Source organism: Comamonas sp. 4034 (genome assembly GCF_050434545.1).
Lineage (GTDB): Bacteria > Pseudomonadota > Gammaproteobacteria > Burkholderiales > Burkholderiaceae_C > Comamonas > Comamonas odontotermitis.
Genome location: NZ_JBNDIT010000001.1, coordinates 1 through 57,671 on the forward strand (window position 1 = coordinate 1; position 57,671 = coordinate 57,671).

The 57,671-nt window shown below is 63.7% G+C and carries 50 protein-coding genes (1 of these 50 running past the window's edge); 12 read left to right on the forward strand and 38 right to left on the reverse strand.

Features of this window, described 5'->3' with window-relative positions; genetic code table 11:
- Positions 1–195: 195 nt before the first annotated feature.
- Positions 196–1,674 (reverse strand): D-alanyl-D-alanine carboxypeptidase/D-alanyl-D-alanine endopeptidase, encoded by a 1,479-nt coding sequence (gene dacB / locus ABIE32_RS00005; RefSeq protein WP_429013589.1) that lies wholly within the window; start codon positions 1,672–1,674, stop codon positions 196–198.
- A 317-nt stretch (positions 1,675–1,991) separates the two neighbouring features.
- Here dacB and tsaB point away from each other — a divergent pair, with 317 nt between their 5' ends.
- From tsaB to corA, 4 genes are all read left to right on the forward strand, one after another.
- Positions 1,992–2,720 carry a tRNA (adenosine(37)-N6)-threonylcarbamoyltransferase complex dimerization subunit type 1 TsaB gene (tsaB, locus tag ABIE32_RS00010; protein ID WP_429012551.1) on the forward strand — a complete coding sequence of 243 codons (729 nt, stop codon included), beginning with the start codon at positions 1,992–1,994 and terminating at the stop codon, positions 2,718–2,720.
- Positions 2,717–3,217, forward strand: coding sequence for a ribosomal protein S18-alanine N-acetyltransferase (gene rimI / locus ABIE32_RS00015; RefSeq protein ID WP_429012554.1), 501 nt, complete (start codon positions 2,717–2,719; stop codon positions 3,215–3,217). The genes tsaB and rimI overlap by 4 nt, the downstream gene beginning before the upstream one ends.
- A gap of 5 nt (positions 3,218–3,222) precedes the next feature.
- Positions 3,223–4,104 (forward strand): uracil-DNA glycosylase family protein, encoded by an 882-nt coding sequence (locus tag ABIE32_RS00020; protein ID WP_429012556.1) that lies wholly within the window; start codon positions 3,223–3,225, stop codon positions 4,102–4,104.
- Between the two features lie 258 nt (positions 4,105–4,362).
- Positions 4,363–5,349, forward strand: a complete 987-nt coding sequence (corA, locus tag ABIE32_RS00025) for a magnesium/cobalt transporter CorA (protein ID WP_184704263.1) — start codon at positions 4,363–4,365, stop codon at positions 5,347–5,349.
- A 105-nt stretch (positions 5,350–5,454) separates the two neighbouring features.
- Here the strand turns inward: corA and ABIE32_RS00030 are convergent, their stop codons facing one another.
- The 25 genes from ABIE32_RS00030 to ABIE32_RS00150 form a co-directional block, all read right to left on the reverse strand.
- The gene (locus ABIE32_RS00030; protein WP_429012560.1) at positions 5,455–6,720 is read right to left on the reverse strand and encodes an MFS transporter; all 1,266 of its coding nucleotides are present in this window, start codon (positions 6,718–6,720) and stop codon (positions 5,455–5,457) included.
- An 86-nt stretch (positions 6,721–6,806) separates the two neighbouring features.
- Positions 6,807–7,862, reverse strand: coding sequence for a porin (locus ABIE32_RS00035; RefSeq protein WP_224150530.1), 1,056 nt, complete (start codon positions 7,860–7,862; stop codon positions 6,807–6,809).
- A 24-nt stretch (positions 7,863–7,886) separates the two neighbouring features.
- Positions 7,887–8,846 carry a PDR/VanB family oxidoreductase gene (locus tag ABIE32_RS00040; RefSeq protein ID WP_429012562.1) on the reverse strand — a complete coding sequence of 320 codons (960 nt, stop codon included), beginning with the start codon at positions 8,844–8,846 and terminating at the stop codon, positions 7,887–7,889.
- The gene (locus ABIE32_RS00045) at positions 8,843–9,868 is read right to left on the reverse strand and encodes a Rieske 2Fe-2S domain-containing protein (protein ID WP_429012564.1); all 1,026 of its coding nucleotides are present in this window, start codon (positions 9,866–9,868) and stop codon (positions 8,843–8,845) included. The genes ABIE32_RS00040 and ABIE32_RS00045 overlap by 4 nt, the downstream gene beginning before the upstream one ends.
- A 19-nt stretch (positions 9,869–9,887) precedes the next feature.
- Entirely contained in the window at positions 9,888–10,109 is a 222-nt protein-coding gene (locus ABIE32_RS00050) for a recombinase-like helix-turn-helix domain-containing protein (protein WP_184704273.1), read from the reverse strand.
- Between the two features lie 24 nt (positions 10,110–10,133).
- A complete protein-coding gene (locus ABIE32_RS00055) occupies positions 10,134–11,108 on the reverse strand; it encodes a Bug family tripartite tricarboxylate transporter substrate binding protein (protein ID WP_429012568.1) in 975 nt (324 codons plus the stop codon).
- A 52-nt stretch (positions 11,109–11,160) separates the two neighbouring features.
- Complete coding sequence (locus ABIE32_RS00060; RefSeq protein ID WP_429012571.1) at positions 11,161–12,141, reverse strand: Bug family tripartite tricarboxylate transporter substrate binding protein; 981 nt, start codon at positions 12,139–12,141, stop codon at positions 11,161–11,163.
- Positions 12,142–12,179: 38 nt separating this feature from the next.
- Positions 12,180–13,142 carry a VOC family protein gene (locus ABIE32_RS00065; protein WP_429012574.1) on the reverse strand — a complete coding sequence of 321 codons (963 nt, stop codon included), beginning with the start codon at positions 13,140–13,142 and terminating at the stop codon, positions 12,180–12,182.
- Positions 13,143–13,313: 171 nt separating this feature from the next.
- Entirely contained in the window at positions 13,314–14,789 is a 1,476-nt protein-coding gene (locus ABIE32_RS00070; RefSeq protein ID WP_429012575.1) for an aldehyde dehydrogenase, read from the reverse strand.
- Positions 14,790–14,807: 18 nt separating this feature from the next.
- Positions 14,808–15,605, reverse strand: a complete 798-nt coding sequence (locus ABIE32_RS00075; protein WP_429012577.1) for an aspartate dehydrogenase — start codon at positions 15,603–15,605, stop codon at positions 14,808–14,810.
- A gap of 39 nt (positions 15,606–15,644) precedes the next feature.
- Positions 15,645–17,339 carry a thiamine pyrophosphate-binding protein gene (locus ABIE32_RS00080; RefSeq protein ID WP_429012579.1) on the reverse strand — a complete coding sequence of 565 codons (1,695 nt, stop codon included), beginning with the start codon at positions 17,337–17,339 and terminating at the stop codon, positions 15,645–15,647.
- A gap of 157 nt (positions 17,340–17,496) precedes the next feature.
- The gene (locus ABIE32_RS00085; RefSeq protein WP_429012582.1) at positions 17,497–18,306 is read right to left on the reverse strand and encodes an SDR family oxidoreductase; all 810 of its coding nucleotides are present in this window, start codon (positions 18,304–18,306) and stop codon (positions 17,497–17,499) included.
- Positions 18,307–18,319: 13 nt separating this feature from the next.
- A complete protein-coding gene (locus tag ABIE32_RS00090) occupies positions 18,320–19,156 on the reverse strand; it encodes an IclR family transcriptional regulator (protein WP_395023798.1) in 837 nt (278 codons plus the stop codon).
- A gap of 15 nt (positions 19,157–19,171) precedes the next feature.
- Positions 19,172–20,050 (reverse strand): alpha/beta fold hydrolase, encoded by an 879-nt coding sequence (locus ABIE32_RS00095; RefSeq protein WP_429012586.1) that lies wholly within the window; start codon positions 20,048–20,050, stop codon positions 19,172–19,174.
- A gap of 18 nt (positions 20,051–20,068) precedes the next feature.
- Entirely contained in the window at positions 20,069–20,599 is a 531-nt protein-coding gene (locus ABIE32_RS00100) for a cupin domain-containing protein (RefSeq protein WP_395023796.1), read from the reverse strand.
- A 16-nt stretch (positions 20,600–20,615) separates the two neighbouring features.
- The gene (locus ABIE32_RS00105; RefSeq protein ID WP_429012588.1) at positions 20,616–21,392 is read right to left on the reverse strand and encodes an SDR family oxidoreductase; all 777 of its coding nucleotides are present in this window, start codon (positions 21,390–21,392) and stop codon (positions 20,616–20,618) included.
- Positions 21,393–21,637: 245 nt separating this feature from the next.
- The gene (locus ABIE32_RS00110; RefSeq protein ID WP_429012590.1) at positions 21,638–22,840 is read right to left on the reverse strand and encodes an MFS transporter; all 1,203 of its coding nucleotides are present in this window, start codon (positions 22,838–22,840) and stop codon (positions 21,638–21,640) included.
- A gap of 86 nt (positions 22,841–22,926) precedes the next feature.
- A complete protein-coding gene (locus ABIE32_RS00115) occupies positions 22,927–23,685 on the reverse strand; it encodes a 5'-methylthioadenosine/adenosylhomocysteine nucleosidase (protein WP_429012592.1) in 759 nt (252 codons plus the stop codon).
- An 89-nt stretch (positions 23,686–23,774) separates the two neighbouring features.
- Complete coding sequence (locus ABIE32_RS00120; protein ID WP_429012594.1) at positions 23,775–25,463, reverse strand: AMP-binding protein; 1,689 nt, start codon at positions 25,461–25,463, stop codon at positions 23,775–23,777.
- Between the two features lie 179 nt (positions 25,464–25,642).
- Complete coding sequence (locus tag ABIE32_RS00125; protein WP_429012597.1) at positions 25,643–26,482, reverse strand: hypothetical protein; 840 nt, start codon at positions 26,480–26,482, stop codon at positions 25,643–25,645.
- 188 nt (positions 26,483–26,670) lie between these two features.
- Positions 26,671–27,915 (reverse strand): M48 family metallopeptidase, encoded by a 1,245-nt coding sequence (locus ABIE32_RS00130; protein ID WP_224150547.1) that lies wholly within the window; start codon positions 27,913–27,915, stop codon positions 26,671–26,673.
- A gap of 89 nt (positions 27,916–28,004) precedes the next feature.
- Positions 28,005–29,414 carry a glutathione-disulfide reductase gene (gorA, locus tag ABIE32_RS00135; protein ID WP_429012600.1) on the reverse strand — a complete coding sequence of 470 codons (1,410 nt, stop codon included), beginning with the start codon at positions 29,412–29,414 and terminating at the stop codon, positions 28,005–28,007.
- Positions 29,415–29,692: 278 nt separating this feature from the next.
- Positions 29,693–30,757, reverse strand: a complete 1,065-nt coding sequence (gene fba / locus ABIE32_RS00140; protein WP_184704305.1) for a class II fructose-bisphosphate aldolase — start codon at positions 30,755–30,757, stop codon at positions 29,693–29,695.
- 242 nt (positions 30,758–30,999) lie between these two features.
- On the reverse strand, positions 31,000–32,367 hold the full coding sequence (locus ABIE32_RS00145; RefSeq protein WP_429012602.1) for a histidine kinase dimerization/phospho-acceptor domain-containing protein: 1,368 nt from the start codon (positions 32,365–32,367) through the stop codon (positions 31,000–31,002).
- Complete coding sequence (locus tag ABIE32_RS00150) at positions 32,364–33,065, reverse strand: response regulator transcription factor (RefSeq protein WP_429012605.1); 702 nt, start codon at positions 33,063–33,065, stop codon at positions 32,364–32,366. The genes ABIE32_RS00145 and ABIE32_RS00150 overlap by 4 nt, the downstream gene beginning before the upstream one ends.
- Positions 33,066–33,140: 75 nt before the next feature.
- Here ABIE32_RS00150 and ABIE32_RS00155 point away from each other — a divergent pair, with 75 nt between their 5' ends.
- Complete coding sequence (locus ABIE32_RS00155; protein ID WP_429012608.1) at positions 33,141–33,851, forward strand: phosphatase PAP2 family protein; 711 nt, start codon at positions 33,141–33,143, stop codon at positions 33,849–33,851.
- Positions 33,852–34,033: 182 nt separating this feature from the next.
- Here ABIE32_RS00155 and pyk read toward each other — a convergent pair whose 3' ends face one another.
- Positions 34,034–35,479 carry a pyruvate kinase gene (gene pyk, locus ABIE32_RS00160; RefSeq protein ID WP_224150552.1) on the reverse strand — a complete coding sequence of 482 codons (1,446 nt, stop codon included), beginning with the start codon at positions 35,477–35,479 and terminating at the stop codon, positions 34,034–34,036.
- Positions 35,480–35,739: 260 nt separating this feature from the next.
- Positions 35,740–37,176 (reverse strand): aminopeptidase P N-terminal domain-containing protein, encoded by a 1,437-nt coding sequence (locus tag ABIE32_RS00165; protein ID WP_429012612.1) that lies wholly within the window; start codon positions 37,174–37,176, stop codon positions 35,740–35,742.
- Between the two features lie 190 nt (positions 37,177–37,366).
- Between ABIE32_RS00165 and ABIE32_RS00170 the strand changes: the two genes are divergently transcribed.
- Positions 37,367–37,867 carry an NUDIX hydrolase gene (locus ABIE32_RS00170; protein ID WP_429012615.1) on the forward strand — a complete coding sequence of 167 codons (501 nt, stop codon included), beginning with the start codon at positions 37,367–37,369 and terminating at the stop codon, positions 37,865–37,867.
- 133 nt (positions 37,868–38,000) lie between these two features.
- Positions 38,001–40,454 (forward strand): penicillin acylase family protein, encoded by a 2,454-nt coding sequence (locus ABIE32_RS00175; RefSeq protein ID WP_429013591.1) that lies wholly within the window; start codon positions 38,001–38,003, stop codon positions 40,452–40,454.
- A 152-nt stretch (positions 40,455–40,606) separates the two neighbouring features.
- Here ABIE32_RS00175 and ABIE32_RS00180 read toward each other — a convergent pair whose 3' ends face one another.
- Both ABIE32_RS00180 and ycaC read right to left on the reverse strand, forming a co-directional pair.
- Positions 40,607–40,855, reverse strand: a complete 249-nt coding sequence (locus tag ABIE32_RS00180; protein WP_429012618.1) for a hypothetical protein — start codon at positions 40,853–40,855, stop codon at positions 40,607–40,609.
- 55 nt (positions 40,856–40,910) lie between these two features.
- Positions 40,911–41,540 carry an isochorismate family cysteine hydrolase YcaC gene (ycaC, locus tag ABIE32_RS00185; RefSeq protein ID WP_395023780.1) on the reverse strand — a complete coding sequence of 210 codons (630 nt, stop codon included), beginning with the start codon at positions 41,538–41,540 and terminating at the stop codon, positions 40,911–40,913.
- 217 nt (positions 41,541–41,757) lie between these two features.
- Between ycaC and mnmA the strand changes: the two genes are divergently transcribed.
- Complete coding sequence (gene mnmA, locus ABIE32_RS00190; RefSeq protein WP_429012621.1) at positions 41,758–42,915, forward strand: tRNA 2-thiouridine(34) synthase MnmA; 1,158 nt, start codon at positions 41,758–41,760, stop codon at positions 42,913–42,915.
- A gap of 16 nt (positions 42,916–42,931) precedes the next feature.
- Here mnmA and ABIE32_RS00195 read toward each other — a convergent pair whose 3' ends face one another.
- The 6 genes from ABIE32_RS00195 to ABIE32_RS00220 all read right to left on the reverse strand — a co-directional run bounded on the left by ABIE32_RS00195 (position 42,932) and on the right by ABIE32_RS00220 (position 49,395).
- Entirely contained in the window at positions 42,932–44,281 is a 1,350-nt protein-coding gene (locus ABIE32_RS00195; protein ID WP_429012624.1) for a tetratricopeptide repeat protein, read from the reverse strand.
- Between the two features lie 128 nt (positions 44,282–44,409).
- Complete coding sequence (locus ABIE32_RS00200; protein WP_429012627.1) at positions 44,410–45,924, reverse strand: rhomboid family intramembrane serine protease; 1,515 nt, start codon at positions 45,922–45,924, stop codon at positions 44,410–44,412.
- A 185-nt stretch (positions 45,925–46,109) separates the two neighbouring features.
- The gene (locus ABIE32_RS00205; protein ID WP_429012630.1) at positions 46,110–46,595 is read right to left on the reverse strand and encodes a YbaK/prolyl-tRNA synthetase associated domain-containing protein; all 486 of its coding nucleotides are present in this window, start codon (positions 46,593–46,595) and stop codon (positions 46,110–46,112) included.
- A gap of 3 nt (positions 46,596–46,598) precedes the next feature.
- Positions 46,599–47,333 (reverse strand): ABC transporter substrate-binding protein, encoded by a 735-nt coding sequence (locus ABIE32_RS00210; RefSeq protein ID WP_429012632.1) that lies wholly within the window; start codon positions 47,331–47,333, stop codon positions 46,599–46,601.
- An 88-nt stretch (positions 47,334–47,421) separates the two neighbouring features.
- Positions 47,422–48,006 (reverse strand): single-stranded DNA-binding protein, encoded by a 585-nt coding sequence (gene ssb / locus ABIE32_RS00215; protein WP_429012634.1) that lies wholly within the window; start codon positions 48,004–48,006, stop codon positions 47,422–47,424.
- Positions 48,007–48,171: 165 nt separating this feature from the next.
- Positions 48,172–49,395, reverse strand: coding sequence for an MFS transporter (locus tag ABIE32_RS00220; protein ID WP_429013594.1), 1,224 nt, complete (start codon positions 49,393–49,395; stop codon positions 48,172–48,174).
- A 365-nt stretch (positions 49,396–49,760) separates the two neighbouring features.
- Here ABIE32_RS00220 and uvrA point away from each other — a divergent pair, with 365 nt between their 5' ends.
- Positions 49,761–52,901 (forward strand): excinuclease ABC subunit UvrA, encoded by a 3,141-nt coding sequence (gene uvrA, locus ABIE32_RS00225; protein ID WP_429012637.1) that lies wholly within the window; start codon positions 49,761–49,763, stop codon positions 52,899–52,901.
- Positions 52,902–52,966: 65 nt separating this feature from the next.
- The gene (locus ABIE32_RS00230) at positions 52,967–53,428 is read left to right on the forward strand and encodes an N-acetyltransferase family protein (RefSeq protein ID WP_429013597.1); all 462 of its coding nucleotides are present in this window, start codon (positions 52,967–52,969) and stop codon (positions 53,426–53,428) included.
- 18 nt (positions 53,429–53,446) lie between these two features.
- Here ABIE32_RS00230 and ABIE32_RS00235 read toward each other — a convergent pair whose 3' ends face one another.
- Entirely contained in the window at positions 53,447–54,571 is a 1,125-nt protein-coding gene (locus tag ABIE32_RS00235) for a PQQ-dependent sugar dehydrogenase (protein ID WP_429013599.1), read from the reverse strand.
- 72 nt (positions 54,572–54,643) lie between these two features.
- Between ABIE32_RS00235 and ABIE32_RS00240 the strand changes: the two genes are divergently transcribed.
- Together ABIE32_RS00240 and ABIE32_RS00245 are read left to right on the forward strand one after the other, a co-directional pair.
- Complete coding sequence (locus tag ABIE32_RS00240; RefSeq protein ID WP_429012640.1) at positions 54,644–55,831, forward strand: NAD(P)/FAD-dependent oxidoreductase; 1,188 nt, start codon at positions 54,644–54,646, stop codon at positions 55,829–55,831.
- Positions 55,832–56,006: 175 nt separating this feature from the next.
- Positions 56,007–56,960, forward strand: coding sequence for an EamA family transporter (locus ABIE32_RS00245; protein WP_429012643.1), 954 nt, complete (start codon positions 56,007–56,009; stop codon positions 56,958–56,960).
- Between the two features lie 86 nt (positions 56,961–57,046).
- On the opposite strand, the gene ABIE32_RS00250 is transcribed toward ABIE32_RS00245, so the two are convergent.
- A protein-coding gene (locus ABIE32_RS00250) for a Bug family tripartite tricarboxylate transporter substrate binding protein (RefSeq protein WP_429012646.1) crosses the window boundary here: on the reverse strand, positions 57,047–57,671 show its 3' portion. Its footprint extends 362 nt past the window's final position; 625 of the gene's 987 nt are visible here — the last part of the coding sequence; its start codon lies beyond the right edge, outside the window — the gene reads right to left on this strand; it ends in the stop codon at positions 57,047–57,049.

Below are 57,671 nucleotides of genomic sequence, written 5' to 3' on the forward strand. Positions count from 1 at the left end.
TCCAGTTTGTGGTGCGGTACTTGCGCCGACCCCAGTTCGTCTCACTCATCATCCGAGCCTACTACCGCTGCGGCCCGGATTTGTGCAACAAAGCCATCTGCTCACAACGCCAGGCCATTCGGTACAGCTTCGATACAACCGAACAGCTTGGAAGTACTTCAGTTAATAACGCTGGCACCTATCCAACCCATACCCTCACTGCGCCGCCACCCAATCAATCAGCGCATCCCAGGCTGGGCGCGCTGCAGGGGCGTTGTCGCTGTTGGCGAGGGCTACCACCACCCAGCGGCGGCCGTTGGCGCCGTTGACGTAGCCTGCAATGGCTGAGGCGTCGCGCAAGGTGCCGGTCTTGAGGTGGGCGCCGCCTACGGCGCTCGATTTGCTCTTTTTCATGGTGCCATCCACACCCACGATGGGCATGGAGGCCATCAGCTCGGGCATGACGTTGCTGGTCCAGGCGACGGACAGCATTTTGGCCAGCCCCCCTGCGGTAACGCGCGCATCGCGCGAGAGGCCTGCGCCGTTGTCCACCGTGGGTTGGCTCATGCCGCCCATGCGCTCGCTCCACCACTGGGCCACAGCTTGGCGGCCGCCTTCAAAAGTGCCGACTCCGGCGCGCTGCTTGCCCAGGGTGAGGAAGACCTGTTGCGCCATGACGTTGTTGCTGTATTTGTTGATGTCGCGCACCACCTCGGTGAGGCTGGGCGAATCAAAGCGCATCAGCGGCGCGGCGCCCTGCGGCGCAGTGCCAAAGCGCACCTGGCCGGTGATCTTGCCACCGGCCTCGCGCCACATGCCTTCGAACACACGGGGTGCAAAGCTTTCGGGGGCTGCGGGCGCAACGGACCAGCTGTTTTCCTCGCAGGCTGCGGGGTAGCCGCCTGCGAACTGGATCTGGCCTGCAACGGCAAAATTGGCCTTGAGCGCGGCGCGCCAGTTGCCGCAGCCGCCCTTGGTGTTCACCAGCGGCACGGTGGCCGGCAGGTTCATGTTGGCAATGGCGGGCTCGTAGGCGATGCGCGCCACGCCTGCAGCGGCGTCCGGCATGAAGCTCATGGTCATCGATTTGTAGTTGACCAGCAGGGCATCGGGCACTGCGTTGTAGGGGCGGAAGGGTTCGTTGTCAAAGTAGGCCGGGTCGATGGGTGGCAGCTGAAACGCGCTGCGGTCCAGCACCACGTCGCCCACGACGACCTTGACGCCGCGATCCTGCAGGCGGCGTTGCATCAGCCACAGGCGCTCCATCACCAGCTTGGGGTCGCCCGATCCCTGGATGTAGAGGTTGCCATTCAACGCTCCCTTGGCAATGCTGCCATCGGTGCTGACGGAGGTATCCCAGGTGTAGGCGGGGCCCAGCAGCTCCAGCGCGGCAAAGGTGGTGACCAGTTTCATCACCGATGCGGGGTTGCGCTGTACGTCGCTGCGCACATCCAGCAAGGGGCGCTGGGTGCCACTGGCGTCCATCACCACCACCGATACGGAATCGGGTGCCAGTTTGCCGCGTTGTAGCGCGGCCTCGACCTCAGCAGGCAGACGACCCGTGGCAATGGTGCTGGCAGGCTGCACGGGAGCTGCAGGCACAGACTGTGCAACCGGTGCGCGAACGGCAGGAGAGGGATTGGGCGCCACCTGCACTGCCCCTGCCGCAGGCGTTGTGCGCTCGGCGCCTTGCATGGCAGGGGTCTGCGCGCAGGCCACCTGGCCGAGCGCAATCATGGCAATGGCAATGGATTGCAGCCATGGGCGGCTGCCATTGCTGGTGCTGTCTGCGAAAGAAGGGGTTGAGCGGAGGGGTGTCTCGGTACGAACCTGGTGTTGCATTGTTCCGGCTATCAGTTGGCTATGCTGCAGTTCTGTTGCATCGCAGCAGTCTATCCGCTATGCCCAAGCCCAGCGTGCAGCCTTGGCTTTGCCGCGATAATGCCCCGTTGCCTGCCTTTGTGCCTGCAGGCCTGCCTTGTGGCGCCCCGGTTGATGGCGCCTCCCTCCCCATGAATCTGCTTGCCCTCGATACCAGTACCGACACCCTTTCCATCGCCGTGGCGCGTGGCAGCCAGCGTTGGCTGCACAGCGGTGCAGGTGGCGCGCAGTCGTCAAGCCAGTTGCTGCCCGCCGTGCGTGCGCTGATGGCAAAGGCAGGCCTTGTCTTTACTGAGCTGGAGGCCATCGTGTTTGGCCGGGGCCCGGGCTCGTTCACCGGGCTGCGCACGGCCTGCGCCATCAGCCAGGGCCTGGCGTTTGCCGCCAGCAGCCAGGGTCGGCAGGTGCCGGTGCTACCGGTGGATACCTTGATGGTGGTCGCCGAAGAGGCCCGCCTGCAGCATGGCTGCTCGCAGGTGCTGGCATGCCTTGACGCCCGAATGGACGAGGTCTACAGCGCCGCCTATGCCTACGCAGACGCGCAATGGCTGCTGCAGACCGAGTTGACTGTTGGCCCACCGCAGGATGTGCTGGCGATTTGCGGCTTTACGGTGGCGGGCAATGCCCAGGCGCCGTATGGTGACCGGCTGCTGCCCGCGCTACCACATGTGCATGCCATGCCCACTGCCAGCGCCCTGCTGAACCTGGCGCCTGCCCTGCTTGCCCAGGGGCATGCAGTGGCGGCGCAGGATGCGCTGCCGCTCTATATCCGCGACAAGGTCGCCAAAACCACGGCAGAGCGCGAGGCCATCAAGGCCAACCAGCAGGCCGTGTCCGAACAGGCAGCGCCCCAGGCATGACGCCAGGTACGAAACTGGCAATGGACAGGCCGCCCGCACCACAGTTGCACTGGTCTGCGCTGCAGATCGACCACCTCGATGCCCTGCTGGCTGTCGAGAACCAGTGCTACAGCCACCCATGGACCCGGGGCAACTTCATCGATTCGATGGCCATGGGCTATGGCATCCAGCTGCTGTGGATCGATTCCCAGCTGGTGGGCTACTTTGTTGCGATGCAGGGTGTAGACGAGGTGCATCTGCTCAACATCACCGTCAACCCGCGCCACCAGCACCAGGGCTGGGCCAAGGTGTTGCTGGAGCAGCTCAAAAGCTGGGCCGCCAGCGTACGCGCCGGCACCATCTGGCTGGAGGTGCGCAAAGGCAACGTCCGCGCGCAGCAGATATACCTGCGTTTCGGTTTTGAGGCCGTGGGGCTGCGCAAGGGTTACTATCCGGTGTCTCACCTGGAGCGCGAAGACGCCGTGGTGATGCGCTACCTGTTGCCTGTTTCCGCCTGATCCGTATGAGCCTGAACCTGGATACCCGCCAACGCGCCATGCTGCAAGAGATGGGCCACCCGCTGTGGTGGCCCGAGTCTGCCGCGCCTGCGGCGGCCCCAGTCGCCGAGGTGGCTCACCCACCGGCAGCGCCTGCGCAGGTTTCAGAGAAAAAACAGCTTCTGGCACCCAACCAGAGCGCGCCAGTAGCTCCTGAAAGCAAAGCAGATCAGCCTCTTGCAATCCCTTCGGGTGCAGAAGCCCCTTTTCCAGCCCTTGCAGAGCCCGCCCCCGCGCCGCGCCCTGCCCGCACTGCGGCAGCCTCCTCTGTTGCGCCTGCGGCACCTATTGCACCGGCGGCGCAGGCCATGCCAGAAGATTTTCCGCGTGTGCGCTTTGCGCTGCGCGCACCGGTGCTGCTGGATCTGCGAGAGGCCAAGTTGCAGACAGAACCCGCCCCCGCCAGCAGCCAACCCGCCTGGCTGGTGGTGGCCGAGCTGCCCGAGGGTACGCCGCCACAGGGCAAGGCGGGCCAGCTGGTCATCAACATGCTGCGCGCCATGCGCCTGACTGACGCCCCCGTGTACTGGGTGCCGCTGGCACGCCTGGCCCCAGGGCAGGATGCCAGCCAAGGCGACGAAGGACAGGAGCCGCCCAGCCACAGCATCGACGCGCTGGTGCAGGACACGGGGGCCGCGATGGCGCTCGTACTGGGTCTGCCCGCCGCCCGTCACCTGCTGGGCGGGGAGCAGCCATTCTCCCGCCTGCGCCAGCAGGTGCACCAGGTGGGTGCGGGCCGGTTGCCTGCGGTGGTCACCTACGACCCCTCGCATCTGCTGCGCGTACCCAAGGCCAAGGGCGAGACCTGGGCCGACCTGTGCCTGGCGCTGGCCCACGCAGGCCGCTGAAACCTGCCACCGCTCCATGCCTTCGCCATGCCGTGGGGCCATGGCAACGCAGGCGCCCGGGCAGGCTGCTGTAATTGCGCACCGTCGTACGCGGACCATGCTGCAGTGCCATAATGGCGCCCATTCCATCAATCGGAGCAATCTCCTTGGATCCCTACCCTAGTTGGTAGCTTCCACCCTGGCCGCGCGTTGTTGCACAAGGGTTGGAAGCGCCCCATTCCCCCTTTTGCAGACCAAAAACAACAAGGAAGTGAGCCTATGCTCAACATCTTTACGCTCGCCAATGGCCGCCTGGTGCAGGAAGAGATCGAGTCGCTGCAAGACCTTGCGCGCTTTCAGCCGATCTGGGTCGATCTGGAATCGCCTACGCTGGAAGAAAAGCGCTGGGTCAAACAGCACTACGGCCTGTCCATCCCCGAAGATGCGATGGACCAGGACATTGAGGAGTCTGCACGCTTCTACGAAGAAGACAATGGCGACCTGCACATTCGCAGCGACTTTCTGATTGATGACGACGAAGACCCGCGCAGCGTGCGTGTGGCCTTCATCATGAACCTGAACAACGCCGCCTTCAAAAGCTATGGCGTGCTGTTCTCCATCCACGACGAGGATGTGCCTGTGTTTCGCCTGCTGCGCCTGCGCGCGCGCCGCGCGCCGGGGCTCATCGAGGACAGCAAGGACGTTCTGCTCAAGCTGTTTGACGCCGATGCTGAATACTCGGCCGACACGCTCGAAGGCATTTACGACGACCTGGAAAAAGTCAGCACCCAGGTACTGGCCGGCAATGTGACCGACACCCACGCAAGTGAAGTGCTGTCGGCCATCGCCCGCCAGGAAGACTTGAACGGCCGCATCCGCCGCAATGTGATGGACACGCGCCGCGCGGTCAGCTTCATGATGCGCAGCAAGATGCTCAACTCCGACCAGTTCGAGGATGCGCGCCAGATCCTGCGCGACATCGAATCGCTGGACAACCACACCGCCTTCCTGTTCGACAAGATCAACTTCCTGATGGATGCCACCGTCGGTTTCATCAACATCAACCAGAACAAGATCATCAAGATCTTCTCGGTGGCCAGCGTCGCCCTGCTGCCCCCTACGCTGATCGCCAGTGTCTACGGCATGAATTTCAAGTACATGCCTGAAGTGGACTGGGAATACGGCTATGCCTACGGCATCTTGCTGATGGTGTGCAGCGCACTCATACCCATGCTGTACTTCCGCAAGCGCGGCTGGCTGAAATAGCGGTTGCTATAAAAAAAGATGCTTGAAGCGCTCACTGTACAAGCACTTCAAGCATGAATCACCTTGGAATCGACGAAGAATGAGCGCCATGCGCTCATTTTTTTATCACTGCGGCGTAGCGTGGCGCTCCCGCACCCACAGAATGATGCCGCACAGCATCACCACCGCCTGCGTACCGATGAGCGCAGCAAAACCTGCAAAGAAGCCTGCGCCCATGCCGCCACTGGCCGACAGTGCACCGATCACGGCGCCCATGATGGCCGGCATGAAGCCCGCCACCAGGCTGCCCGCGCCATTGACCACGCCATACGCACTGGCAATGTGCTCAGGCCGCGCACAGTACTGCACGGTGCTCGGAATGGCCGGGCTCATGAGCCCCCAGCAGAAATTGGCGGCAATCAGGCAATAGGCAGCCGCATAGCGGTCCTCCATATGGATGGCCAGCCACACGGCGGCAGCCACGCCGATGCTTCCGAACACGAAGATCAGCGGTACCTGGCGCCGCGCAATGCGGTCGATGATCATGCCGCCCACAAAAACCGCAGCCACGCTGGCGTATTGCGGCAGCGAAGCCAGCCAGCCCATCTCGCGCATCGAAAAGCCGCGCGACTCCTTCAGGTACGCAGGCAGCCAGTTGCTGCTGCCCCATAGGTAGGACAGAAAGGCTGCCGTCAGAATGGTGATGAGCCACAGATAGCGCGTATGCATGGCGCCACGCACGATGGTGCCGACCTGGCCCACGGCCTGGCCCAGCGACTGCGGCTTGGGCATGCCGGTTTCCACCTTGGGCATGCGCACGAAGGCCCAGACCAGCGGAATGCCGAGCAGCACATTGATGAGGCCCAGCACATGAAAGGACGTTTCCCAATCGTGCCCCGCCACGAGGTAGCCCACCAGCGGATATCCCACGGCCAGCCCCACCCCGGTTCCCATGTTGACCAGCGAATTGGGCTTGCCATTCTCGCGGCTCTCGAAATGCGCCTTGATGTAGCTGCCTGCCAGCGAGAACAGCGGCCCCTCCGACACGCCCAGCAGAATGCGCGATGCCAGCAGCAGCCCGTAGCTGCTCATTGCAGGCGACAGAAAGGTCACCACACCCCACAGCAGCAACCCGCCAATCAGGCTGCGACGCACGCCGAACAGCGCCGCGCAGAAAGGCGTGAGCACCAGCGATGACACCCCGTACCCCACCATGAATGCGGTAGCAAGCAGCCCCTGGCGCGTACGGTCATCCGTCGTCAGACCGATGTGCGAGAGGAAATCGCGGTCCGTGATCAGAACCGAGATATTGATCCGGTCCACATAAGAGATGGCAACGATCACGAACAGCGTGATCACGCCCCACCAGCGCATTGAACGGGAGTCATTCATGGTGCGACTTTCCTAAGAGATAAAAGAGCACGCCCGCGCCAGCCCCTGCGCTCAGGCAAGGGCGGCGCATAGGGCACGGCCCGCGATCAGAAGAAGTGGCGGATGCCCAGCTCCATGCCGGTGGATTTGCCGCCCATGGTGGAGCCCGTGGCGCTCAGGCCCTGCACGCCGATGGCGCGGCTCGATCCGTCCTTGTTCTTGAGATAGGCCAGCGTGCCGTAGACCTGCGTACGCTTGGAGAAGTTGTAGCCGTACCCCACGGCAATCTTGTTCCAGTCCGCATTGCTGCCTGACGTGTTGTAGTGGCCCACAGAGGCGCGCAACTCGCCATTGCCCAGCGGTGCCGTGGCGCCCAGTTGCAGCGCCGTCACCTTCAGCGAGCCACGCTTTTCGCTGGCCCACAACAGCATCGGCTTGACCATGCCCAGGTCGTAGCTCAGGCCAATATTGCTAGCGGTGATATTGTTGTCAGAGCTATCGCCGTAGTAACGGCCAATCGCCAGCGCGCCGTTGAAGGCCCCTTGCCGGTAGCCTGCGCGCAGGCCACGGTAGTCGCCCTGGTTCTTGTTGGGCTCGCTCTTGGTGTGTTCGCCAAATGCCACCTGGGCCTGACCGTAGAACCCGCCCAGGTTGGGTGGCAGAAAGTAGCTGACCGCATTGCTGATCTGGATCGGCGCGCCACCCGTGGCGGTGCCGGAGCCCGGAATGCCCAGAATGGTGAATGCCCCCGTGCCGCCCACGCCATTGGTAAGGAATGGATCGAAGATCAGCGTGCTCAGAAAGGTGGCGGAATCGTCGCGACCCAGGCGCAGCTCGCCAAAGTTGCCCAGCAAGCTGACGGTGGAGCGGCGGTTGAAACCCAGGCCGCTGGTGCCCGCAGCCTTGCCTGCGCCAGTGTCGGAATCGAGGCCCGCCTCCAGCCAGAAGCCCGCCTTCAGGTCGCCTCCCAGGTCTTCGGTGCCCCGAAAGCCCAGGCGGCTGATGTTGGCGCCGCCCGTGGCAAGGCCTACCTTGCTGGATGAGCCCGAGCCCGAAAGCCGGGTGACATTGGTGTCGATGACCCCGAAGATCTCGACCTTGGATTGGGCTGCAGCTGCCCCTGCCAGGCTGGCCAGGCCAGCGGCAATCACGATTTTTTTCATGGTGTCGTCTCTCTTTGTGTGTCGTTAAAGATCCAGAACCAGCGTCTCGCTCTTGCACCCGGAGACGCAGACCATCATCACCTTGTTGCTCGCCTTCTCCTTGGGGCTGAGCACCGAGTCGCGGTGATCGGGAACGCCTTCGAGCACGCGTGTCTCGCAGGAGCCGCAGACACCTTCGCAGCAGCTGTGGTCGACATCGACGCCAGCCTCCAGCAAGGTGTCCAGCAGTGATTTCTCGGGCGTGATTTCGATGAAGCGCCCACTGCGCTTGAGCTCCACCGTGTAGTTGGCGAGGGCATCGGTCGATGCCTTGACCTCCACCGGCGTGAAACGTTCGATGTGGGCGTTGGCGTGACCCAGCTCGCCGCAGAACTTCTCGAAGGCATCGAGCATCGGCGTCGGACCGCAGGCGTAGTGGTGCAAGCCCGCATCGGGCACACGCTGCGCCAGCAGGCCACGCAGATCGGGCGGGCCACCCGCCTCGGCATCGAAATGCAGATGCAGCGGCATGCCCAAGGCCTGTAGCTCGGCGAGGAAAGCCGCGCTCTTGCGCTCACGCGCAAAGTACAGCATCTCGAACGAGCGGCCCTGGCTGTGGAGCCTGCGCGCCATGCACAGCATCGGCGTGATACCGATGCCACCAGCCACCAGCACCGAATGCGCTGCACCTTCGTCGAGAGCGAAATGGTTGCGCGGCTCGGAGATGGTGATGGGCAAACCCACGCGCAGCGCCTCATGCACACAGCGCGATCCGCCACGGCTGGCACGGTCGCGCAGCACGCCCACCACATAGCGGTGGCGCTCGCTGCTGTCGTTGGAGAGCGAATAGCTGCGCACCAGCCCGTTGGGCAGGTGCAGGTCGATGTGCGAGCCCGCCGTGAAAGCCGGAAACTCGCCACCATCCACCGGGCGCAACTCCACGCTGATGGTGTCCAGGGCCTCGAAGCGCAACGTGTGCACGAAGGCCTGCAAGGTGCTGCTCATGGTGCGGCGCTTCCCTCAAGCTGCTCCTGGGCGAGGCTGCGCAGGCGGCGACGCAGGCGCACCAGGCCGATATCGTGCTGGTACAGGTTTTCACGCTCGTTGGCGTCAAACTCCATCTGCTCCATCATCACGCGGTCCTGCTCCAGCACCGCCCAGTGGCGTGCTTCCAGGCGGTTGCGGTACAGAAAGCGCCAGGTGTCGCGCATCCAGCCCTGCACCCGGCGGCACCGCCAGAAGAACACTGCACACAGCTCGGGGCTGATGGGCGTGACGCAGCCGATGATGGCAAAGTTGCCGCCGGGCCCGCCGGTCTTGGGATACGGGATCTCCAGGCGCATCCAGTGCATGTCGGTCTCGCCCCACTCGGTCCAGTCGAAATTCACGCCGCGCTGGCCTGCCTTCTCGAAGATAAAGCCGATATCGGTATCGCGCACCTGGAACGTGGCCTTGCTATCGCCTTCGGACATGGAGTGCGACTGCTTGTGCAGGAAGGTGCCATGCATCGGATCCATGACGTTGTCGATGGCATAGCGGTAATCCGCACGCCATTCGGCATAGCACAGAAAGTTCGAATACTCGGGCGAGGTCAGCTCCTCCGGCATGGAGAACGCGGGTGGCGTGTCCACATGCTTGTCGCTGTTGAAGAGGAAGATGGCGCCGTGCGCTTCGTGCACATGAAAATCCAGCGCGGCGCGCGAACCCTCCAGCTTGCAGCCGGGGCTGCCGGGCACCTTGGTCACCGTGCCGTCGCAGCGCACTTCCACACCGTGGTAGGGACAGGCCAGCCGGTCGCCCAGGATCACCCCTTGCGACAGCGGCGCGCCCCGGTGCGGGCAATGGTCTTCCAGCGCATGCACCTGGCCTGCGGCATCGCGCCACAGCGCGATCTTGTAGCCGAAGCGGCGCAGCGAGATAGGCTTGTCCTGCACGAAATCAGACGGGCAGACGGGGTACCAGAGGTTGCCCAGGCCTTTGGTGAGCAAGCGATCCACAGGATCGATGGCGATGGTTTGTACGTTCATGGAGTGCTCCTTTCCTGCTTCAGTGGCCCAGGCGCGCCATCAGGGCGCCAAAGCTCTGCTCCGTCCAGGCTTCGCCGTTCTCTCCGGCGGGGCCGCTGCGGTTGATGTAGGCCACCAGCTCGGGCAGCGTCTGCACACCTTCGCCAAAGGCGCGCTCGATCGCATCGCCCAGCAGGTCTTCAAACAGGGTTGCAGGGCGCTGGCGTGCCTGGTGCGGTTCAAGGTATCGGTCAACAGCCATGGTGGGGTCTCCTTCTAAAACGGTTCACTCGGCCTGAATGCCAAGGTCTTTGATGAGCTTGCCAAAGCGGTCGTAGTCGGCCGCATTGGTTTTCTCGAGCCGGGCCGCATCGCCGCCCGCAGGCAGTGCGCCGAAGGTGGCCATCTTGGTCGCCACTTCCGGCATCTTCAGGATTTCGTTGAGGTGGGTGTTCAGCAGCTTCACGGTCTCGGCAGACATGCCCTTGGGGCCGAAGAGGCCTTGCCAGGCGGTCACTTCCACGTTTTTGACACCCAGCTCGGCCAGCGTGGGCACGTTGGGCGCCAGCGGGCTGCGCTGGGCGTCGGCCACCGCCAGCACATTCGCCTTGGTGCCTGCGTAGGGAGCAATCGGCCCCCAGGTCATGAAGGTTGCAGGCACATGGCCGCCGATCAGGTCGTTGACGGCAGGTGCCACGCCCTTGTAGGGCACATGCGCGAGCTTGACGCCAGCCGCCTTGTTGAACATTTCACCGAGGATGTGCATGGGCGAGCCACTGCCGGGGCTGGCATAGGTCAGCTCGCTCTTGCGGGCCTGGGTGGTCAGGCTTGTCAGATCCTTGATGCCCGAGGCCTGGCTGGTGGCGACGAACAGCGGCTGCACGCTGGTCTGCACCACAGGCACGAAGCCACGCAGCACGTCGTAGCTTGATCCGGCCGAAGTCTTGAGCACGAATTGCGCAATCGAGAAGGTGCTGGGCGCAAGCAGCAGCGTATAGCCATCGGGCGCTGCCTTGGCCACATGCACTGCGCCGATGGTGCCACTGGCACCGGGCCGGTTCTCCACCACCACGGGCTGGCCAAGCCGCTGCGAAAGCTTGTCGGCATACAGGCGTGCCATGGCATCGGTGTCACCGCCGGCCGGGTAGGCCACAACGATGGTGATGGGCTTGCTCGGGTAGGCTTGGGCCATGGCGCTGCCGGCAACAGTGGTGGCCAGCAGGGCGACGGCCAGGCAAATCTGGCGGCGTGAGGTTTTCATGGTGGGCTCTTGTGGTGGTGGGTGGTGGTTTGGCGGGCTGCTCGCTATCCGTCTATTGCGCCTCGATCCCGCGGCTTTTGATGATGGGCGCCCAGGCCGCCGTCTCCGTGCGGATCAGTTCACCGAATTTCTGGCCTTCCACGATCCAGACACCGAGGCCCTGCTTTTGCAGTTGCGCCTTGCTTGCCGGGTCGTTGAAGATCTGTGCGATGTCGTGCTGCAACTGGGCCAGCACGGGTGCTGGCGTACCCTTGGGCGCCATCACGCCGTACCAGGACGACAGCGCAACACCCTTGACGCCAGCCTCTGCCAGCGTGGGCACATCGGGCAGCTCGGGTGTACGTTGCGCGTCGGTGATGGCCAGCACGCGCAGCTTGCCCGACTGGATGTGCGGCAGCAGCGTGGGCAGGTTGCCGATGATCATCGGCACAGTGCCTCCCATCACATCGTTCAGCCCCTGGGGCGTGCCCTTGTAGGCCACGTGCAGAAAATCGGCACCCGCCTGCTGCCCGAACAACTCGCCTGCCAGGTGCAGGCTGCTGCCCACCCCGGGTGAGGCATAGCTCACGGTCCCTGGCTTGCTCTTGGCCAGCGCGATGAGCTCTGCAACGCTCTTCGCCGGTACGGCCTGGTTCACGGCAATCACGTTGGCGGTGCGCGCGAGCGAGGCCACCGGCACGAAGTCGCCTTCCACGCTGTAGTGCAGCTTGGGCATCAGCGTGGGGTTGATCGTGAGGTTGCCCTGCGGCACCACCAGCAGCGTATGGCCATCGGCCTTGGCACGCCGGGCCGCCTCGATGCCGATATTGCCGTTGGCGCCGGTACGGTTGTCCACAATGGAAACCTGTTTGTACTGTGCGGCGAGACCATTTGACAGCATGCGCGCCAGTGTGTCGATCGGCCCTCCGGGTGGAAACGGCGCAATGATGGTGAACTGCCCCGCCGCCAACGCCTGGCGGGCGTCTTGCGCCTGCGCCGGGGCAACAGGCAGTGCAGCGGCTGCGGCCAGTGCCAGCAGCGTGGGGATAAGCATGCGTCGTTGCATCGCGTTGAACTCCGTATCGGATGGGATCAGTGGCGCTTGTCGGTCAGAAACTTGCCGTCAGCACCGCCCACGCCCTTCTGGCGCCGGGTATTGCCGTCCAGACCGCCATCAATCGCCCATTCGGCAAACACCGTAGGGCCTGGCTCGAAATCGCGCGGCTGCCAGTCGGCCGTCAGTTGGTCCTCGTCGGCGTAGTACTCGACCAGCGCACCGGCCGGGTTCTTGAAGTACCAGAAATAGGCAGACGACACCGGGTGCCGCCCCGGGCCGAGCTGGGTGTCCCAGCCGCAGCGCGAGATATGCATGCCGCCACCAAAGACCTCGTGGATGTCGCGCACGGTGAAGGCCACATGGTTCAAGCCGGCGTGCTTATCGGGGCGCTGCAGCAGAAAAATGTCGTGGTGGCCACCATCGGGTGCGGTGCGCAGGAAAGCGCCGCGCTCGGGGTAGCGGTCCGAGGCCGCAAAACCGAAGTTGTCCACATAGAAGCGCTCGCAGGCCTGAACGTCCTTGACGAAGAACACCACATGGCCTACTTCGATAGGCTGGGCACGCTCGTAGGCCGGGCTGGCCTGGTCGATGCGCCCCTTGCGGCTCCAGGTGTTGTACTCGGCGCTTTGCACCTCCACATCGCGTTTTTTCGTGATCTGCAGGCGCACAGCCAAGCCATTGGGGTCGGTGCAACCGATGCGCTCGCCCTGCTTCACAAAGCCCGGCAGCTGTGCGATGCGGCTTTCGTAGAGCGCGAGATCGGCAGCACTCTCCACGCCCCAGACCACCTCGCGCAGCGTGGGGCCTGCTTCGATGGCGGGCGGCAGATCAGGGTGGTCGGTGGCGGCCACGATCACGCGGCAGCCGTTCAGTGTCTCGAACACCAGCCGGTCGGCTTGCTCGGCAACCAGATTCAGTCCCCAGTCGATAAAGAACTGGCGGCTGGCCACCAGGTCGCCTGCGCCGTAGCTGATTTCGTCAATGCCCAGTACGCTCATAAAAAATCCTTTCTTTACCCGATCACGCGCCACGCGCTGCCCACATCGCCTGCAACCGGCGCGGCCCATCGGCGGACGCCAAGCAAGGGCCGCCCCGCAGCGAAGGTGTCGTCCTCCTCCCGCACAGCGAGAGAGGGAGAAGGCGCGAAGCGACTGAGGGAGGGATGCATCTCAATTGGCCCAGCCCAGAGGGGATTCGTTCAGGCCCCAGTACAGACTTTTTTGCTCCATGTACTGCTGGATACCCAGGCGGCCCTTCTCGCGGCCCAGGCCGCTGTCGCGCCAGCCGCCAAACGGTGTGGAAATGGAGAACTGCTTGTAGGTGTTGATCCACACGGTGCCGGCCTGCACCGCACGGCCGATGCGCCACGCGGCCTTGTAGTCACGCGTCCAGATGCCAGCAGCCAGCGCGTAGACGCTGTCATTGGCCTGCTCCAGCAGCGATTCCTCGTTGTCGAAGGGCATGGCCACGAGCACGGGGCCAAAGATTTCCTGCTGGCAGATCTGCCAGTCGTTCTGCACGCCTTCGAGGATGGTGGGGCGGTAGTAGTAGCCGCGCTCATACAGCGCACCTTCGGGGCGGTGGCCGCCAGTGCGCAACTGCCCGCCTTCGGACAGGCCCAGCTGCACATAGCTCTCGATGGATTCACGGTGCTTGGCGGTGATCAGCGGGCCCATCTGGGTGCGCTCATCGGCCGGGTCACCCACACGCAGCTGAGCGGCCTTGGCAGTGAGGCGATCCATGAAATCGCCATAGAGCTTGCGTGCCACGAACAGGCGCGAGCCGGCGATGCATGATTCGCCCGACGAGCTGAAGATGCCGTAGAGCACGCCGTTGACGGCATGGTCGAGGTCGGCGTCTTCCAGCACCATGGTGGCCGATTTGCCGCCCAGCTCCAGCGAGACGGGCATCATCTTGTCGGCCGCAATGCGGGCAATGTGCTTGCCGGTGGAGGTACCGCCGGTGAACGACACGCGCTTGACCAACGGGTGCTTGGTGATGGCATCGCCGATCACCGAGCCGCGCCCGGGCAACACACTGACGATACCCTTCGGAACACCGGCCTCCTCACAGATTCTGGCCAGCTCCAGCGCCAGGAGCGGCGTGGCTTCGGCGGGCTTGACGACCACGGCATTGCCAGCCGCCAGCGCGGGGGCAAGCTTTTGCGCTTCACTCGCGATGGGCGAATTCCACGGTGTGATGGCAGCGACCACACCCATGGGCTCGTAGACGCTCATGGTCATGCAATCGCCACGTTGCGGCGTGATCGCCTCCTCCATGGTTTCGCAGGCAGCGGCAAAGTACTGGAAGGTACCGGCAGCGCTGGCCACCAGGGCTCGCGTTTCGTTGATGGGCTTGCCGTTGTCGAGGCGCTGCAGTTGGGCCAGCGGCTCGGCGCGCTCGCGAATCAGTTGGGCCACACGGTGCAGCACAGCGGCACGCTCGTGGGGCTTCTTCTGTGCCCAGCCACTGGTGCGGAAGGCGTGGTCCGCCTTCTGGATGGCCTCTTCCACATCGTGCAGGCTGGGAGCGCGCAAGCGGCCCACGACTTCGCCGGTGGCAGGGTAGAGCGAGGCGGATTCGTCGCCGCCACCCAGACGCCATTCGCCGCCGATGTTGATGGGGAGCAGTTCAAGATTCGACATGATGAAACTCTTTCGTTGTCAGATCACCAGCGGTGCCACCTTGCCGCGCAGCGCGCGCACCGCGCTGAACACGGTCAGGGCCGAGGTCTTGGGGTTGGCCGCCAGCGGCTGGTTACGCATGGTCAACTCGAAGCTGCCAAAGGCGCCTGCGGCTTCGACCTGGTGCAGGTTCTCGCGAACGGCCGGGTCGGCAATCAGACGCACCGTGGTGCGGTCCAGCCCCAGGCCTGCCAGCGACACGGTGGCTGCCACATTGGCGTTCTTCGGAAACTGCGCAGCCGCCTCGCGGGCAGTGCCTTCGAAGATCACCGTCTCTGCAGTCAGGGCGTCCAGATCACGCCCTTGCTCGGCCGGTGTGCCCTTCCAGGCGTGTGGCGGCTTGCGGCCGGTGTAACGCACCGTGGAAAGGCCGCCGATGCGGGCTGCAGCCAGTGCATCGATACCGCCAATGGCACCGGCAATCAGTTGCACCTGCGTGCGGCCTTCACGGGCAGCGGCCTCCAGTTGCTCAGGCAGGCCAGCTGCCGACAGCGCCCCCACCGAAGCCACGATGCACGGCACGCCTCGGCGCAATGCAGGCAGCACATGCTGCTCGATGGCGGCGTGGCCTGCGGCCTCCACCACCAGATCAATGCCACCTGTCGGCACGGCTTGCGTTACCTGCGCACCCGACGCCAGGCGCTGGGCCACGGCACGCGCGGCCTCGGCTCCCTCAGCCGGTACCACGATGGCGGCAACCTGCAGGCCGGCATCGTCCTTCACCAGTTCCAGCAAGGCGGTGCCAATGGCGCCGCAGCCGATCAGAGCAATCTGCATGGTGTGGGTCCTTCTGGTTTTCTCAGGTCTTGTCAGTTCTCACTGGGTCTTGGTCGCCGGAATCTGGTCCAGCTTGTTCACCGGCGGGCCGGAGAACGTGGTCTTGAAGCCGCCGATGGAGCGCATGTCGATCTCCAGCAGGAAAGGCCCCTTTTTGCTCCATGCCGACTCCAGCACGGCAGGCAGTTCATCGAGGTTTTGCACCCGGGCATGGGGCAAATGGATCGATGCGCACAGCTGTGCATAGTCGGGCGTATGCAGCTCCACATAGCAGCGGCGGCCGCCGTAGGAGGCGTCCTGGATGTTCTGGATCACGCCGTAGCGCTGGTCGTTCATCAGCACGATCAGCGTGTCGCACTCTTCCTGCACCAGCGTGGCAAGTTCCCCCAGGTTCAGGATGAAGCCCCCATCGCCCGCCAGGCCCAGCGTCTTGCGGCCCGAGCCGCTTTGCGCTGCACCGATGGCCGCGCCAATGGCCATGGGCATGCCCATGCCAATGCCGCCGCCCGTGGCGTGCACGCCAGCGTTGGGCTCGAAAAAGCGCAGTTCGCGGTTGCCCCAGGTGCTGTTGGAGACAGTCACATCACGCACCCAGTTGAAATTGCGGCCCACCACCTGCTGCAGCTGTTGCACCAAGGCGCTGTAGGGGCCCAGGCCATCGCGCATGGTGGCAACAACCTCGTTGTGCACCTGACGCAGATCAGCCAGCAGCTCGGGATCGGCCCGGTAGCCGCGCGCCTCCAGGCGGTTGGCCAGACCGTTCAGCGCCAGGGCTGAGTCGCCGCAGACAAAACCGTCGTCGATGTAGCAGCGGCCCTGCTGGGCAGCGTCCACATCGATGCGCAACAGCGGGCGCGGCAGCTGGAGTTCATACTTCAGCGTCTCGTTGCTGCGCAGGCGTGTGCCCACGGCCAGCATGGCATCGCAGCGCTGGTAAAAGGCTTCGACAGGTTTTTGGATGTTGTAGGCGCCCAGCGAGGCCGGATCGTCTTCAGGCACAATGCCGCGCCCCTGACCCGTGCTGACAATGCCAAAGCCCATGGCCTTGAGGCGTCGCACGGCAGCACCGGCATGGCGTGCACCACCACCCAGCCACAGCAGCGGGCGGCGGGCCTGCGCCAGCGTGTCGGCCAGCGCGTCCAGCGCAGTCTCGCTCGGCGCCAGAACTGCCACCGGCAGCGGCGACCAGTCGGCAGGCATATCGATCACGCTTTGCTGGATGTCGATGGGAATCTCGACACTCACCGGCCCGGTGGGTGCGGTCATCGCGGCCTGTACGGCTGCTTTCAAGGTGGACAGGCAGGTTTCGGCGCTGCGCACCCGAAATGCCGCCTTGGAGACGGCACCCAGCATGGTGAGCTGGTCTGGCGCCTCGTGGATGTACGACAGCTTCTGGTCGAGGTACTGGGTCTCGATCTGGCCGGTGATGTGCAGCAACGGTGTGCCTGCGGTGTAGGCCTCCACCAGGCTGCCGGCGATATTGCCTGCTGCCGGGCCGGTGCTGGTGATGCACACGCCCAGACTGGAAGTGGAACGGGCACAGGCGTCCGCCATGTTGCCAGCGCCCGCCTCGCCACGCGCCATCACGAAGCGCACCTTGCCGCGCGCGAACATCGCGTCGAGGATCGGCATGTTGTGGATGGAAATCACCCCGAACGCAGCCTTCACGCCGCAGTGCTCGAGAAATTCGGCAACGGCGGCGCCGACGGTGATTTGTGGTGCGGTAGATGTCATGGTCTTGTCAGATCCGTATTAGTGATAGCAGGCGCTGCGCATGCCACCGGCGCAGTTCATCGGTGGGACGCCAAGCAAGGGCCGCCCCGCAGCGAGGGCGTCGTCTCCCTCCCGCGAAGCGAGAGAGGGGGAAGCGGCGTCAGCCGCACAGGGGGTGTTACGCATGTCTGGAAAGACCTCCGGAAACATCGATATGGCTGCCCGTCGTGTATGACGACAGGGGGCTGGCAAGAAAAGTGATGGCCTGCGCGGCCTCACGGGGCAGGCCCAGGCGTGCCAGCGGAATGGACTTTTTGGCGGCGAGTGCGCCGGTCCAGGCAGCCCAGTCCTGCGACTTGTCTTCGCGCGCCTCGAAGCGGCGGCGCCATTGACCCGACTCGATCAGGCCTACCAGGATGCCGTTGACGCGCACGCCCTGCGGGGCAAATTCGGTGGCCATGGAACGCACCAGGTTCTTGAGGCCAGCACGCGCCGCCGATGTAGCCACCATGTGCGGCTCGGGCTGGGAAGCCAGCAGCGAATTCACGCAGACGATGGCGGCGTCGCGCCCTTGGGCCGATTGCTGCTGCAACTGGGGCAGAAAGGCCCGCGTGGGATGGATGACCGAGAAGAATTTCAGGTGCAGTTCCTGGCTCCAGGCTTCGTCAGTGGTGTCGGCAAAGGTCGACACACGGCCCTGGCCCGCGTTGTTGATCAGGATGCTTGCCGTGCCCAGGGCCTGCTGCGCCTGGGCCGCAAAGCGCTGTACGTCTTCTGCGTTCAGCACATCGCAGACGGCAGCCAACAGGCGGGCCTGGGGGTGGCGCGCGCGCAGCGCAGCCTCGGCGGTGCGCAGGCGCTCCTCATTGCGCCCACAGAAAGCCACGGCCGCGCCGTGCTGGAGCAGCAGCTCCACCGTCGCCAGGCCGATGCCGGACGATCCGCCGGTGACGACCGCCACCACATCCTTGATCTGGAAAGCACTCATTTGCAAAATTCCTTCAATGCCCTGGCATGGACAGAACCCGTGCACCGGCCTGGGGCTCACGGCGGTAGTTCAGCAAGCCCGACAGCTCGTCGGCTGCTGCGCACACACGCTCGGCAACGCCCGCTGCCTTGGCTTGGCCTGCATGCGGTGACGGGATCGTGGAGCCCAGCGCTGCCACGATGCGGCCGCTGTGGTCGCGCACGGGCGCCGCAACGGTGGAGATCGAGGTTTCGTAAAAGCCTTCGCCGAAGACGTAGCCGCGCTCGCGGTCGGCCTCGATCAGGTTGAACAGATCGAGCGCAGTCCGGGGGGTATTGGGCGAGAAGGCTTCCAGATGCTCTTCGGGGTAGAGCGCGCGCAGTTCAGCCAGCGAGAAGTCCAGCAGCAGCACACGGCCGAATACCGTGCCATGCGCCGCCAGCCGGGTGCCTACGTGCACGGCGCTAGCCAGCGGCCTTGGCGGCGTGACCTTGGCGACATAGACAATCGATCGGTTGTCCCGCACCACGATATTGCAGGGGTAGCTGATTTCGTCACACAGGCGGGCGATGACGGGCTGGCCCAGCTCCGTCAGCTCCAGCGATGACAGGTACTCGAAACCCAGGCGCAGCACGGCCATGCCCAGACGGTATTCGGTACCGCCGTCGATGCGCTCCAGAAAACCCATGCCTTCCAGCGTGTTGAGCATGCGGAACACCGTTGCGCGAGGCAGCTCAAGTCGGCGCGCCAGCTCGGGAGCCCCCAGGGTGCGGCTGTCGCGGCCAAACTCCTGCAGCAGGCGCAAGCCACGCTCCAGCGCTGGCACCACATACTTTTCAGAGCCGGTTTCGGAAGGGTTGGTCTGTGTCATTGCGGTATTCCTGGTTCAAAGTAAGAAGGCTCTATCTTCGATCCATTCGGCCACTGCGCCGGGCTTTTCAACCGGGCTGGCATGGCCTGCATCAGCGATGCTGGAAAAAGGCACCTGCCAGGCCTGCGCCCAGCGGCGGCAGGCGGCGGGGGTGGTGACCACGTCGTGCTCGCCACAGGCGATATGCACGGGTACGGGCAGCGGTGCATGCCTGCCCAGGTCGCTGTCGCACAGCATGTTTACGGCCTGGCGGTAACCGCCTTCGTGCATGCGCGATGTGCTCCGGCGCACCCATTCGCGTGCCAGCGCGTCAGCGCCGGGGCTTAGCAGGCGTTGGTCGATCCGTTGTGCGAGCCCCGCTACGCCCAGCCTGCCAAGCGATGCATTGCGCTCGCCGCGCACCTTCTCGCGGGCAGCGATTTCATGCGATCCATAGCCGCCTGCGGGGCTGAGCAATAGCACGCCTGCCAGCGCCTGGGGTGCGTATTGCACAGCGCAAGCTGTTGCCATCAGCGCACCCAGCGAATGGCCAACCAATACCACTGGGCCCTGCACATCTGCGGCCAGCCAGGCGCCCAGGCGGGCGGCATAGTCGGTATCACGTGGATGGGTCTGCGGCAGGGCGCTGCTCGCACCGTAGCCCGGCGCATCCCAGGCCAGCACACGCCAGTCAGGCCGTAGCGCCAATGCCACATCCAGCCATGAGGCCGCCGAAGAGCTGATGCCATGCAACAGCACCACGGTCTGAGCGGCACCACCGGCTGCCGGGCGCTCGCGCACAGCCAGTTGCGCGCCATCGGGCAGCGCTACCATGCGCTGCGCGAACTGCGATTCCAGCTGCAGCTCCTTGCGCATGAGCGCTTCGCTCCAGGGGATGGCGGTGTCGGTGGTCATGGTGCAGGCCCTGCTGTATCAGCGCTTGATCTTGGCGAGCGGGTGGTCAGCCGGATAGGTCGGCGTGATCGGCTTCTTGGCGCCCAGCATCACGCACATCAGCGCATCTTCATCGCCGATGTTGATCTCTTCGCGGTACACGCCAGGGGGCACCGAGATCACGTCACGGTCGGTCATCACCGTCTCGAAGCGCTCGCCCTCGGGCGTGGTCAGCACCACCTTGAGCTTGCCGCGCATCAGGAAGAACACCTCTTCCACATCCACATGGATATGCGGCGGGCCTTCATTGCCTGCGGGGATCACCATCGTGGAGAAGGTGAAGTGCTCGGACGGGATGGTGTTGCTGTCGGTGGCAACACCGGTGCCGCCGGTGCCGATGTAGCGCATCTGGCCACGGCGGTACTTGGGGTCGAAGTCGGCCTGGAACTTCAGTGCATCAAAATCGTACTTGCGGGTGGAAAAACGCGCGATGCGGGTCTCCATCCAGTCCTTGAGGCTTGCGCCTTCGGGACGTGCCCAGGTGCGGGGTGTATTTTGCTGTTCGCTCATGGTTCGCTCCTTGCGGTTAATTCATGACAAAGCCGCCGTTGACGGCAAGAACCTGGCCCGTGACGAAGCGCGCCCCGTCCGACATGGCATAGACCACAGCGCCAGCCACGTCCTCGGGCATCTGTTCGCGCTGCAGCGCGCGCTGGTCGATGTAGAGCCGGTGGCGCGCCTCGGGCACGTACTGCGTGGCCTCCACCAGCACCAGGCCCGGCGCCACCGCATTGACCGTGATGCCGTCGGCGCCCATCTCGCGCGCCATGGCATGCGTCATCGCAATCACTGCACCCTTGCTGGCCACATAGGCCATGAGGTTGGGCGCACCCCACAGCGCGGTGTCGGAGGCCAGATGCACCACAGCGCCGCGGCCGCTTTCACGCAAGGCGGGGCGGCATGCACGGGTCATCAGCCAGGTGCCGCGCACATTCACAGTCATCACCTGATCCCACTTGGCCAGCTCGATGTCATCCATGCCCTTGCCACCGGAATCGGTCACAGCCGCGTTGTTGACCAGGCCGTCCAGCCCGCCCAGCTCGCGCACCGCCTGCTCCGCGCATTGCTGCACCGAAGCTGGATCAGACACATCGACGCGGATGCCAACGGCAGAAAAGCCGCGCCCCTGCAACGCAGCCACCGATTGCGGCAGCAGATCTTCACGCAGATCGGCCAGCGCCACATGGGCGCCGTGCTCGCACAAGGCCTGGGCAAAAGCAAAGCCGAGACCACGCGCGGCACCGGTCACCAGAATGCGGCGGCCTTGCAATTGGCCAATCTGTGGCATGGGTGTGAGATTCATGATTCGTTTCACCTAAGAAACAATGATTAATTCCTGAAACAACGCAAGTGTAGCGACCACCCCATGGGGGGAATACAGAGGGGAAACCCTAGGGCATTGAATGAATGGGACAGGAAAAGGCGCGGTTCCCGGCCTCGTCGAATGCGGTGAAAAGCAGCAGAAATCAGCCTGTAGACCGCACTGCCCGTGCGCGATCCGCTATCGAATCAGATATGCATCTCTGGGGCACAACCGCCGGGCACACATCAGTCCTGCCTGGAGCGAAGACACCACAGTGCCGTGGCGGCAGTGCTGGCAGCAGCCACGAGCACCCACAACGCGCCCAGTTGCCAACGCTCCAGCGCAAGGCCGAAGAGGAAAGGTGCGCTGGCCTGCGCCATGCGCGCCGGCACCATCAGCAGGCCCTGCCGCTGCCCGTACCCCTGCGCGCCGAACATGGCAAGCGGCAGGGTGCCGATGACCACCGTCATGATGCCGTTGCCCAGGCCAAAGGCCACCGCATAGCCCCAGCCGCCTGCAGCGCCAAACCCCACCAGCACCAGGGCAGCCAACGGGTACGCCATGACGGCGATCCGCGCCGACCACAGCGGGTGCGCGCGGCGCAGAAATATGTAGTCCGCAATGCGGCCCGCCACCTGCGCAGGCCCCACCAGCGCCGCGGCCGCGACGGCGGCCGTGGCAGTGGCGCCACTCACGGCCAGCAGGCGTGGAAGGTGCGACATCATGGAAGTACCAATGAACCACACGGAGGCAAACGTCAGTGCCAGCAGCACCAGCGTACCCATTCGGCTGCGGATGGTATTGGGTGGCAGCTGACTGGGGGTCGCTGCCGCATCCAGTGCTGGATCGGCCCCCTGCCGGGGCTGTGCGCGTGGCAGCGTGGCATGCAGCGGCAACAGCACCAGCAACTGCACCCCAGCCCAGAACAGGCAGGCGTCGCGCCAGCCTACGGCCTGCAGCAGCCAGGTGGTGATAGGCCAGCTCACGGTGCTGGCAAAGCCGCCAAACAGGGTGATGCCCACGATCACGCCGCGCGCCTCCTTGCCATAAAGCCGCACGGCAGAGGCAAACGCCGCTTCGTACAACCCGGCGCCCATGGCCAGCCCCAGCAGCAGCCAGGCGGCAAACAGCTCTCCCGCCGTCTGCACCCGGGATAGCAGCACCAGGCCCAGTGCGAACAGCACATTGGTCGCCATCAGCACCGGGCGCCCGCCCCAGCGGTCGATGAGCCGCCCCGCCACCGGGCCGGTGAAGGCCATCACCAGCAGCGCCAGCGAAAACGCCGCAAAGACACGGGATGCCGGCACGCCCAGGCTCCCGCCCATGGCGCCCGCGAGGATGGCCGGCAGGTAGAAGGCCGAACCCCACGACAGCATCTGCCCCACGCCCAGCTTGCAAGTGGTCAGCACCGGCCGCTCGGCACCGGGATTCGGCGAAGAAAGGGACATTGTCGGCATGGGGTTCATCAGACCAGCGCGCCATTGTGCCGGGCATGCCTGCCGCGCACAGTCACCCTGGCAACCGGGCCACGCGTTCAGGCCACGGGCAGACTCTGCAGAAGACTGCCCATGATGCGTTGCGCGTAGCGGCTCGATAGGGTGCTGATGAAACGAGGAAAATCCATGTGCGCGCTGTCGTCGGCGCGGTCGGAGATGCTGCGCATGGCGGCGAACGGCACGGCGTGATCGGCGCAGACCTGGGCCACAGCAGCGCCTTCCATTTCCACCGCCAAGGCCTCCAGCCCTGCAGCCCGCAAACTGCCTTGCAAGACATGCACTTCGGCGGCACTGCTGACAAATCGGTCGCCGCTGACGATCAGGCCCTCATGCATGCGCGGAGCGGGAAGGCCCAGTTCGGCAGTCCACGCGGCGGCATCGCCCTCCACACAGCGCTGCACAGCCCAGGCCAGTTGCGCACTCCATACGGCATCGCAGTCAAAGCGCGCCCGGCCATAGCCTGGCGCCTCGTAGCGCGGGAAGATCGGCGAGGCGTCCATGTCGTGCTGCGCATAGCTGCTGGCCACGACCACGTCGCCCACCTGCACGCCTTCGCCCAGACCGCCGGCCACGCCGGTAAACACGATGGCCCGCACGCCAAAGCGTTCGATCAAGGTGGCAGCCGTGCTGGCCGCAGCCACCTTGCCAATGCCCGAGAGCGCCAGCACCACGGCATGGCCATGCAGCTTGCCATGCGTATAGCGACGGCTGGCATGGTCGGTGATGGACGAGTCTGTCAACAGGTTGGCAATGCCTGCCTGCTCTTGCGGCAGGGCGCTGAGGATGGCGATGGTCACGTCAGGGTGTGGAATCGGCAAAAAACAAGCGGAGATTGTCGCCGCAATCTCCGCTTTACCATTGGCCTTGCTCGCTTGAACCCGGGGCCTTAGGCCTTGGTGGCTTCGTCGCGCAGTTCGCGTCGCAGTATCTTGCCCACAGGGGTCTTGGGCAGGGCATCGCGAAAATCGATGTACTTGGGCCGTTTGTAGCCGGTCAACCGCTCGGCGCAGAAAGCACGCAGTTGCGCCTCGGTCAGGTCTGGCGACTTGCGCACCACCACCAGCTTGATGGCCTCGCCCGTCTTCTCGTCCGGCACGCCCACCACGGCGCATTCGGCCACGCCCGGACAGGCTGCGGCAACATCTTCCACCTCGTTCGGGTAGACGTTGAAGCCGCTCACCAGCACCATGTCCTTCTTGCGATCCACGATGCGGAACATGCCATCGGCCTCCATGATGCCGATGTCGCCGCTGCGAAAGAACCCGTCTTCGGTCATGGCTTTGGCGGTCTCGTCCGGGCGCTGCCAGTATCCGGCCATCACCTGGGGGCCTCGAATGCAGACTTCACCCCGCTCGCCCTGGGCCACCGGATAGCCCAGGTCATCCAGAATCGCCAGATCGGTGCCCGGCATCGGGTAGCCGATGGAGCCCGACGATTCCTTGCCGGTGCCAACGATGTTGCAACTGGCCACGGGGCTGGTTTCCGACAGGCCGTAGCCTTCGACAATCGGCTGGCCGGTGCGCTGCAGCCAGCGCTCGGCCACGGCATGCTGCACAGCGGCGCCGCCACCCACCACCACACGCAGGTTCTTCCAGTTCACCTTGTCGAAATCGGGGTGGTTCATCAGTCCGTTGAACAGGGTGTTGACGGCTGGCAAGGTATGGAATTCATACTTGCCCAGCTCGCCCAGCACCGCCTTCATGTCGCGCGGATTGGGAATCAGCAGCACCTGGTGGCCCAGGCGCATCGACAGCAGAAAGCAGACCGTGAACGCGAAGATATGGTAGAGCGGCAGCGCGCATACACACAGCGGCTGCTCGCCCGCAGGGATGGTCTTGAGCGCAGGACCATACCAGGCCTGCACCTGCATGACATTGGAGCCCAGGTTGCGGTGCAGCAGCACGGCCCCCTTGGCCACGCCGGTGGTGCCTCCCGTGTACTGCAATGCAGCGATGTCGTCCGCACCCACATCCACGGGCGAGAACTGGTGGCGTTCGCCTTCGCGCAGCGCATCATTGAAGGCAATGCTGCGATCGATCTGGAACGGCGGCACCAGTTTCTTGCTGTGGCGCACCACCCAGTTGACGATATTGCCTTTGAGAAACCCCAGCATATCGCCCATGCTGCAGACAATGACCTTGTCGAGCTGGCGGTGGGCCGGGCAGTTCTGCACCGTGGCGCCAAAGTTCTCCAGCACGATCATCAGCTTGGCGCCGCTGTCCTTGAGCTGGTGGTCCAGCTCGGACGAGGTGTAGAGCGGATTGACATTGACCACAACCAGCCCGGCGCGCAATACCGCCGCCACGGCCACCGCATACTGCGGCACGTTGGGCATCATCAGTGCCACCCGGTCGCCCTTGACCAATGTCAAGGTCTGCAGATAGGCCGCCAGCGCCGTACTGTATTGGTCGAGCTGGCGGTAGCTGAAGGTCGCCCCCATGAAATGCAGCGCCGTGCGGTCTGCGTATTGGATGAATGCCTGGTTCAGCAATTGCACCAGGGTGGGCACATGGTCCCGGTCAATGTCCTTTGGCATTTCGGCCGGATAGGCCGCCAGCCAGGGGCGTTCTGTCATGCACAAGTCTCCTGCGGATGCGGTTTCCCCACACCGTTTTTGAATGGTATCGGCCCTATTGTGCGGAGTTTGCAGCGCCTGCGGGTCTGGATATACCCTGAATCAGACGAAAAAAATGCCATGGTTTGCGCCATGGCATTTTTTGAATGCGGTGGGGGTACCCGTGCGCGACAGGTGCGTCACGGCTTGGTTGGCGATTCACCCTCGGATGCAGGGGCATCCTTCTTGAACGTGTCCTTGCTGATCAGCACGTCCGAATCCACGGTCCTGGTTTCGTAATAGGGCTTGGTGTCGATATCGTAGGGAAACGGCGGCACGTTCATCACACCATTGATATAACCCGTGCTTTGCCGCACGGACAGCGCCAGATCCTGCGACCAATCCACCAGCGGGCGGCCGGCGGCCAGAAAATCAGCGCTGTTGCGTGTCTGCGGGCGTACCAGACGATGGTCTGCCAGCACCTGCACCTCTACATAGCCGCCATTGCTGGTGGTGTACTGGTAGGAGACATAGGACACCGGCCGGGCAAAGAATATGCCAGCCGCCTCCAGGCGTGTGGCCATGGCCGGATCGTTTGCAGCCAGCCAGTCCGTGCTGTTGGCCGTCCGCTTGATGCGCAGGCAATCCACACGGCCTACATTCAGGCCCTGGGTACGCTCCACCAGCACGCCCTTCTGCTTGGGGCAATCCTCGGTCCAGACGGTGTTGCGGTTGTCCAGGCTGTCCACATTGGAGCGCACCGACATCACCCCCACCAGCTCGCCGAGCGTGGTGCGCATCTGCCAGAGCTTGGCGGTCAAGGGCTTATTCTTGGACAGGTCTTCGGGCAGCACGTTCAGGACTTCGCTGTCCGTGCCCCAGTACTTCCATTGCAGGTCGGGGTTGCTGTCGAGCGACACCTGGGTGCGCCCCACCTGCGCTGTATTGGGCGACAGCGGTGCGCAGGCGGTCAACAGCACAACAGCGGCGCTGCAGGCCAGCAAGACCATGGAAGGAGAGCGGACAGCGGAAAAAGGCATAGAACGGATCCAGAAGGCGGCGGCAGCCAAGGCACTGCCAAGCCCCGCATCATAGCAAGAGCGCCCCGAATTCTGACCGCCCCGCCCCGGACGAATCTGGAGACATTGGCATGACATGTTTCCAGATGTACTTACCCCGCATCTGCGCCAGCCCAATGCCAGCGCCAGGCACCGGGCTGCAGCGGTTTTCAGTCCTCGCGGCAGACGTCTGGCAGGTAGCGCTCTGCCTTGCCTTCCGCCACGCAGTGCCATTGCACCTTGCCATCATCATCGACCGATGGCGTCATGCCCAGGCGGCCAAAGCGGGTGATGGCCGTGAGCGACATGTCGCTGCTGTCATAGCTGAGGCTGGCGGCCAGTTGCGCAGGCACTGCTGCTTCTGCCAAGGTGTCGGGCACTTCTTCCTTTTGCTCGTAGTAGCGTGCCAGTGCATTGCGCGCCTGCTCGGCCTGGTTCCACTCCTTGCTGAAGGCTTCCTTGCCTTTCTTCTCCTGCATGCCCTGCATCAGCATGTCGGTCAGGCCGCCACCAGCGCCGCCCATGGCACCCGCGCCTTTCATGGCCGGAACGGCAATGGCAGCCAGGATGCCAACAATGGCCACCACGATGATGATGCCGGCAAATGCGCCGCCAGCACGCCCACCATATGGAACGAACAGCGCAAAAAGATAGCTGAACCAGTTGCGGCCCGGCATCTTGGTGCCCGGGCTGATCATGCGCGCCACGCGCTTGGTGAGCCAGGGGTAGCCGCTCAGAAGCTCATGCAGGTCGGGAAGGAAGCCACGGTTCTTCATGGTCTGGCGCGCATACTGCACCAGATTGATGTTCTTCCACTTTTCGGCGCCAGCAGCCAGTACCGACAGCGCACGCGCCGCCGATTCGGGGTTGTCGCAGCAGGCACGGCCATGCATGTCGCAGGTGTATTCCTGCGCGCGCGAATAGGCGGCACCGATCAGCGGCAGCCAGAGCACCGGCATGCGCCAGAAGTGGCCGGTCAAGTGGCCCTGCTTGATGTGGCCCAGTTCGTGGCCAAAGTAGAAGTTGATGCCATCCGGCTGGCCGCGCATCGCGTCCAGCGTGTCGGTAAGCACGATAACGAAGTTGCGGCCCAGAAAGCGCGTGGCAAATGCGTTCATGATGCCGTCGCCTTGCAGGATGTAGACCTCGGGCGGTTCCGTCATGCCCAGCTTCTTGCAGCACTGCAGGTACTGCAGGTACAGCTCGGGGAACTGCTCGTCCGACAGCCGCACGCCGGTGCCGCGCAGCCAGGCGATGAGGCCCGATTGCGCAAACAGGTAGAAGATGAAGCCGAACAGCAGGTAGATCAGCGCCGTGCCAAGGGTCGCGAGAATGATCACCAGCCAGGCAATCAAACCCAGCACCAGGGTGATCAGGCCCAGTGATTTCTCGCGCGGGTACACCAAGTCCGCCATATGTGTCTCCTTTGTAAAGATGCGCCATCATGCATCAAGTTACAAAAGGTAGGATAAGGCGATGCAGCGGCGTTGCACCGCAACAACTGTCAGGTTCGTGAAAGCTCGCGCAAGGTCACCAGTTCCTCGGCCATGGTGGGGTGAATGCCGATCGTCTGGTCAAACACCGCCTTGGTGGCGCCCGCCTTCATCGCCACGGCAAAGCCCTGGACGATTTCGCCGGCATCGGCCCCCACCACATGCAGGCCGACCACGCGGTCGCTTGCATCATCGACCACCAGCTTGACCAGGCTGCGTTCGCTGCTGCCCGACAAGGTATGGCGCAGCGGCTTGAAGTCGCTGCGGTAGACACGGATCTTGCCGCAACGCTCCCGCGCCTGAGCTTCCGACAGGCCCACCGTGCCGATCTGCGGGTGGGTGAACACCGCCGTTGGAATATTGCCATAGTCCATCACCCGCGCCTCCTGGCCTGGCACCGGGCCCAGCACATGGTCCACCCAGGCCATGGCCTCGGCCAGCGCCACGGGCGTGAGCTCCATCCGCCCCACCACATCGCCCAGGGCATGCACGCTGGGCAGGTTGGTGGTGAAGTGTTCATCGACCACAATGGCACCATTCTTTGACTGTGCAATGCCCAGCGCCTCCAGCCCCAGCCCAGCCACATGGGGCTTGCGGCCCGTGGCGTACAGTACCTGATCAGCGCGCAGCATGCTGCCGTCGTTCAGATGCACCACGCGCCCGCCTCCCGCAGCACCTGCAGCCTCTGCGGTGATGCGCGCCACATCGGTGTTCACGCGCACATCCACACCGGCCTTGCGCATTTCATCGGCGACAAAAGCACGCACCTCGTCGTCGAAACCACGCAGAATCTGCTCTCCGCGGTACAGCAAGGTCACCTCCACGCCCAGGCCGTGAAAGATGCTTGCCATTTCGCAACCGATGTAACCACCACCCACCACCACCATGCGACGCGGCAGCACGGGCAAGTCGAACACGTCGTCAGACACGATGGCCCATTCCTTGCCATCCACATCCGGCAATGCAGGGGTGCCGCCGGTGGCGATCAGGATATGGGCGGCCGTGAGGCGCCGCACTTCCACACCGTTCTGGGACACCACCACGGTATGCGCATCGGCGAGGCGGCCATGGCCACTCAACCGCTCTACCTGGGCGCCGGTCATCAGGCCTTCGTAGATGCCGTTGAGGCGGGTGATTTCCTTGGCGCGCGCGGCCTTGAGCTGCGCCCAATCCAGCCTGATGCCTTCCGGCATCTGCCAGCCGTAGCCCCGGGCTTCGGCAAAAGCATCGTGGTAGCCCGCCGCGTAGCTGTAGAGCTTTTTCGGAATGCAACCCACATTGACACAGGTTCCGCCCATGGCACCCGATTCAACCATCGCCACCCGGGCGCCGCGCTTGGCAGCCATGCGCGCGGCACGCACGCCGCCTGAGCCGCCGCCGATGACGATCACATCAAAATTCCATTCGTGCTGGGGCAGCATGGGCCGTACTCCTTGCGTTTTTGTATGACCGCCCCATTCTGGCAAAAGAGCGCGCCACTCTGCCTGCAAGCCGTGCAAAGCGCCTGCCGGTGCGGGGGCATCTCCGAAACGCACGCCTCTGCGCGGCGTGATGTGTTGGGGCGCCCGCCGCCGGGCCCATGCGCCTCGGCGCAACTGGCAGCGGCAAAAAAAAAACCTGCAGCATGCTGCAGGTTTGGTGGCTTTCAGGCCCCTGGCGCCCATCTCATATGCGCCAGCAGCTATGAAAACAATAGTATTTACTTGACCAGCTGGGCCAGCTCGCCACCGGCGTACTTCTTGGCCATCTGTTCCAGACTGTAGCCCTTGATCTTGGCGCCCTGGCCTTCGCAGCCAAACTCGATGTAACGGGTCTTGCACACCAGCTTGGCGGCTTCGCGGGCGGGCTTGAGCCATTCACGGGCGTCGAACTTGTCGGGGTTCTCCGCCATGAATTTGCGCACGGCGCCGGTCATCGCCAGGCGGATGTCGGTATCGATATTGATCTTGCGCACACCGTACTTGATGGCTTCCTGGATTTCCTCGACGGGCACGCCGTAGGTTTCCTTCATCTTGCCGCCGTACTGGTTGATGATGGCCAGCAGCTCCTGCGGCACCGACGAGGAACCGTGCATCACCAGGTGGGTGTTGGGAATGCGGGCGTTGATTTCCTTGACGCGGGAAATCGCCAGGATGTCGCCCGTGGGCTTGCGCGAGAACTTGTAGGCGCCGTGGCTGGTGCCGATGGCGATGGCCAGCGCGTCCAGCTGCGTGGCCTTCACGAACACGGCCGCTTCCTCCGGGTCGGTCAGCATCTGGCTGTGGTCCAGCTTGCCCACGGCGCCAATGCCGTCTTCCTCACCAGCGTCGCCCGTTTCCAGGTTGCCCAGGCAGCCGAGCTCGCCTTCCACGGTAGCGCCTACCTTGTGCGCCATGGCGACGACCTTCTGGGTCACGTCCACGTTGTAGTCAAAGGACGACGGCGTCTTGCCGTCGCTCATCAGCGAGCCATCCATCATCACCGAGCCAAAGCCCAGGTTCAGCGCGCCCTGGCAGATCTCGGGCGTGGTGCCATGGTCCTGGTGCATGACCAGGGGGATGTGGGGGTACATCTCGGCCGCAGCCTGGATCAGGTGCTTGATGAAGGGCTCGCCAGCGTACTTGCGGGCACCAGCGCTGGCCTGCAGGATCACGGGCGCGCCGACTTCGTCAGCTGCCGACATCACGGCCTGGACCTGTTCGAGGTTGTTCACGTTGAAGGCGGGGATGCCATAGCCGTTTTCGGCAGCATGGTCCAGCATTTCGCGCATCGAGATCAAAGGCATGGTCGTCGGGTCCGTTCTAATACAAAGAAAAAGCGCTGCAGCCGCTGCTGCAGCACCCTCGATTTATTTACGCATTGCCAGCACCACCCCGCAAAACGCAGGATTTGCGAAAAGACGAAGGGCCGGCAGGCAAGGCTCGGCGGCGTCTCAAGGCGGTTTCAGCAACTCCAGGCGGCAGCCAACAGGCCTGTAAAGGCAGAAAATGGCCGGTAACCGCTTGGTAACTGCCTATTTTAACAAGCTCAGGCGGCCGGTATCGCCGGCATACCGAGGCGATAGCAAGTGGTATAGGGTGCGGGAGCCGCCGTCTGCCCGAAACTGCCATGGTGCAAGGCCATGATGCGCTGGGTGATTTCATGGCCCAGGTGCAGGCTGTCCACGGGCTCCGCAGCGGCGGTCTGCCCGGTGCGACCGCCATCGTCGCACACCTGGAGCCAGCAATGGCCGCCCTCCGCAGCGTCGTCCAGGCCGCCCTGTACCTCGATCTGCGTTCCAGGTGGCGTGTGGCGCAAGGCGTTTTCCACCAGATTGCGCAAAGCCACCTCCAGCAGCACGGCATGGCCGCTCACCCACAAGGCGTCGGGCATTTCCACAGCCAGACTGCCGCCATGCTGCCAGGCAGCCTGCGCATATTCGGCCGCCACGGTGCGCGCCAGTTGCGCCACATCGACGGGCCGGGCCTGCTGTGTCAGCGCCACCCGGCTGCTGCGTGCCAGCGCGAGAATCTGGTTCAGCACATGGCCTGCGCGCAAGGCATCGCTGCGGATGCGCTCCACCGCCTGCGCCTGCTGCGGCTGCGGCAGCCCTCCCTGCAGGGCCTGGGCGTGCAGGCTGATCGATGCGAGCGGCGTGCGCAACTCGTGCGCCACCTCATTGGCGAGTTTGCGCTCGTGCTCCATGGCCTCGTCGTTGCGGTCGAGCAAGGTGTTGATGGAGTACGTGACCGCACGGAATTCCTGCCAGTCATGGCCGGTGGACAGGCGCTGGCCCTGCTCGGGCTGCAGCGCTTCCACATCCCTGGACAGCTGGTGCAGCGGCCTGAGACCGGCGCGTATCGTCAGCCCCAGCACCAGGGTGACCACCGGCAGCAGCCACAGGCCGGGCAGCACCATCTGGCCCGCAATGTCGTCGGCCAGATCGTCGCGTTCCTGCAGGGCCACCATCACCGTCACCTTGCGGGTGTGCTCGGCGTTCCATTGGGTAAAGGTGCGCCATGACTGCTTTTTTTCACCCAGCTGCGCATCGAAGAAGCCTTCGCGCTCGTCCGCAAACATCAGCCGAGGCGCGCCGCCCACATTCAGCAGCATATTGCCCTGGTCGTCCCACAGTTGCATGCTCATGGACTGCTGGTAATCGTGGGCGCGCAAACCCGGCAATGTTACCCGCGGTGTCGTCATGCCCTGGCCATAGGCATCGGATACAGGCAGGTTCAGCACCAGGGCGGCCACGCTGGCGAGGTGGCCATCGGTCAGCTCATCGGCTTCCTCCACCCCCGCCTGGTAGCCCCAGAACACGAAGCTGGCCCACACCACCGCCAGCGCCCCCAGAATCCATACCTGCAAGCGCGTCTGCAGGCGCGGCAGGCGGAGCGATGCGGCAGATGCGTTCATGCGCCGGTATCCTGCGGCATGAAGTAACCCACGCCGCGCATGGTCTGAATATAGTCTGCGCCCAGTTTCTTGCGCAGGTGGTGGATATGCACCTCGACCGCGTTGCTCTCGACCGAGGCGTCAAAGCTGTAGAGCTTTTCTTCGAGCTGCTGGCGCGAAAGCACCCGGCCATGGGCCTGCAGCAGGATGAGGAGGATGGTGTAGGCACGTGGCGACATTTCCACCAAGGCCCCCTTGAGCCGCACCTGGTGCTGCGCTGGGTCCAGCACCATGTCGCGGTAGTGGATCAGCGGGTTGGCGCGGCCGGCCGCCCGCCGCACCAGGGCCCGCAGGCGTGCCTGCAGTTCCTGTGCGTCAAACGGCTTGGAGAGGTAGTCGTCCGCCCCCAGATCCAGCCCTTCGATGCGGTCATGCACACCATCGCGCGCCGTCAGAATGATGACGGGCGTTGCCGGATCGGGCAGCGCCTTGGTCAGGCCTGTGGGTGCCGGCGCGTTGCGTAGCCGCTGCAGCAGGCTGGTGCCATCGCCATCGGGCAGGCCCAGGTCCAGCAGCAGCGCATCAAAGCCTTCCGTGGTCAACGCCGTCCAGGCTGCGGCAATGCTGCTGCACCAGTCCACGGCATGGCCGCGCTGCTGCAGGTTGGCCTTGAGCCCCTCGGCAATGCCGGCATCGTCTTCAACCAGAAGTATTCGCATGCCAGCCATTGTGCATGAGGGCGCCCCGCTTCTACATTAAGAAATGCTTAAGCGCAGCCGCGCATGCTGCATGCCATGCAATCGTCTCCGCGTCTTCCGCTTCCCGCCAACGCCAGTTCCACCCCCACCACTCGCTGGATCGTCATCTCCCTGATCGGTTTCGTGCTGGCCTCCCTCTGGGATCTGGCCGGGCAGGATGTCGCCATGGCCCGCTGGTGGGGTACGGCCCAGGGCTTTGCACTGCGTGACAACCCTTTTCTGGTGAACTACATGCACGAGGTGATGCGCATGCTCGGCTGGATCATGGTTGTCGTCCTCAGTATTGGTGTGTGGTTGCCTTTTGGCGCATTGCGCCGTTTGCCCACGGCCCGGCGTGTGCAATTGGTGGCGGGCATTCTGATCGCGCTGGCCGTGGTAGCCATCGTCAAGCGCAGCAGCGCCACCAGTTGCCCCTGGGATCTGCAGCTGTTTGGTGGTGTGGCCGATTACGTGTCGCACTGGCGCTGGGGCGTGCGTGATGGCGGTGGCGGCCACTGCTTTCCTGCTGGCCATGCAGCCGCTGGCTTTGCCTTTTTGGGCGGCTACTTTGCGCTGTACCGCGATGCCCCGCGTGCTGCGCGCTGGTGGCTGGCGGTGGTTCTGGTGGTGGGCTTCGCCCTTGGCATCGGCCAGCAGATGCGTGGCGCCCACTACATGAGCCACACCCTGTGGACCGCCTGGCTGTGCTGGACGGTCGGCCTCGCCGTGGATGCGATTGTGCAGCGACGCATGGCTATGCATGCTTGACGCAAAATGCTACTTCTTTGATAGCATTCGATGCTTATTCCATGGATCCAAAGCGTTATCTTCTACACTAGTTTCTGCACTCGCGGTCCGTCACCCGGTTTTCCATAAGAAAAAGCCTCTGGCGCCTGCATGGCAAGCGCCAGAAGCTCATTTTTCGATGGCAAAAATCCCGATGCCCGGTATCACACCACCCGGGAGATCTTCATCATGTTCGTGCCACCGGGCGAGCCCATGGGTTCGCCGCAGGTGATGGCGTAGATATCGCCACTTTGCACAATGCCACGCGCCTTGAGGTGCACCTCGGCCTGGCCCAGAGCCGTATCGCGGTCGGCGCTGGTATCCATCAGCAGCGGACGGACGTTGCGGTACAGCGCCATCTTGCGCTGCGTGGCCACCTTGGGGGTGAGCGCGTAGATCGGGATCTGCGTGCGGTGGCGGCTCATCCACAGCGCCGTGGAGCCGCTGTCGGTCATGGCCACCAGGGCCTTGGCGCCCAGGTGCGTGGCGGTGAAGAGCGCGCCCAGCGCAATGCTCTGGTCGATACGCTGGAAAGTCTTGCCGACGAAATCGGTGTCTGCCGCCCAGTCGGCCGAAGCCTCTGCGGCAGCGCAGATGGCAACCATCTCCTGCACGGTTTCCAGCGGGAACTTGCCAGCGGCCGTCTCGGCGCTCAGCATCACTGCGTCGGTACCGTCGAGCACGGCGTTGGCCACGTCGCTCACCTCGGCGCGCGTAGGCACGGGGTTGGTGATCATGCTCTCCATCATCTGGGTGGCGGTGATGACGACCTTGTCCATCTCGCGCGCCAGGCTGATCATCTTCTTTTGCAGCGCAGGCACGGCGGCGTGGCCCACTTCCACGGCCAGATCACCACGCGCCACCATGATGCCGTCGGAGACACGCAGAATGTCTTCGAGGTGCGGAATGGCTTCGGCGCGCTCGATCTTGGCAATCAGGCCGGGGCGGTGGCGGTATTCGGCTGCAGCCACCATGCACAGCTGGCGCGCCATTTCCATGTCGGTTGCTGTCTTGGGGAAGCTGACGGCCACATAGTCGGCCTGGAAGCTCATCGCAGTCTTGATGTCTTCCATGTCCTTGGCCGTGAGCGCTGGCGCCGTCAGGCCTCCGCCCTTCTTGTTGATGCCCTTGTTGTTGGACAACTCGCCGCCGAGCTTGACCGTGGTGTGGACGGCATCGCCGCGCACACTGTCCACCGTCAGCACGATCAGGCCGTCGTTCAACAGCAGCACATCGCCCGGCCTCACATCGCGCGGCAGTTCCTTGTAATCCAGGCCCACGCCGTTGATATCGCCAGGCTCGGTACGGCTGGCATCGAGCACGAACTTGGCGCCCGGCTCCAGCATCACCTTGCCTTCTGCAAACTTGCCGACACGGATCTTGGGGCCCTGCAGATCGGCCATGATGGCCACTTCACGGCCGGCACGCTGCGCCGCATCGCGCACCATGCGGGCACGGTCCACATGGTCCTGCGCCTTGCCGTGGCTGAAATTGAGGCGCACCACATTCACGCCCGAACGGATCATCTCTTCCAGCAGCGCCGGATCGCTGGAGGCTGGGCCTAAGGTGGCAACAATCTTGGTGGCGCGGCGAATCTTGGGGGAAGCCATGGATGTTTTCCTGAGCGTTATGTTTGTCTCAAACGGGAAGCGGCAACTGTTTCATGTAACTGTATACAGCTTCATTCTGTAATCGAGTTTCCATTCTGACACCAAAGTCACGGTTTGCGGTTACCAACGGGTTTCATTCGATGTGCACCTGCACAATTGATGTACTTTGGCCACGTTGCAAGAAAAAACGCCTGCTGATGCAGGCGTGGCATACGCAGAAAGCTACATTTTCAATAGCATTTTGCGTGTACTTCATATATTTACAGGTCTGCCGGGGCTGGCGCGCCATCGCGCATCAAGGCCTCGATCTCATCGGCTGCCACCGGCACGCCGCGCGTCAGAAGCTCGCAACCCGTCTCGGTGATCAGCGCATCATCTTCGATGCGGATGCCGATGTTGTGGAACTGCTCGGGCACACCCTCGGCCGGGCGTACATAGATACCGGGCTCGATGGTGGAGACCATGCCCGCGCGCAGGATGCGGCTGGGGCGGTTGATGATCAGCTCACCCGAGAGCGGATCGCGCCGCTCGCTGATGTGCCCCACCTCGCTCGGCTCCACATAGTTGCCGCAGTCATGCACATCCATGCCCATCCAGTGGCCGGTACGGTGCATGTAGAACTGGAAGTAATTGCGGTTCTCGATCACGTCCTGCACACTGCCGACCTTGTTGCCGTCCAGCAGGCCCAGATCCAGCATGCCCTGCGCCAGCACCGCCACCGTGGCGTCATGCATGTCATTGAAGCGCTTGCCAGGCACGGCAAGTGCAATGGCGGCATCCTGGCTGGCCAGTACCAGGTCGTACAGCGCGCGCTGCGGGCCGCTGAATCTGCCATTGGCCGGGAAGGTGCGGGTGATGTCGCTGGCGTAGCCGTCGAGCTCACAGCCGGCATCGATCAGCACCAGATCACCGCTTCTGACGGGCGCGGCATCCGCACGGTAGTGCAGCACGCAGGCATTGGCCCCTGCCGCCACGATGGAGCCATACGCCGGGTACTGCGAACCGTGCTCGCGAAAGGCCTGCAGCAGCTCGGCATCCAGGTGGTACTCACGCACATCCTTGCCTGCGCGCAGCATGCGTGCAGAGCGCTGCATGGCCAGCACATGGGCGCGCGCACTGATGGCACCTGCGCGGCGCAGGATGGCGATTTCGTGCGCATCCTTGACGAGGCGCATCTCGTCCAGGATCGCACACAGGTCACGCTGCTGCTCGGGCACCAAGGCACCATAGCGGGTACGGGCGCGCACGGCATTGAGCCACTTGGCAACCACGCCTTCGAGCCCCGGATGGATGGCAAACGGATACCACACCACCGTGCGGTTTTCCAGCATCTTGGCCATGCGTGCATCCTGCTCGGTGATGGCAAAGGCTTCGCTCACACCCAGCGCTGGCACGGCGGCATCGGGCCCCAGGCGGTAGCCATCCCAGATTTCGCGCGCCAGATCCTTGGGCGCACAGAACAGGGTGCTTTTTCCATCAGCCGTGATCACCAGCGTTGCGTGCGGCTCGGTAAAACCCGTCAGGTAGTAGAAATAGCTGTCGTGGCGATACAGGTAGTCGCTGTCGCGGTTGCGCGGGTGTTCCGGCGCCGTAGGAATGATGGCAATGCCACCCTCGCCCAATTGGCGGGCGACCTGGGCGCGGCGCTCGGCATAGATGGCTTGGGCGGGGATGGCGGGGACGTTGTTGTTCTGCATGGTTCTATCCTAGCGCTGCTCCCAAAGCCCTGCAGCCATAACGCTGCCTCGCCTGCGGAAATTGGGGTAAACACCATCGCTCATAATTTGATAGCTATCCGCACCCCATACACAAGCGCCAGCTTTGGTATTGACCCTAAAAACCGCACACTGGCAGCGCGCCCCATTCGACTTCACCCATAATGCGCGCATGCCCCACCGCTGGAAACCCAATGTCACCGTGGCCGCCATTATCGAGCGTGATGGCCGCTTTTTACTGGTAGAAGAAGACACTTCGGACGGTGTTCGCCTGAACAACCCTGCCGGGCATCTGGACCCTGGCGAGTCGCCCATCCAGGCCTGCGCGCGCGAGGTGCTGGAAGAGACCGCATTCGATTTCAAGCCCACGGCGCTGCTGGGCGTCTATATGAATCGCTTTGTCCGCACCAAGACCGGCACGGACACGACCTATATGCGCTTTTCCTTCACCGGCACCCTGGGCGCCTTCCACGAAGGCCAGCCGCTGGACGATGGTATTCGCCGCACGGTGTGGATGACCCAGGACGAGATACAGGCCGCCCATGATGCAGGTCAATTACGCAGCCCACTGGTGCTGCAGTCATTGAACGATTACCTGTCCGGGCAGCGCTTTCCGCTGGGGCTGATCTACACCGATGCGTCGGTACTGGTAGAGCCCGAGACGGGCGCTTAGAACCTGTTGACGATCTCCTGACGCCGTACTGCCGCGCAGGCGATAGCGCGGCATGCTGCCCCGTGGCAATGTGGACGCCTCACAACGAGGAGACGACACCGTGCCACGCCAACACCCTGCCTTCCCTTCCACCATGCCTCGCCGCACGCGGCTTTTGGCACTGCCACTTGCTGCCGCGCTTCTGGCCGCAGGTTGCAGCTCGCTGGGAACCGCTCCCACCTCGCAGAGCCAGGCCAAGATTGCCGGGCTGGAAAAGCCCGCCGAAGTGCTGATCGACCAATGGGGCGTGCCGCACATCTATGCCGGCACCACCTACGACGCCTTTGTGGTGCAAGGCTACATGGCCGCCCGTGACCGGCTGTGGCAGATGGATCTGTGGCGCAAGCGCGGACTGGGCGAAATGGCCCAGGATTTCGGCCCGGCCTGGGTCGAGAGCGACAAGGCTGCGCGGGCCGTCCTGTTTCGCGGCGACATGTACCGCGAATGGCTGGCCTATGGATCGGACTCCAAACGGGTGGCCGAGGCCTTTGTGGCCGGAGTGAATGCCTTTGTGGCCCAGACCCAGGCAGACCCCAGCCTGCTGCCGGAGGAGTTCAGACTGCTGGGCTACCAACCCGCCAAATGGGCCGCAGAAGACACGGTGCGCATCCGGCACCACGGCCTCACGCTGAACTTCACCGGCGAGGTGGACCGCGCCCAGGCCTTCTGCGAGGGCAAGCAGAACGGCGCCCGCGTGGACTGGCTGCGCCGCGAACTGGTGCCTGATGTGAAACCGCAGATCCCCGAAGGGTTGGAGGTGTGCGGCCTGCCCGGCAAGGAGCTCAAGCGCGCCTATGCCCTCGCCACTGCCAGCCCGCGCTTTACCAAGGAAAACGTCAAGGTTTCCGCACAGGATATGGCCCCCGAACAGCTGCTGGCCCTGTCCGAATCCACTCTGAACCAGCCCGATGCCAACACCCTGGCCAGCTATGGCAGCAACAACTGGACCATTGCGCCCGGCATGACCACGACCAGCCGCCCCATTCTGGCCAACGACCCGCACCGCGCGCATGGCGCGCCCAGCCTGCGCTACATCTCGCACATCTCAGCCCCCGGCATGGATGTGATCGGCGCGGGCGAGCCGTTTCTGCCCGGCATCTCCATCGGCCACAACGGCCGCATTGCCTTTGGCCTGACGCGCTTCTACATGGACCAGGAAGACCTGTACGTGTACGAGACCAACCCGCAAAACAGCAAGGAATACAAATACCAGGGCCGGTGGGAGCCCATGACCCGCGTCACGGAAACCATTCCCGTCAAGGGCGCGGCCAAGCCGGTCATCGTGGAGAACTGGTACACCCGCCACGGCCCGGTGCTGGCCGCCGAAAACAACAAGGCCTACGCGCTGCGCGCAGCCTGGCTGGACCTGGGCATGGCGCCATACTTCGGCTCGATGGATTACATGCGGGCGCAGAACTTCGACCAGTTCCGCGCGGCGATGAACCGCTGGGGCGCACCGGGTGAGAACCAGGTCTACGCCGACAGCAGCGGCAACATCGGCTGGATTCCCGGCGGCCTGACACCGATCCGCCCCAATTGGGACGGGCTGACACCCGTACCCGGTGACGGCCGCTTTGAATGGACAGGCTACCGCAATGGCGACGAGCTACCCTGGGAGTTCAACCCCCAGCGCGGCTATGTGGTGACCGCCAACGAAAACAATGTGCCGCCCGGCCATCCGCTCTACCAGAAGGGCATTGGCTACGAATGGTCCGATTCGGCGCGCGCGCAGCGCCTGCATGGGCTGTTTGAAAAGGCAGCCAAGGAAGGCAGAAAGCTCAGCGTTGCCGACTCCGAAGCCTGGCAGACCGACATCGTGGCCGTACCGGCGCAGCGCCTGCTCAAGCTGCTGGCGCCGCTCAAGAGCAGCGATGCACAGACCGCGCAGGGCCTGGTCATGCTGCAGGGCTGGGACGGCACCATGTCCAAGGACAGCGCCGCCGCAGCGCTGTACGAGGTCTGGAGCAACGCCACCTTGAAGAAAGCACTGACCGACCGGGTGCTGGCGGCAGGCGAGCGCAGCTTTTCCAAGGACACCAGCGCCACCCGCATGATCACGGTGCTGGAGACCCCCCAGGGATGGATGAGTCCGGCCGAGCGCGACCAGGTGCTGCTGTCCTCCATTGCGCCTGCCATGCAGTGGCTGCAGGGCAAGCTGGGGGCCGATGCGAAGAGCTGGACCTGGGGTGACCTGCACCAGGCGATCTTCGTACACCCCTTGGCCGGTGTGGTGGACAGCGCCACCAGGCAGAAGCTCAATGTTGGGGCTGGCGGCATTGGCGGATCATGGGCCACGCCCATGGCCACCAGCTACAACGCAGACACCTACCAGCTGACATCGGGCGCGTCTTTCCGCATGGTGGTGGATGTGGGCAACTGGGATGCTTCGCGCGTGGTCAACACGCCCGGCCAATCAGGCAACCCGGCCAGCCCGCATTACCGTGACCTGGCCAACACCTGGGCGGCAGGCCAGTACTTTCCGCTCGCCTATTCACGCAGCGCAGTAGAGAAAGCCACGCGCGAACGCATTGCGCTGACACCGCAATAAACCCGTCTTTCAAACCCGGCCTTCGGGTGGCAGCAAAAAGGCGATCCAGGGATCGCCTTTTTCCATCTGCTGGTTCGATATCTGCAATATCTATATCTGCAATATCTATCTGCAATGTCTGCGGCCACGTTGAGCAGGTTCTTGGAACGTGCTTACAGCAGCGCCAGCCGCAAACCTTCTGCCGAGAGCCCATAGGCCTGCATGAACACCTCATAGGCCGCATGCGTGCTGGCGTCTTCCAGCGTCTCCAGCCCCACGCTGTGCAGGTTGCCTTGCAGCAGCTGGCCTTCGCGCAGCGGCTGGTTGCCCAGTTGCTCCGCCAGGGCGTAGCTGCCATCGGGCAGTTGCAGGCCGATGAAACCCGTCTGCGCCTGGTAGGCGATGACATGCGCTTGCTCCATGGCGGCTCCTTGCAGTTTTGGCTTTGTTGCTACCTATTTAATAGCTATTGGCGCTTTATTTGCTTGCACTGGCACGCGAATAGCTGTTCATCAGATTGCGGTAGTCAGGGATGTGGTTGCTGAACAGGGTGCCCAGCCCTTCCACATCGTTGCGCCAGTCGCGGTGCAGCTCACAGGCCACGCCAAACCAGGTCATCAGCTGAACACCCGCTGCTTCCATGCGGCGCCAGGCCGAATCGCGGGTGATTTCATTGAACGTGCCCGATGCATCGGTCACCACGAACACCTCGAAGCCTTCTTCGATGGCCGCCAGCGCCGGAAAGGCCACGCACACCTCGGTCACCACGCCGGCAATGATCAGTTGCTTCTTGCCGGTGGCCTTGACGGCCTTGACGAAGTCTTCGTTATCCCAGGCATTGATCTGGCCGGGGCGTGGGATGAACGGCGCCTTGGGGTGCGCCTGCACCAGTTCGGGCACCAGCGGGCCGTTGGGGCCGTCTTCAAAGCTGGTGGTCAGGACAGTGGGCAGCTTGAAGTAGTTGGCCAGATCGCTCAGCGCGAGCACATTGTTCTTGAACTTGTCGGGATCGATATCGCGCACCAGGGAGAGCAGGCCCGTCTGGTGATCCACCAGCAGCACGGCGGCATTGTCCTTGTCGAGGCGAACATAGGGCTTGTGGGACATGGTCGTTCCTTTTCAGATCAGTCGGCGGGCGTTGCACGCCAGGAGCGTCTGCAACGAAGATTCGTGCCTAACGCCTGAAATGAATATTAATGATGGAACGATCGTCGATAAATAACCGAAATTTGCATTCATCGTTCAAAAATATGAACGATAGGCCGCGAGCATGCCATAGCCCTAGCGCAGCATGCGCCCGCTGCCGAGGCGGATAATTGCGCCCATGGTTAAACAGCGCATCGTAGTGGGGTTGAGTGGCGGCGTGGATTCGGCCGTCACCGCGTATTTGCTCAAAAAGCAGGGACACGAGGTCGTCGGCATCTTCATGAAGAACTGGGAAGATGACGACGACAGCGAGTACTGCTCGTCGAACATCGACTTTGTCGACGCCGCCGCCGTGGCCGACGTGATCGGCATCGAGATCGAACACGTCAATTTTGCGGCCGACTACAAAGACCGCGTGTTCGCGGAATTCCTGCGCGAGTACCAGGCAGGCCGCACACCCAACCCCGACGTGCTGTGCAACGCCGAGATCAAGTTCAAGGCGTTTCTGGACCACGCCATGCGCCTGGGCGCCGAAAAGATTGCCACCGGCCACTACGCACGTGTGCGCCAGAACCCAGAAACCCGCCTGTTCGAGCTGCTCAAGGGGCTCGACCCTGCCAAGGACCAGAGCTATTTCCTGCACCGCCTGAACCAGGCGCAGCTGTCCAAGGCCCTGTTCCCTGTGGGTGAGTTGCGGAAAACCGAGGTGCGCCGCATCGCCGAAGAAATTGGCCTGCCCAATGCCAAGAAGAAGGATTCCACCGGTATCTGCTTCATCGGCGAGCGCCCGTTCCGCGACTTCCTCAACCGCTACATCAGCAAGGAGCCCGGCCTGATCCTGGATGATCGCAACCGCAAGCTGGGCAAGCATGTGGGGCTGTCGTTCTATACGCTGGGCCAGCGCTCGGGCCTGGGCATTGGCGGCGTCAAGGAAAAGGGTGCTGCGCGCGGCGCGGGCGACCATGCGCCGTGGTTTGTGGCACGCAAGGATCTGGACAAGAACATCCTGCGCGTGGTGCAGGGGCACGACCATCCCTGGCTGCTGTCGCATGCCCTCGATGCCGACAATACCAGCTGGATTGCAGGCCACCCGCCTGCTGCGGGCACCTACGGCTCCAAAACCCGCTACCGCCAGCCTGATTCGCCTGCCACCATCGGCGCCGACGCGACGAACAGCCACTTTCACCTGGATTTTCCAGAGGCGCAATGGGCCGTGACGCCTGGCCAGTCAGCCGTGCTGTATGACGGCGAGGTCTGCCTGGGCGGCGGCATCATCGCCCAGGTGGGTACGGAGGCAGGCGTAGCGCATGCCACGCCTGCCCAAGCTGCGCTCTAAGCTCTAAGCGATAGACCTACACTGGCGCAACGGGCGCTGCCGACTTGGCAGGGTCCTGCGGCAATTCGTCGCGCAGGATCCATGCCGCCTCCTGCGTGCTGGGATGCTCGGGGTAGCGCATCTTCATGCGCATGAAAACGCGCACCGCCTGATCGGGCTTGCCCAGCCCTTGTTTGAGCACCCGGACGATCAGCTCCTGCGCCTGCGGAATCACCGGGCTTCCCGGGTAGTTCTTCTCGAAATTCTGCAGCACCGCCAGCGCATGCGATCCTTGCTGGCGCTTCCAGGCGGTGCTAGCCAATGCCAGGGAGGCCTCGGCAGACTCCAGCTTGAAACCGGGCATGCGCTTGTAGCAACTGCCCCAGACCTCCAGTGCTTCGCTGGCCTGGTGTTTTCGCAATAACAGGTCGATGAACTGCTGGCCATGGCGCGCAAGTTCGGCTGTCTTGTCAGTGAGCTTGAGCACACGGTGGTAGCGCCGCTGGTCGGCCACATTGTCGTAATTAAGACGCTGCCATTCGCGCGCCTCGTCCTGCGCGGCCTGCATGTCGCCGTTCTGCACCAGTTGCGCAACGGCGGCATCGCGCCGTTTGGCCTCTGCGGCCTGCGGGTCAATCTGCACCGTGCTGCCGCCTTCGGCTTCGGGCGCCTTGTCGGGCTCGATGCCGAACTCCGCATGGTTCTGGTACATCACATAGCCGATCATGGCCGCAATCACCCACAGAAAGTAGATAATGGCAAAGGCCATCAGCGGCGCCAGCATGGCCTTGGGCACCAGCGCCAGCAAAAAGCCCATGGCCATAGGCGCGCCCTGCATCAGCAGGAACAAAAACAGGCACAGCAGGAAATACGGCAGCCCGATACCGGCAATCGTGCCCAGCAGAATGAACGGATTGATGGCCGACGACAGGCTGCCCGTGCTGATCAATACCATCAAGGTGACAGGAATCAGGAACGACGACCCCAGGTTGCCCAGCACGCCCAGCTTGATGCTGGCCTGCGCCAACATGCCGATGACAAAGCCGTGCACCAGGAGCACGCCAAAGAACTTCCAGGGCAGCACCTTGAGGTCGGCGTCCAGCGGGTAATGGTCATAGTCGCTGCTGTCCAGTACGCCGCGCGATGCATATGCTGCTGCCTTGAACGCATAGCGGCTGACGGCCAGCATCAGGCCCACAAACACCGCAATCCCGATGAGCAGCCCCATGAACATGGCATAGGCGCACAGCGACAGCACCACGGCGTACATGAATGGCGTGCGCTGGAATGGAAACAGGAAAAAGCTGTTGAGCTTGTGCCAGAAAGGAGGAATGTTCCAGTTGGCGCTGTCGTTGTCGACTTCCGGTTGTGAACGCGATAGGCCCATGGCCGCCCCTGTTGTCTGTAGACGATTGCGAAACTTGCAAGCCGCAACTTTATGTATTGTCAGAAACGATCATAAGCCATAACTTCACAATCTCTTTACAAAACACAGACGGGGCAGAGGCCCATGCTTCACCGCACAGCCCCACCCAGCCAACGCGTCACCGGCTCGTGCGGTGCCGCCTGCTGCAGCGCGGGCAGCCAGCGGCGCGCATCTTCCATGCGACCGGCTTTGGCCAGGCCATTGGCCAGCAATGCCAGGGTGCTTGGCCACTGCGGGTGGTCCGCAGCCTTTTCCAGTTGCTGGCACAGCTTCTGGGCGTCGTCCCATTCGCCCAGGCGTACAAAGCCCGGCATCAGCGCATGGAGCGTGTTGCTGCTGATGCGCGGCACCGGCTGGGCGCGCTCGCAGTACACACGCCAGCTGCGGTGCTGCAGTTGGCGCTCGGCATCGGTCCTGGCGGGCAGCTTGAAGATGGCGCGCGCGGCCAGGTGGAAATCATCGCTGGCAGGGGTATGGCGGGCGCTCTCGAACCAGGCACGCAGAATCTTGGGATCAGTGGGCGCGAGCTTGGCGGCCTCGCGCCACGCACGGGCCGCACGGTCAAACGCCAACGCATCGGTATGCTGCTGGGCCCGCTGCACGGCCGCCTGCAAGGCATCTGCCTGCGCCTTGGCCGCCTGTTTGTCGCGCGCAGCCTCCTCCACCACCGATTCCTTGCGCCGCAATTGCAGGTACAGCGCCATCAGGATACCCCCTGCCACCAGGCCGCCAAAGTGCGCCATGTAGGCCACGCCGCGCCCGCCTATCCAGTGTTGCGCCAACTCGAACCCCATCCACACCGGCAGCAGTACCAGCGCGGGCCAGGTGGCGTAGTTGAAGTAGAACGCCAGCATGTAGAAGAACCGGATGCGCCGCATGCGGTAGAGCACCACGTACATGGCCATCAGCCCTGCAATCGCACCCGATGCACCCAGTCCGTAGCTGCCCATGCCGGCATAGAACAGGCCTGCGAACAGCGATGCACTGATGCCGGCGATGACATAAAAACACAGGTACAGCCCTGCACCCAGCGCCATCTCCAGCGTGAAGCCGAACAGGAACAGAAACACCATATTGCCCACCAGGTGGCCGGTGCTGCCATGCAGGAAGGTGGAGGTGAAGGCCTGCACAGGCTGCAAGCCGGCGCCGGGCTCGTAGCTCATGGCCCAGCGCGATGTGAAGGGCTTGGGCTCCTGCGGCGCAAAGCGGGTGCGGGCTGCCTGCCATTCGGCATGGAGCGGATCGCCAGGCCGGATCACCTCGCCCGCCAGCAACTGGCGCCGAAAGCGGCCCTCTTGCCACATCAGCGTGTACAACTGCTCGTAATCCTGGGATTTTTGCAGGCCCTGGGCCATGCGCACCAGTTGCTTGCTGATGCGGCTGTCCTTGTTCTGGCTCTGCGCATCCAGGTATTTGACGAACTCCGGCACCTCCATCGCAGGAAGCGCCGTGTGCGCGTAGGTCTTGGCAGCGCGCTCTGCCCCCCGCTCCTCACCTTCCTGCCAGACCCAGAACACCAGACAGTTGATGACGATCAACAGCACGGTCATCCATGGTGGAGACTGCCAGGAGGGTTTGTTTTCAAGCGGGATGGCGATGAACATGGCGCATATTGTGCTGTGGCACAGCAGCCACGCTGCAAACCACGCCGGCCGAGCAGCCACAGTGTTGGATTTTTGCGTCTCGTTCAGCGACCAGACGAGGGGGAATACTGCCTTTTACCCCGACACTTGCTATCAAAAACAAAGTCACTGCACCCACTGATTGGGCATCAGCCGCGTTTTTTCGCTTACACCGCATCCGCGCAGATCGCATGCTGCACCGGCTGGGCAATGCGTACATAGTCCTCGCTGTTCAGCACCATCGAGCGGTCCAGCCTGCCGGCATTGAAGGCGATTTCGCCAAAACGCGCCACCAGGCCTGGATCCACCACCAGCGTGATCTGCGGCGCCAGGCTGAACGGAGGGATGGCTCCGATCACGCAGCCGGTCTGCTGCGTGGCTTCTTCAGCGCTCGCCAGCGTCATCTTGGGCAACCCGAGGGCAGCCGCGAGCTTGCGAAAATCCAGCTTCTGGTCGCCCGGCAGCACCGCCAGCACCCAGTTCTCTCCAGCCGCCCCACTCTTGGTTCTGCACAGCATGGCCTTGGCGCCCTGGCCCGGCGCTGTACCGCGAATTCGCGCCACCTCTTCCGATTTACCCTCTGCCGGGTGCTCCAGCACGCGGTAGCGCGCGCCATGGCCGTCGAGCAGTTGCACCAGTCGATCAAACACCATCACTCAATCCTTGCGCGGCGCAACGATGGCGCCCTGTATCTGGTGGCGGGCCAGCGCCTCGGCCACAAAGCCGCTCGCCTTGGCCTCTTCCACAAAATCGGACAGCCATTGGGCCACGGCCGTACCCCGTGCTTTTGGCACGCCCATGGCCTGCTGAATCACCATGAAGCGCCCGGGCAGCATGCGCAAGCCGCCGCGTTGCGCCACGCTGGTCTCCAACTGGGTCTTGACGCCTGCAGCCACATCGCCCGTGGGCGCCAGAAACACATCCACCACCGCAGGCGATGTCGGTGCACGCACGATGCTGGCGTGCTTGAGCTCGCGCGACAGGTACAGGTCGTACGCGCTGCCCTGGCCTACCACCACGGTATGGCCCGGCACATCGACCTGGGCGTTGTCGATGAGCGGCGAATCGCTGCGCACCATGTAAGCCCCTTCAATCAGCACATAGGGCGCGGAAAACGCAATGCCTGCACCGCGCACCGGATCGACGGCAAAGAACCCGAAATCCGCCACGCCGTTCGTCACCGCATCGACCGACTTGGCCGCCGCCTCAAACACCTGCAGATCCAGCGGCACTCCCAGCTGTACCGCCAGGCGCTGCGCCAGATCCACCGAAACACCGGCAGGCGTGCCATCGGTCTGCAGCCGCGCCAGGATGGGATTGCCCACGTTGATGGCAGCGCGCACGCGGCCCGTGGGAGCGAAGGCAGAAACGATGTCGGCACCAGCAGTCATGGCAAGGCTTTCGTCAAAAACAAAGGCCTGCACCAAAGTGGGATGCAGGCCTTGAATCGTTCATGGGTGAGCGCGCAGCAGGCGCGGATCAGAACGGAATATCGTCGTCCATGTCGTCAAAGCCCGACGCTGCGCGCGGAGCCGGTGCGGGCATGGGTGCGGGCGCCGGACGCGGTGCAGGTGCCTGCTGTTGGCGAGGGGCCATGGCAGGCGCTGGCGCGCGGCGCTGCTGGTAGCCGCCTTGGCCACCACCACCCTGGCCGCCACCGCCTTGGTCGCCGTAGCCGCTGTCGCCATAGCCGTAGTCGTCGCCCTGGCCCTGACCGCCCTGGCCCTGGCGGCTGCCCAGCATCTGCATGGTGTCAGCGCGGATTTCGGTGGCGTAACGCTCCTGGCCGGTGGCCTGGTCGGTCCACTTGCGGGTGCGCAGGCTGCCTTCCACATACACCTGGCTGCCCTTGCGCAGGTACTGCCCTACGATTTCTGCCAGGCGGCCATTGAAAACCACACGGTGCCATTCGGTGGCTTCCTTGTTCTCGCCGGTGTTCTTGTCACGCCAGCGGTCGGTGGTGGCAATGGTGACGTTGGCGACCTGGTCGCCCGACGGGAAGGTGCGGATTTCGGGATCGCGGCCGAGATTGCCGACGATGATGACTTTGTTGACGGATGCCATGGTGGAAATGAGTCCTTGAAAAATGAGCGCCTACTATGCGTTGGCAGCCTTGCTGGCCCTGCGGCCTTCAAACGCCCATCACTGGTGAAAAACAGGTTCGTATCCTACCCCAAAGCGCAGCACGGGTGCGCGGCAGAGTCGACAGAAAAACAGGGCTTGGCCCACTCAGCGAGCAGAACCGTTGCCAGCGCTCACTCTCCCCGCCTCGCCACTGTGGTCTGCACGCGCCACTGGCCGTAATGGCCAGGTCACCACCAGCCACAGCAGCGTGAGCACCGCAGTGACGGCAAACAGGCCCGCCGGCCCGGCCCACTTGGCGAGGACTCCCCCCAGCGCGCCGCCTGCGAACAGGCCCAGCGACTGCAAGGTGTTGTAACAGCCCAGCGCTGCACCACGCAGTGGCGCTGGCGCCATGCGAGAAACCAGGCTGGGCTGCGTGGCCTCCAGCGCATTGAAACCGCAGAAAAACACAAACATCAACAGCGCCATGCACCAGATGGTGGGAATGCTGCCGCCAGCCGCCAGCATGCCCAGCCCCACCTGCACCACCAGCACCAGGGCAATGGCGCCCAGCAGCGCGGCACGCAGCCTGCCCTTGCGCTCCATCGAAAACAGCGCACCCATGGCCACAAATGACAGCACCACCGCCGGCAGGTAGACATGCCAGTGCTCTGCCTTGGGCAGGCCAGCCTGCACCAGCATGGCAGGCACCGCCACCCACATGGCCATCTGCACGGTGTGCAGCACAAACACGCCACCATTCAAGCGCAGCAGATCGGCGTGCCGGAGCACATCGCGCAGGCTGCCGCGTGGGCCGTCATGGTGTACCACCGGCTCGGGCGGCACCACCCACAGCACCACGGCAATCCCTGCCAGCGCCAGGCCACAGGTCAGCAGAAACAGGCCCGAAAGGCCGATATGCACCACCAGCAGCGGGCTGATCACCAGGGCCAGCGCAAACATCAGACCAATGCTGGCCCCTACGAGTGCCATGGCCTTGGTACGTACGGCATCGCGCGTCTGGTCTGCCAGGAGCGCCGTCACCGCAGCTGAAACGGCGCCTGCACCCTGCAGCGCACGGCCAATCAGCAGCGTGTGCAGATTGCCCGCAAGCCCGGCGAGCAGACTGCCTGCCGCAAATACCAGCAGGCCCAGCACGATCACTTTCTTGCGACCCAGCCGGTCGGAGGCCATGCCCAGCGGCAATTGGCACACCGCCTGTGTGAGCCCATAGATGCCCATGGCCAGCCCCACCAGCGCCGGATCATCTCCGCCAGGGTACTTGCGTGCCTCCAGCGCAAAGACGGGCAGCACCAGGAACAGTCCGAGCATGCGCAGCGCGAAGATCAACGCCAGGCTCACGCTGGCACGCCGCTCGGCAGGCAGCATGGCGGATGAAGAAGAGGATGGACGGGAGGAGCGCGGCAAGGGAGAAATCAGAAGATGGGCCAAAAAAGCAAGGGGCTGACATTCAGCCCGCAGCGCGACAAGGATTATCGCCAGCGGCAAGTGTAGGGCGGCACCACAATCCTTACAGACAACAGGAAACAACACGCTTCCAAATCAATAGCTACATGCACTGATTTGGCGTATGTATATTCCATTTTCTATCGCTGTACTTGCGCGACATCAACATCTTTTGCGCCCTGTGGCATGGCTATTTGCCCTGTACAACCTTGGCGCCAAAGTGCGTCGGTCACACACAAAACCCGCTGGCTGGCTATCATGGGGAGTTTTGGTTCTTCGCGCCACCCATGCCACCACGCACTCCGACCATTCCCAATGCCGCCCTCGATCTGCACGCCGAACTGGGTGAACCCCCGGCGCAGGACGATGGCCGCTACCTGGGTGCGCGCCTGGCGCACAGCCGCATCGCCATCCGTGGCGCACGCACCCACAACCTCAAGAACATCGATCTCGACATCCCGCGCCACCAGCTGGTGGTGATCACCGGGCTGTCGGGCTCGGGCAAATCGAGTCTGGCGTTTGACACCCTGTATGCCGAGGGGCAGCGCCGCTATGTCGAGAGCCTGTCGGCCTATGCGCGCCAGTTCCTGGGCCGGCTCGACAAACCCGATGTCGACCTCATCGAAGGCCTGTCGCCAGCCATCTCCATCGAGCAGAAGGCAACCAGCCACAACCCGCGCTCCACCGTTGGCACGGTGACCGAAATCCACGACTACCTGCGCCTGCTGTATGCCCGCGCCGGCACGCCGTTCTGCCCGGACCACAACCTGCCGCTCGCGGCGCAGACCGTGAGCCAGATGGTGGATGCGATCCTGGCACTGCCGCAGGACACCAAGCTGATGATTCTGGCCCCCGTGGCACGCGGCAAGAAGGGCGAATTCGTCGAGTTGTTTGCGCAGATGCAGGCGCTGGGCTATGTGCGTTTTCGGGTCGACGGACAGATGTACGAGCACGAAGCGCTGCCGCCTCTGGCCAAGAACGAGAAACACGATATCGACGTGGTGATCGACCGTGTCAAGATCCGCCCCGATGTGCAGCAGCGCCTGGCCGAGAGCATTGAGGCGGCGCTGCGCGTAGGCGGCAACGAAGGCAATGGCCGTGTGCTGGCAATGGAGATGGACACCGGCAAGGAACATCTGTTCAGCAGCAAGTTCTCGTGCCCGATCTGCAGCTACGCGCTGGCGGAGCTGGAGCCGCGGCTGTTCTCGTTCAACTCGCCCCACGGTGCCTGCCCTTCCTGCGACGGCCTGGGCGTGCATGAGGTGTTCGACGTTGACCGCGTCGTGGCATTCCCCTCGCTGAGTCTCGCCAGCGGCGCGATCAAGGGCTGGGACCGCCGCAATGGCTATTACTTTGCCATGCTGGAGAGCCTGGGCCGCCACTACAAGTTCGACATCGAGCAGCCCTTCGAGAGCCTGCCGGACAACGTGCGGCAGGTGGTGCTGTACGGATCGGGCAGCGAAGACATCGCCTTCAAGTACGAACTGGCCAGCGGCGAAAACGCAGGCAAGCTGATCACCAAGAAACACCCCTTTGAAGGCATCCTGCCCAATATGGCAAGGCGCTACCGGGAAACCGATTCCAGCATCGTGCGCGACGAGCTCTCGCGCTACCAGAGCGTGCAGCCCTGCCCCGACTGCCACGGCGCGCGCCTGCGCCGCGAGGCCCGCTTTGTGCGCGTGGGCGAAGGGGACGAGGCCCGTGCCATTCAGGACGTGAGCCATGTCACCCTAGCCGAAGCCTATGACTGGTTCAGCCATCTGCACCTCTCCGGCGCCAAGGCCGATATCGCCGCGCGCGTTATCCACGAAATCCGCACGCGCCTGCAGTTCCTCAACGACGTGGGCCTGACCTACCTCAGCCTGGACCGCAGCGCCGAAACGCTCTCGGGCGGCGAGGCACAGCGCATCCGGCTCGCCTCCCAGATCGGCAGCGGCCTGACGGGGGTGATGTACGTGCTCGACGAGCCCTCCATCGGCCTGCACCAGCGCGACAATGACCGCCTGATCGCCACCCTGATGCACCTGCGCGACATCGGCAACAGTGTGATCGTGGTCGAACACGACGAAGACATGATGCGCGCGGCCGACCAGATCATCGACATGGGACCGGGCGCCGGTGTGCACGGTGGCCGGGTGATGGCACAGGGCAGCTATGCCGACATCTGCGCCAATGCGCAGTCGCTGACCGGCCAGTACCTGAGCGGAAAAAAGACCATTGCCGTGCCCCCGCGCCGCACCCCCTGGCTGCCGGTGCTGGAGGGCACGGTGGGAGCACCTGCGGGCAAGCCCGTGGGAGCCAAGGCGGAGTCGCATTTTCCGACCGTGGAAGCCTCTCTCGCCAAGAAGACTCCCAAAAAGGGAGCAGTCAGCGCTCGCCAGTCAAGCGCAAGCAATACATCCGGCATCAAAAACATCGATCCGCACGCCGTGCAGACCCTGCGGGTGGCGGGTGCCAGCGGCCACAATCTGCACCATGCCACGGTGGATTTTCCGGTAGGCCTGTTCACCTGTGTGACCGGTGTCTCGGGCTCGGGCAAATCCACGCTCGTCAACGACACCTTGTACGCTGCGGCGGCGCAAAAGATCAACCGCGCGCAGGGCGATGTGGCGCCGTATGACGAGATCGAGGGGCTCGATTACTTCGACAAGGTCATCAACGTGGACCAGTCCCCCATTGGCCGCACGCCGCGCAGCAACCCGGCCACCTACACCGGACTGTTCACGCCCATCCGCGAGCTGATGGCCGAGACCAACACCGCCAAGGAACGCGGCTACGGCCCAGGACGCTTTTCCTTCAACGTGGCCGGTGGCCGCTGCGAAGCCTGCCAGGGCGATGGCATGGTGAAGGTGGAGATGCATTTCCTGCCTGACGTGTACGTGCCCTGCGATGTGTGCCACGGTCAGCGCTACAACCGCGAAACCCTGCAGGTGCAGTGGAAGGGCCAGAACATTGCGCAGATACTGGACATGACGGTGGAGGATGCGCACACCTTCTTCAAGGATGTGCCGACCATCGCGCGCAAGCTGCAGACCCTGCTGGATGTGGGCCTGTCCTACATCCGCCTGGGCCAGAGCGCAACCACCCTGTCAGGCGGCGAGGCGCAGCGTGTCAAACTTGCACAGGAACTCTCCAAGCGCGACACGGGCCGCACGCTCTACATTCTGGACGAGCCCACCACCGGCCTGCACTTTGCCGATATCGACCTGCTGCTGAAGGTGCTGCACCAGTTGCGCGATGCGGGCAACACCATCGTCGTGATCGAGCACAACCTGGATGTGATCAAAACCGCCGACTGGGTTATCGACATGGGCCCCGAGGGCGGCGCGGGCGGTGGCCAGGTGGTGGCACAGGGCACCCCCGAAGAAGTGGCAGCCAATCCGGCAAGCCATACCGGGCGGTATCTGGCGCCTTACCTTCAGGCCTGAGGCCACCGCTTTCAGAGCAAGCCCGCAATCCGATGACCAATACCAAGCAACACCACACTGCACATGTGCCCGCAGGCCTGATTTTTCGCACCGCTCACCTTGCCGATCTGCCCGCCATCATTGCCTTGCTGGCGGACGATGCCCTGGGTCGCGAACGTGAGGTGCGGGCCAACCCGCCAGACTCGCGCTATATCGCGGCATTTGAAGCCATCTGCGCCGATTCGAACCAGCGCCTCGTGGTGGCCGAGCTGCAGGGCCAGGTCGTGGGAACACTGCAGCTGTCCTTCGTGCCCGGCCTGTCGCATACCGGGGCCTGGCGTGGCCAGATCGAGTCGGTACGCATCGCTGCTGCATTGCGCGGCATTGGCGCAGGCCAGCAGATGTTGGAGTGGGCGGTGGCGCAATGCCGTGAGCAGGGCTGCTCAGTCGTTCAGCTGACCACCGATAAAAGCCGCACCGATGCGCACCGTTTCTACCAGAAGCTTGGCTTCGAGCCAAGCCATCTGGGCTTCAAACGCAAGCTGTAAGCCGCCCTTGGGCAGTTCTTACGGCACCAGGCGAATCAGCTTGCCGTCGGGCCCATCCGTCAGCAGATAGACCAAGCCATCCACTCCCTGGCGCACATCGCGGATGCGCTCGCCCAGCGACTCGTACAAGCGCTGCTCGCCGGTGATGCGTCCATCCTGTACCTGCAGCTTGGCGAGACTGCGTGATTTCAGCCCACCCACCAGCAAACTGCCCTTCCAGCCCGGCCCGTAGCGATCGCTGGTAACAAAAGCCATGCCCGATGGCGCGATGCTGGGCACCCAGTAATGCAAGGGCTGCTCCATGCCAGCTTTCTGCGCGCCCTCACCAATCTTGCCGCCGCCATATTCTTCGCCGTAGGTGATGACGGGCCAGCCGTAGTTTTTGCCAGGCTGCGGGCGGTTCACCTCGTCGCCGCCCTGGGGACCATGCTCGTGCTGCCAAAGCTGGCCATCAGGCCCCATCGTCAGGCCCTGGCTGTTGCGATGGCCGTAGCTGTAGATTTCAGGCAGCACATCCGGCTTGCCGACAAAGGGGTTGTCCCTGGGCACGCTCCCATCTGCGGCAATGCGCACCAGTTTGCCATGGTGGTTGTCCAATTTCTGCGCATCGTTGCGGTAGGAGTAGCGATCGCCCAGGCTCAGGAACAGCGTGCCGTCGCGCGCCTGTGCAATGCGACAACCAAAATGCGCGCTGCTTTTGACCTTGGGGCGTTGGCTGAAGATCCGCTTGACCTCTTCAAGCTGGCGCTCATCCGCAGCAATACGTGCGCTGGCGAGCGCCGTGCTGTTGGTCTCCTTGTCTTGCCCGGGTTCGCTGTAGCAAAAGTAGATGCGGCGGTTGCTGGCAAACTGGCTGTCGGCCACCACATCCAGCAAACCGCCCTGCCCGCCGAATGCCACGGCGGGCACGCCTTTCAGCTCCGCCTGCTTTGCGCCCTGCGCGTTCAGCAGCCACAGCTTGCCCGCACGCTCGCTCACAAGCCAGCGCTGGTCGGGCAGGGGCGCAAGCGCCCATGGGTTGGCCAGGCCACTTGCCAGCACCTCGGGCTTGGGCAAGGCGGGCTGCGCCTGCGCCACGCCTGCAGCCATGCACACGCCAGCAAAGACCGACAGCGGACGCAGCGCGCTCCAGCGCAGTGGCATAGGCGACAGTGGCAGGAAATTCGGTGCCATGGGGCCTCCTCTTGGTCGACGCCAGACAGTACCATGGTGATCATGGACCAACACCTCAGTTCCCCTTCTGCCGCATCCAATTCCCTATCCGATTCCATCTGGGATTTCATCGTCATCGGTGCCGGCATGGCTGGCAGTTCCACCGCCTGGCAATTGGCAGAGCGCGCATCCGTGCTGGTGCTGGAGCGTGAATCGCAGCCCGGCTACCACACCACGGGTCGTTCTGCCGCGCTGTTTGAAGAGCATTACGGCCCCGCCCAGGTGCAGGCGCTGACACGCGCCAGCCGCATGTTTTACGAGCAGCCGCCAGCAGACTTTGCCGAGCAGCCCTTGGTGAGCCCGCGCGGCGTACTGTATGTGGCGAGCAACGACCAACTGCCGCAGCTGCGCAAGGAGTTTCAGAACGCACAGCTGCATTCCCCCCACGCCCGCTGGCTGGATACCACGGCCCTCAAGGCCCTGCTGCCTGCGCTGAACACCGAAGTACTGGTGGCCGGTTTTACCGACGATGGCGCCCGCGACCTCGATGTTCATGGCCTGCACCAAGGCTTCTTGCGCGGTCTGCGCCAGCGCGGCGGCCAGCTGTGGACCGATGCAGGCGTGCAGGCACTGCAATGGAATGCCCAGGCACAGCGCTGGACCGTACAACTGGCCGATGGCCGCAGCGCACAGGCGCGCCACATCGTCAACGCCGCCGGCGCCTGGGCCGATGAGATGGGCCGTCTGGCAGGCGCCGCACCCATTGGCCTCACACCCAAGCGGCGCAGCGCATTCACCTTTGCCATGCCCGATGGCATGGACGGCCATGCCTGGCCGGCGGTGATCGATATCGATGAGCAGTGGTACTTCAAACCAGATGCAGGCCAGTTGCTCGGCTCTCCCGCGAATGCGGATGCGACTACGCCGCACGATGTGCAGCCAGAAGAGCTGGACATTGCCATTGGCATTGACCGCATCATGCAGGCCACGCAGTTCGACATACGCCGCCCCAAGCACACCTGGGCAGGCTTGCGCAGCTTTGTGGCAGACGGAGAAATGGTGATCGGCTGGGATACCCAGGCGCCACAGTTCCTGTGGGTGGCCGCGCAGGGCGGCTACGGCATCCAGAGTGCGTACGGCTATTCGCTGTTGGCACGCAATCTGGCACTGAACGAGCCGCTTGCCCCCGTGCTGCAGCAGCAAAGCGTGCAGCCAGCTGCACTGTCGCCACAGCGCCTGCAGACGCCGTAAAGACTGAAAAGCAGTAAACCCAGCAGGGCCGGTTACCCTGAGGCATGGGTGAGTCGACAGCGGTTGCAGGCTGAAGATTGGGGGCGCCACTTTTGATAGCAATACCGCAGTGCCAGCAAGGTGCTGCACCCAACTCTACACTGGGCCAAAACAGCACAACAACAGCTCTGCCGCCATGTCTCCCTCTTCTTCGTCGTCGCCCCCGTTCAGCCCCCGGGATTTGATGCTCGCCATGGCCGTCGTTGTGATCTGGGGGGTGAATTTTGTGGTGATGAAATGGGGGCTGCGCAGCCTCACGCCTTTTGAACTGGGCGCCATGCGCTATATCTGCGCGGCGTTTCCGCTGGTGCTGTTCATCAAGCCGCCCAAGGTGCACTGGCGCTGGGTGGTGCTGTTTGGCCTGCTACAGGGCGTGGGGCAGTTCGGCTTTCTGTTCACGGCGCTCAAAGTCGGCATGACGGCGTCGCTGGCAAGCGTGATTCTGCAGACCCAGGTGTTTTTGACAGCGGTATGGACCTGGGTGCTGTTGCGTGGCAAACCCGCACGCCCTTTGGTGGCAGGCATGTGCATTGCCGCACTGGGCCTGGGCTGCCTGCTGATCAATGAGCTGCGCAGCAACGGCACGGGCGGCACCACGCTGGCGGGCCTGCTGCTGGTACTGTGTGCGGCCACCTCGTGGTCCTGCTCGAACGTGGTGGTGCGCCTCGCGCAAAAAGAAAACGCCAGCTACGACCCGATCGCCTTCATCACCTGGGGCAGCCTGATGCCCATCATTCCGTTCATCGCGCTCTCGGCCTGGCTGGACGACGGCGATATTGGCAGGTGGACACAGTTGCAGACCTGGCAGCAGATTCCGCTGCTGGCGTGGGCGTCCATTGCCTACCTGGGCTGGATTGCAACCACCATCGGCTACGGGCTGTGGACACAGCTGATCCAGCGCTACTCCGCCAATCGCGTGGCGCCCTTCAGCCTGTGTGTACCGGTGATTGGCCTGTCCACCGGCATGCTGATGCTGGATGAAAAGGTGACACCCTGGCAGTGGGCTGGCGCCGTGCTGGTGGTGCTGGCACTGGTGGTAGTGATCTGGGGTGGACGGCTGGTGGAGGCTGCGCGCAGGGAGCGTCTATAAAACAGCCTCCTGCGCTGGATCATAAAAGCGCAATTTGCCATTTATTTTATAGCAAAATGGTGCGTTATCAGCCCCACACCTTTCCGTCACTCTTCAATGTTGGCGGCGTCGACAATCTTCTTGTATTTGGCGACTTCCGTCTTCAGGAAGACTGTCATATCGACCTTGGGCGATGCCAGCACGTTGCCGGTTGCCTCCATCTTGGCGCGGAAGGCAGGCGACTGCAGGGTGTCGTTCAGTGCAGTCTTGAGTTTGGCAGTCACCGCTGCAGGCAGCTTGGCGGGTCCCATCAGCGCAAACCAGCTGTTGATATCCACATGCTTGAACTGCGGGTTCTCGGCCAGGGCCGGGATATCCGGCGTCACGCTGGAGCGTTTCGCCTCGGTAGTGCCCAGTGCCACCACCTTGCCCGCCTTGATGTGCGGCAGGCCCGATGAGAGCACGAATACGCCGAATTCGAGGTTGTTGCCCACCAGATCGTTCGTCAGCGGCGCCACGCCCTTGTAGGGCACATGGATCATGTCCAGGCCGCCACTTTGCTTGACCATTTCACCGGCCAGGTGCAAGGCGGTGCCGACACCAGAGCTGCCATAGCTGTACTTACCCGGATTCGTCGCCACCAGCTGAATGAAATCATTCGCGTTCTTGACGCCGGTGGAATGGGATGCGACCAAGACCATGGGTTGGGTGGCCACCAGGCCGATCGGCGCA

Coding starts and splice junctions, on each gene's coding strand:
- dacB (WP_429013589.1), bottom strand. CDS start 1,674: ATGCAAGGCGCCGAGCGCACAACGCCTGCGGCAGGGGCAGTGCAGGTG.
- tsaB (WP_429012551.1), top strand. CDS start 1,992: ATGAATCTGCTTGCCCTCGATACCAGTACCGACACCCTTTCCATCGCC.
- rimI (WP_429012554.1), top strand. CDS start 2,717: ATGACGCCAGGTACGAAACTGGCAATGGACAGGCCGCCCGCACCACAG.
- ABIE32_RS00020 (WP_429012556.1), top strand. CDS start 3,223: ATGAGCCTGAACCTGGATACCCGCCAACGCGCCATGCTGCAAGAGATG.
- corA (WP_184704263.1), top strand. CDS start 4,363: ATGCTCAACATCTTTACGCTCGCCAATGGCCGCCTGGTGCAGGAAGAG.
- ABIE32_RS00030 (WP_429012560.1), bottom strand. CDS start 6,720: ATGAATGACTCCCGTTCAATGCGCTGGTGGGGCGTGATCACGCTGTTC.
- ABIE32_RS00035 (WP_224150530.1), bottom strand. CDS start 7,862: ATGAAAAAAATCGTGATTGCCGCTGGCCTGGCCAGCCTGGCAGGGGCA.
- ABIE32_RS00040 (WP_429012562.1), bottom strand. CDS start 8,846: ATGAGCAGCACCTTGCAGGCCTTCGTGCACACGTTGCGCTTCGAGGCC.
- ABIE32_RS00045 (WP_429012564.1), bottom strand. CDS start 9,868: ATGAACGTACAAACCATCGCCATCGATCCTGTGGATCGCTTGCTCACC.
- ABIE32_RS00050 (WP_184704273.1), bottom strand. CDS start 10,109: ATGGCTGTTGACCGATACCTTGAACCGCACCAGGCACGCCAGCGCCCT.
- ABIE32_RS00055 (WP_429012568.1), bottom strand. CDS start 11,108: ATGAAAACCTCACGCCGCCAGATTTGCCTGGCCGTCGCCCTGCTGGCC.
- ABIE32_RS00060 (WP_429012571.1), bottom strand. CDS start 12,141: ATGCTTATCCCCACGCTGCTGGCACTGGCCGCAGCCGCTGCACTGCCT.
- ABIE32_RS00065 (WP_429012574.1), bottom strand. CDS start 13,142: ATGAGCGTACTGGGCATTGACGAAATCAGCTACGGCGCAGGCGACCTG.
- ABIE32_RS00070 (WP_429012575.1), bottom strand. CDS start 14,789: ATGTCGAATCTTGAACTGCTCCCCATCAACATCGGCGGCGAATGGCGT.
- ABIE32_RS00075 (WP_429012577.1), bottom strand. CDS start 15,605: ATGCAGATTGCTCTGATCGGCTGCGGCGCCATTGGCACCGCCTTGCTG.
- ABIE32_RS00080 (WP_429012579.1), bottom strand. CDS start 17,339: ATGACATCTACCGCACCACAAATCACCGTCGGCGCCGCCGTTGCCGAA.
- ABIE32_RS00085 (WP_429012582.1), bottom strand. CDS start 18,306: ATGAGTGCTTTCCAGATCAAGGATGTGGTGGCGGTCGTCACCGGCGGA.
- ABIE32_RS00090 (WP_395023798.1), bottom strand. CDS start 19,156: ATGACACAGACCAACCCTTCCGAAACCGGCTCTGAAAAGTATGTGGTG.
- ABIE32_RS00095 (WP_429012586.1), bottom strand. CDS start 20,050: ATGACCACCGACACCGCCATCCCCTGGAGCGAAGCGCTCATGCGCAAG.
- ABIE32_RS00100 (WP_395023796.1), bottom strand. CDS start 20,599: ATGAGCGAACAGCAAAATACACCCCGCACCTGGGCACGTCCCGAAGGC.
- ABIE32_RS00105 (WP_429012588.1), bottom strand. CDS start 21,392: ATGAATCTCACACCCATGCCACAGATTGGCCAATTGCAAGGCCGCCGC.
- ABIE32_RS00110 (WP_429012590.1), bottom strand. CDS start 22,840: ATGTCCCTTTCTTCGCCGAATCCCGGTGCCGAGCGGCCGGTGCTGACC.
- ABIE32_RS00120 (WP_429012594.1), bottom strand. CDS start 25,463: ATGACAGAACGCCCCTGGCTGGCGGCCTATCCGGCCGAAATGCCAAAG.
- ABIE32_RS00125 (WP_429012597.1), bottom strand. CDS start 26,482: ATGCCTTTTTCCGCTGTCCGCTCTCCTTCCATGGTCTTGCTGGCCTGC.
- ABIE32_RS00130 (WP_224150547.1), bottom strand. CDS start 27,915: ATGGCGGACTTGGTGTACCCGCGCGAGAAATCACTGGGCCTGATCACC.
- gorA (WP_429012600.1), bottom strand. CDS start 29,414: ATGCTGCCCCAGCACGAATGGAATTTTGATGTGATCGTCATCGGCGGC.
- fba (WP_184704305.1), bottom strand. CDS start 30,757: ATGCCTTTGATCTCGATGCGCGAAATGCTGGACCATGCTGCCGAAAAC.
- ABIE32_RS00145 (WP_429012602.1), bottom strand. CDS start 32,367: ATGAACGCATCTGCCGCATCGCTCCGCCTGCCGCGCCTGCAGACGCGC.
- ABIE32_RS00150 (WP_429012605.1), bottom strand. CDS start 33,065: ATGCGAATACTTCTGGTTGAAGACGATGCCGGCATTGCCGAGGGGCTC.
- ABIE32_RS00155 (WP_429012608.1), top strand. CDS start 33,141: ATGCAATCGTCTCCGCGTCTTCCGCTTCCCGCCAACGCCAGTTCCACC.
- pyk (WP_224150552.1), bottom strand. CDS start 35,479: ATGGCTTCCCCCAAGATTCGCCGCGCCACCAAGATTGTTGCCACCTTA.
- ABIE32_RS00165 (WP_429012612.1), bottom strand. CDS start 37,176: ATGCAGAACAACAACGTCCCCGCCATCCCCGCCCAAGCCATCTATGCC.
- ABIE32_RS00170 (WP_429012615.1), top strand. CDS start 37,367: ATGCCCCACCGCTGGAAACCCAATGTCACCGTGGCCGCCATTATCGAG.
- ABIE32_RS00175 (WP_429013591.1), top strand. CDS start 38,001: ATGCCTCGCCGCACGCGGCTTTTGGCACTGCCACTTGCTGCCGCGCTT.
- ABIE32_RS00180 (WP_429012618.1), bottom strand. CDS start 40,855: ATGGAGCAAGCGCATGTCATCGCCTACCAGGCGCAGACGGGTTTCATC.
- ycaC (WP_395023780.1), bottom strand. CDS start 41,540: ATGTCCCACAAGCCCTATGTTCGCCTCGACAAGGACAATGCCGCCGTG.
- mnmA (WP_429012621.1), top strand. CDS start 41,758: ATGGTTAAACAGCGCATCGTAGTGGGGTTGAGTGGCGGCGTGGATTCG.
- ABIE32_RS00195 (WP_429012624.1), bottom strand. CDS start 44,281: ATGGGCCTATCGCGTTCACAACCGGAAGTCGACAACGACAGCGCCAAC.
- ABIE32_RS00200 (WP_429012627.1), bottom strand. CDS start 45,924: ATGTTCATCGCCATCCCGCTTGAAAACAAACCCTCCTGGCAGTCTCCA.
- ABIE32_RS00205 (WP_429012630.1), bottom strand. CDS start 46,595: ATGGTGTTTGATCGACTGGTGCAACTGCTCGACGGCCATGGCGCGCGC.
- ABIE32_RS00210 (WP_429012632.1), bottom strand. CDS start 47,333: ATGACTGCTGGTGCCGACATCGTTTCTGCCTTCGCTCCCACGGGCCGC.
- ssb (WP_429012634.1), bottom strand. CDS start 48,006: ATGGCATCCGTCAACAAAGTCATCATCGTCGGCAATCTCGGCCGCGAT.
- ABIE32_RS00220 (WP_429013594.1), bottom strand. CDS start 49,395: ATGCTGCCTGCCGAGCGGCGTGCCAGCGTGAGCCTGGCGTTGATCTTC.
- uvrA (WP_429012637.1), top strand. CDS start 49,761: ATGCCACCACGCACTCCGACCATTCCCAATGCCGCCCTCGATCTGCAC.
- ABIE32_RS00235 (WP_429013599.1), bottom strand. CDS start 54,571: ATGCCACTGCGCTGGAGCGCGCTGCGTCCGCTGTCGGTCTTTGCTGGC.
- ABIE32_RS00240 (WP_429012640.1), top strand. CDS start 54,644: ATGGACCAACACCTCAGTTCCCCTTCTGCCGCATCCAATTCCCTATCC.
- ABIE32_RS00245 (WP_429012643.1), top strand. CDS start 56,007: ATGTCTCCCTCTTCTTCGTCGTCGCCCCCGTTCAGCCCCCGGGATTTG.